Genomic DNA, 57,671 nt, shown 5'->3' with positions numbered 1-57,671 from the left:
AACGAGCCATGATGGTATTTTATTTTTAAATGCACACCAATCACGCTTAACCGATGGCGCCGCAAGACTTGGTTTTGAATGGCACATGGGAAGTGCGCTTTGTCAGCAGCTTGAGGCCTTGGCCAGACAATACCCCTGTCACTGTATTAAGCTTTTAGTTTCAAGGGGGATTGGCGGGAGAGGTTACGCACCACCACAGGCGGTGAATGTGACTGAAGTCGTCTCTGTGCATCCCATTCCTAGCCATTATGCGCATTGGCAAAAAAATGGCATCAGCCTTAAAACATCCCCTGTTCGCCTAGGTATACAGCCATTATTGGCAGGGATTAAACACCTTAATCGTCTTGAACAAGTACTGATTAAAACTCAGCTTTTACCGAGTAACGTCGATGATTGGTTAGTTTTAGATGCTGATGCGAGGGTGATTGAATCTTCGATGGCAAATATCTTTTTTATCAAAGACAATGAGGTTATTACGCCATCTTTAGCCCAATGTGGTGTGTCTGGCGTGATGCGTGAGCAGGTGATTAATGCCTTGCTCGAACAACAGTTCAATATTCAATGTTTGCCATTTGGCGCCGAGCGTTTAGGGGAGTTTGACTCGGCATTTATCACTAACAGTGTTTTAGGTGTTGTGGATGTACTGGCGATAGATTCGCTTAAGTTCACTCGATCCCCTATAGCCGCCAACCTTAGACAGACACTTTCACTCACACTATGAAAAAACTGATCCTGATTGCCAGTTCAACTCTACTTACCTTACTGACATTAGTTTGTTTAGTGGGTTACTGGGGTTATCAAACTATTGTTGATTATAGTAATACACCACTGAACCTTGTTGAGCCTAAAGAGCTCACCATTGCACGAGGCACCAGTGTTAACCAACTTGCACAGCAGTTAGCCGATGATGGCGTTATTCAAGACACATGGAAACTTAAATGGTTACTTAAGTTTCGCCCAGAGCTTGCCAAGATTCGTACCGGCCTTTATGAAATGTCGTCCTCACAAACCGTGACGGACTTGCTCAACGACTTAGTGGCAGGTAAAGTCAAAATCTTCAGCATTACTTTAGTTGAAGGTAAAACCATTGCTGAGTGGGAACAACAGCTAGCAAGCGCACCACATTTACAAGTGACTCCCAAAGTATTTACTGCAGTATTAACAGAGCAGGGGGACGATTCGGCTTTGCCAGAAGGTAAATTCTTCCCCGATACCTACCATTATACTGCCGAGGCGGATGCTAAAGTCATGCTGACTCAAAGCTATAAAATGATGGAGCAGGAGCTTGCTAAAGCGTGGGCGGAACGGGCGCCGAATTTGCCGTTAAAATCGCCCTATGAAATGCTGATTTTGGCATCGATAGTCGAAAAGGAAACAGGCCAAGCCCATGAGCGTGAGCAAATCGCCGGTGTATTTGTTAATCGTCTTAATCTAGGTATGCGTCTGCAAACCGATCCGACGGTGATTTACGGTATGGGCGATCGCTATAAGGGCAATATTACCCGCAAGGATTTAGTCGAAGAGACACCTTTTAATACCTATCGTATCTTTGGCTTACCGCCAACACCGATAGCTGCACCGAGTAAAGCATCCCTGATGGCAGTGTCAAAGCCTGCGAGTGTGAGTTACCTTTATTTTGTATCGCGCAACGATGGCACCCATGTGTTCTCAACCACACTAGAAGAACACAACCATGCTGTAGACATATATCAGCGTAAGATAAAACCGGCGCCCCCAGAAAAATCACCAAAGTAAAAATGCAGAGAAAGAAAATCTAATGTCAGTTCTTGCAAAATTTATCGTTATTGAAGGTTTAGAAGGCGCGGGTAAGTCGAGTGCAATTACCCTTATTCGGGATTTTATTGAGAAGCACACTGGGCAAGCACCTATTTGTACCCGAGAGCCCGGAGGTACACCGCTCGCTGAACGGATCCGTGATTTAGTCAAAATTGCCGATCCGAGCGATCCCCTCTGCGACGAGTCTGAATGTTTGCTTATATATGCCGCTAGAGCGCAGTTGGTTGCTAATGTAATTAAACCTGCACTTGCGCAAGGGCAATGGGTACTTGGAGACAGACACAATCTATCATCACTGGCATATCAAGGTGGTGGACGAGGGTTAATGCCCTTAGTGGAGGCGGTGAGTGCTGCAACACTAAAGGGATTTAAACCCGATCTCACCTTATATTTAGATTTAGATCCTAAGCTTGGACTCACCCGCGCGGCTAAACGTGGTGAACTCGATAGAATCGAGCAGCAGACCATTGATTTCTTTGAGCGCGCCCGCGCAACTTATCTAAAGCTTGCCAGCGAAGATGACAGTATTGTGGTTATCGATGCAAGTCAAACCATGGCTGAAGTTCATAAAGATATTTTGGCCGTGCTACAGGCGATGGCATGGTAGCCGAGTCCGGATTTACGGCTGAGCAATTGCCTTGGCTCGAAGGGCCAAGGCAAGCATTTTTAGCACAATTACAATGCCAGAAGATCCCCCATGCCCAACTCGTTGGTATCGATGCTGCGTTCGGTGGTGAGCTGTTTAGTGTGTTTATGGCGCGTGCAGCCCTGTGTTTAGCGCCTAATTCGGCAGGCGCATGTGGTTTTTGTAAGTCGTGCCAGTTATTCGCTGCGGGCAATCATCCCGATTTTTACCAAATAGAAGCCGATGGACATCAAATTAAGGTCGATCAAATTCGTGAACTTTGCGTACGCCTTACGGCAACCGCGCAGCAAAGTGGTCGCCGTGTAGCGATTATTCATCACAGTGAGCGCCTTAATTCTGCATCGGCTAATGCACTGCTTAAAACCCTTGAAGAGCCGGGCAAGGACACGCTGTTAATATTACAGTCGGATACTCCGGCACGTTTAATGGCTACCATCAGTAGTCGCTGTCAGCGCATTCCTTTTGTGGCGCCGAATAAGGCGATGATCAAAACCTGGTTAGCTCAGCATTGTCATATTCAAGAGGATGTGGCTTGGTGCCTAAGTGTGGTGGGTGGACCATTAAAATTGGCCGAGAGTTTGCTAACAGATGGTACACAATCGAGCCGCTATCAATCCCTGCTTCAGTTTCGCAAAGATTGGGCGCAAAGTTTGTCGTCTGGTCATCTGTGTGCTAGTTTATTAACAGTGAATGAACAGCAAATAATTGATGCACTTAAGGTTTTATATCTACTACTGCGACAAATTTTATTAAAAAATAGTCATCAAGATGCGTTTATTCAGGCGCAAGTAGGGAACTTGGCGGCAAAGATCATGGGAATGTGTCATAGCTTAAGCACAATGCCGACTGTCAATTATTTGGGCTTATGTCAAAGTTATGTCTTAGAATATAGAGAAATAACAAAAAAGTAACATGCCATGGTCGATCTTATTGTTAATTTTGACACCTTACATCAGCTCTATCGGGCTTATATGCCTTTTATCAAGCCTGCGGGATTGTTTGTTACCACCAGTGAAAGCCATTATCTAGGCCAGCCTTTAACTATTGCCTATCGTTTGCCCGGTGCAACGACAACCAACGAGTTTCGTGGGGTGGTTGTATGGATCAATCCTTTAGGCGCCTCCGGTGGTCGCCCAGCGGGTATTGGTATAAAGATCCTCTCAGAACCTGACAGTCATAAACACCATATTGAAAAATTACTTTCCCGTGAACTTGCTTCCGGCGATTTAACCTGCACCATGTAATCACTCGATTGCTTGCGGGCGAGATAGGTATTTGACCTCGATCCCTTGGATGGGTATCCTTGTCGTCCTTTATTTATCTGCTTGGAAATCCCTGTGCTTATCGATTCACATTGTCATCTTGATCGCCTAAAAGCGGCACCAGATCAATTATCCCTAGAACATATACTTGCTGGTGCTAAAGCCCGTGGTGTTGACTATATGTTGTGCGTGAATGTACGTCAGCAAGGATTTGAATCGATGCGTGACAAGATGGCAGCCTTTAATCAGGTATTTTTATCCTCGGGGGTGCATCCCTTGGATGTAAAAGAAGGATTAGATGTTGAGCAAATACGCCGTTTTGCAACCGATCCTAAAGTGGTTGCCATTGGTGAAACGGGTTTAGATTATTTTTATGCCGATGAAACAAAACGGCTTCAACAGCAATGTTTTGAGCAACAGATAGCCCTTGCGGTGGACGTGGATAAACCTTTGATTGTGCATACCCGTGATGCACGTGAAGACACGATTAATATGCTTAAGCAGGGCGGTGCCGATAAAGTTGGCGGCGTTTTACATTGCTTTACCGAAAACTGGGAGATGGCGAAGGCGGCCATTGATCTTGGGTTTTATATTTCGGTCTCAGGCATAGTGACTTTTAAAAATGCGGGAGATCTGCGAACGGTAATCCGTAAGGTGCCCAAGGATCGTCTGCTAGTTGAAACAGATTCGCCTTATTTAGCGCCGATCCCACATCGTGGGCAAGAGAATCAGCCCGCCTATGTGCGCGATGTGGCTGAATTTGTAGCAGAGCTTAGAGGCGAGCGTTACGAAGATCTAGCTGAGTACACTAGCAATAACTTCTTTAATTTATTCAAAGATGCGGCACGTTTAGTTGGCCGTGAAATCTAGCCTCAATCGTATTGGGTGATCAGTATAGACCGTCAGTGAACTTAGTTAGCTACTGTGATGATGGGTATAAGCGTTGCTATTCGGTTCAATAGTATCGCGGAATTTTCGGTGTGAAAGTATAAAAAAAGGCCCAAAACGATTATAGCTGTTTGGGCCTAGGGGAATGGCTCGTTAAAGAGCCGTGCGCTACAGGTGAAAGAGCGATACAAAGCACTTTACATTAGACTCAGTGTAGTAGAGCTTTGGTCCTAGAGTAGTGTGCTTATTCCCCTTTTTTAGGTTATTTTTTGCTAAAAAATAGTAAAACTATAACGATTTTATCTGTTCTGATAGCAGTAATACTTTATCTTTCACTAAATCCCGAGGGAGATTGTTTTTTAATCTATTACCTAAGTGCTTTGCCATACCTAAGGGGGCTCCGCCATAACAGACGATGACTTCACCTTGAGCTTTTACTGCGGTGTTTAGGCTGATATCTCTTCCCATTAGGTACTCTTTTGCTTCGACATCGCTCAGATCAACCGTTTTTGCGGTTGGGCTGAGCTGTTTTCCCGCTAATGCAATAATTGCCTCATGGCGGACTTTAAAACCATGCTTAGTGCTATCGGCGAGTTTAATACCAATACGCTGAAACCGCATACGGCCGATAAAATCCCTAAATTCATGCGGAAATAACCAGAATTCATCATCACGCACCATAATAAGGTCATCTGGCAAACTTATCCCTAAGTCTTGTTGAAAATAGTCTTTTATTCCTTGGGCTTGCTTAGTTGTTGCTGGAGTAAAAGGGAAGTTTTTTTGCAGTGTAGGCTCAGGTTGTAAACGCGGCACAGAGGCAGTTTTTGTCAATTTAGCGACAAAAAAACCTTCACTATCGTAAATCTGTGGCCAGACATGTAAGAAGCCTTCGGGAGTGGCAGCGCGTTCAGCGCCCTCAAATAAATCGCTTAAGGATTCAAATTGCACCGCATCACCGTAGGTTTGCTTCAAATATTCGCACACGCCTTGGTTTTCAAGGCGATTTAAGGTGCAAGTGGAATAGACTAAGCTACCACCGGGTTTTAGGGCTAAAAATGCCGATTCGATTAGGGCTTTTTGGGTTTCACTTATCGCCAGTACATCGTTTAGGCTCCAGTGTTTTAGGGCATCGGCATCTTTACGCACTGTGCCTTCACCGCCACAGGGGGCGTCAATAAGCACGGCATCAAAACTTTCATACAAGTATTCACCAAACACACGGCCATCGAAGTGGGTGAGCGCACAGTGACTCGCACCCATGCGCAGTACATTCGCGTGTAGCACTTTCACGCGGCTCGCTGAATACTCATTGGCGATCAATAACCCTGAATTGTGCATGAGTGCGGCTATTTGGGTGGTTTTTGAACCGGGTGCGGAGGCGAGATCCAATACGCATTGCCACTTTGCACTAGGCGTAAATGCACTAGGTGTAAAAAGTGCGGTCGGCGGCAACATAGAACTGGCTTCTTGGATGTAGAATAAACCCTGAATGTGTTCTAAGGCGTTGCCGAGTTGTTCTTCTTCGTCGTAACTGATCCAAAATCCATCTTTACACCAAGGTATAGGATCAAATGTCCAGCCCTTAGGTTGCATCAAGGTCTTAAAGTCGTCGGTGCTGATTTTTAAGGTATTGACCCGAATTGAACGTCTAAGCGGCCTGTCGCAGGCGGCAATAAAATCATCCATAGACAAATGGGCGGGCAGTTCTTGGGTGATTGTATCGATAAAATTTTGATTTAATTGAGCCATTGATTTCATTGAACCATAGGGAAATAGACTGTGTATCAACTGACGCGAGTATATCATAATCGCTTATTGGGTCTGAGATTTTCTCCCAAGTGCCTAAGCCGCTATTATGGTTTGATGTTTATACTCTGAGTATTTCATTGATATTGCATTGAGTTGCGTAGGGTTAGCACTCAATGGCTGTAAACTAATAGAATAAAAACAATAAAAATGAGGGGATTAGTGTGCTTAATAGGGTGTGGTTAGCTTTCTTTATCACGGCACTGTTAGCGATTGCTGTGCAGATATTCAATGGTCATATCGATGTGCTTTCTACATCGGTCGAAGCATTATTTGCGAGTGCGAAACTTGCCGCAGAAATATCCCTCGGTTTGATTGGAGTGCTTTCTTTATGGATGGGATTGATGCGAGTTGGCGAAAAAGCGGGAGTGGTAGGCGCGATCGCCTTTGTATTTGAGCCATTGTTGCGCCGTTTGATGCCAGAAGTGCCTAAGGGGCATCCTGCCTTTGGCAGTATCACGATGAATTTAACAGCGAATGTTTTTGGATTAGATAATGCCGCCACACCACTTGGGTTAAAAGCGATGCATGATTTGCAAAGTTTAAATCCGCAAAAAAGCGTGGCGACCAATGCGCAAATTTTATTTTTAGTGCTCAATACTTCCTCTGTGACCTTAGTGCCTGTGACGGTATTTCTCTATCGTGCCCAACAGGGGGCGACGGCACCTGCGGATATTTTTTTGCCGATTTTATTGGCAACATCGGCATCGACACTCGCAGGATTACTTATCGTGGCATTAGTGCAGCGGATTTCCTTGTTTAACGCTGTGGTACTTGGTTATGGGGCATTACTACTTTCGGGTTTAGTGGCGAGTGGTTTTTATCTGATGACCTTAAGTGCTGAAGCGATAGGTTCAGTATCGACCGCAATGGGTAATGGTGTACTGCTGTTACTCGTTTTTACCTTTGTGATTGTCGCAGGGATCCGTAAAGTGGCTGTTTATGATGAGTTTATCGAAGGTGCCAAGGCTGGATTTACCCAATCTATCCAGCTTATTCCCTATCTACTAGCCATGTTGTTAGCGATAGGTCTATTACGCGCATCAGGGGCTTTGGACTATTTACTACACTTGATTGCAAGTGGTGTACGGATATTAGGTTTTGATACTCGCTTTGTGGATGCGATGCCGACGGCATTGATGAAACCTTTTAGTGGTTCAGGCGCCAGAGCGATGATGCTTGAGACAATGGATCACCACGGGGTTGATTCCTTTGCAGGCCGATTATCGGCAATTTTTCAGGGCAGTACCGAAACGACATTTTATGTTCTAGCCGTGTATTTTGGCTCAGTGGGTATTCGTCATGGCCGCCATGCCTTAGCCTGTGGTTTAAGTGCTGATTTTGCAGGTATTAGCGCAGCTATTGCTGTGTGCTATTGGTTTTACGGTTAGTGTTATCGGGGATATAAAGGGATAAATAATCAGGCGCATCTGCGCCTGATTTTGTGTTAGTAAGCTTCAAACAGTGAAAATAAACGGGCAAGCATGCTATTGAATTGGAGCCCATTCCTGCCATTCATTTTGAACTTTATGTTGCAATTTGATGATTGAGCCATTGGCGAGTCGATTATTGTCTTGGGTTGTTGCTTTTGTGGCCACATTAATCCCACCGGCAAGCAAGGTCTCCAGTGAACCCGCTTCAATCTTAGCGCCTGAGAATATTCCCACATCCACTTTGATGCCTGAAGCATCCCAGAACTGGCTAGTTTGATTAACAAGATGGCTATACTGAGGTTCAATATGAGCTTGCATCAGCACACTGTTGCCCTGTTTTGATAAGCCATAACCGTCGATCTGGCCGATTTTAATCCCACGGAAGAAGATCGGCGTACCTACTTTCATTGACCCTAAGCTCGCATCTTCTAAGGTGAACTTTAGCGCATCTTCGGGTACATTGGCGTAACTGCTAGCGACCACATTTGCAATAAACTGAGTCGCTGTTTGACTACTTTTACCCGGTAGTACACCAATATATGGACCTGTTATGAGGGTTTCTGGCGCTTTGATCCCCGCGAGTGAAATTTGTGCATCCACTAAATGATATTCACAATCACTGCGGCTGAAATGATCGGCATATTCCCCATAAAGGTAAGCTGTAGCCGTTAATGTATTTAGGTCAGCATTGAGTTTCACTTGTGACACTTCGCCTACTTGATGGCCTTGGTAACGAATGGCGGCTTTTGCATCAAGTTTGGCTGAAGCGGGTAACGTGAGCCTGATAGGTTGTGCCTGTGTTAACGCAAGTTGCTTATTCTCATAGAGTTTTAAACTTGTAGATGTTTTAGTGGGCTTAACATTATCACTATCGAGTAAGCCTAAACTGATACTGCCTTTTAATGCGCCTTGCAGCGGTGCAGCCGCGACATCGATACCTGCAAGACTGGCGTTTACTTCTATTGCACTATTACGCCAAAAGACCTTAGGTTTTTGCAACAGCGGTTGAAACTCTTTGTCGATGGCGAGTTTAATGACAAAATCTTCTGTTTTGCTTTGCCAATTAATGGATTGGACTATACCAATCTGCATTTTTTTATAATAAACCGGTGAACCTTGGCTAACATCTGCACCATCTTGACTGATTAAGGTCAAATGAACTTTATGTTGACGATCAAAAAAGGCGATAGCCGCATCGATTGAGCTGAATAAGGGGAGACTGGTATTGGCCGCAAGAGGCGTTTCACTCTTACCTAGGATAAGACTGACAGCTCCTTTAGTGAGCGTGGTAAAATCCCTCGATTTGACGGATACACCGTCAAGTGAAGCTTCAATTGCGAGAGCCGATTCTGGCACAAAGTAGCTATCACTCCGCACTAGGCTGGCAAACTCGGGCTGTAATTCGAGTTGATATTCGACAGCAGATAAATCTTGGGTCAATTTAACACTCAATACAGTGCCGATAGGGAGCTGCTTGTAACGAACCTCTGCACCTGCGGCAATACCCATATTTTCGGTAGAAGTTATCGTTAAAAAACGTTTTTTCGACTTCAACATATCGGGCGCTTTAGATTGCAGGACGAAATTACTCGGTAGGACGTTTTGGTACCCAGTACCGGGTAAGAAGTTGATCACGCTACCAGTGAGTAAGCGTCCAGGGTTTTTTATGCCAGAAAGTGAGATTTCAGCCCCTTCTAACCAAAATACGCCATCATTAGTTAATAAATGGGTGTATTGATTTTCAAACTTTGCAATTGCAGTCACGCCGTTTGTGGTTAATTGCTTGCTTACAATAGTACCAACATGAATTCCCCGATAAACAATGTGTGTGCCTTTCTCTACACCATTACCATCATCCATGGTGAGATTGATATCGACACCACCAATAGCGTTAGCCTCTGAATCATAGAGTGAAAAACTGTCGCCGTTTTGTGCGACTGGCGCAGTATCATCAGAACTAAAAGTGACCCCACCGGCAAGGATTGACGCTAAGCTTTCTGAGCTGACCTTAATGCCCGAGAGTGAGGCATCAACTTTAACGCCTGATACATTCCAAAATAAGGAGTTTTTCTTCACTAATCTCGCATATTGCTCTTGAATAAAGGCGCTGATAACAACATTTGTGTTACCTGCTAATCGATAGCTAACTACACTACCGACGGGGATTTGACGAAAGAAAATAGGTGAGCCCACATCCAGAGAGCCGAGTTTATCCGAAGTTAATTCAATCATTACGCCTTCAGAGCCTATTTGCATCGGCGGCGCTTGTCGTTCTGCCTCAAAGAACGTAGACGCATTACCTTTTCCTGGCTGAATCGCAATATAATTGCCAGAAAACAGCGCATCTAAACCTTCAACACCAGTAATACTGGCTTTAGGTGTCACTAACCAAAATAAGGTTTCTTTATTTAAGAATGGCTTAGCGCGATAATCCATTACCACTTTGACATTCACACCTTTGAGATCGTCATCTATACCAATGTCTTTGACTTTACCGACGGTCAGGCCTTGATATTTCACTAAGGTTTTACCCACATCAATCCCTGTGGCGCTGGGAAAGTGAATTTGAATTTCAATACCCGATTCTTTAATGCTTTTTATGCCAAGCCAAGCACCGAGCGCGAGTGCGACAATCGGCAGCAGCCAAATGGGCGAAAAGAGTTTTTTCTTCACAACTTTTGGCGATTCAATTTGTGTCATCTTGAGTGTCCAATCGATCCCAGAGTAAACGAGTGTCTAAAACTTTTGCAGCGAGCTGAGTTAACAAAATAACCAATGCAAATGCAGTGGCTGCAGGTGCGGGCTTAGCGTCTAGCAGTTGCCCCATATTAACGAGCGCAACAGTGAGCGAAATTACGAATAAATCAAGCATAGACCAACGGCCAATCCACTCGATAACATGAAATCCCACCATTAACTTCTTTTTTGAAATCGGAAGCTCAAAACTGATCGCGCATAGGTAAATGGACAGTCCTATGATTTTAATCCAAGGCACTAAGATACTCGCGATAAACACAATAATGGCGATAGGGATCATATCTGAGTGCACTAAATGGATGATCCCTGAAAAAATCGTATCGTGGCGCACTTGTCCCTGATTAGTCAGTATAGTGATTGGGTATAGATTGGCGGGTACCAATAAAATTGCGGCCGTGATGAGTAGCGCCCAACTTTTTTGCAAGCTACTGTAATCACGAACCTTTAACTCTGCCTCACAGCGCAGGCAGTGAGTGCTACCTGTGGTGTTGAGTTGTTGGCACACACGGCATAGACAAAGGCCAATATCCTTACCTTGCTGTTTCATACTAGCGATGCCCATCCAATAGGGTCCACATATGCTCTAGATCGTATTCCCGTTGTAAAAATAAGGTCACGAGAAACAACATTGTGAAGCAAAATGTACCCATTCCAAAATAAATATCTGAAAAATCAGATAATTGAAATGATGAAACTAAAAAGCTAATCACGTAAATTTCTAACATGGTCAGTTGAGAAAGCACGCCTTGAAGTTTCAATAACTGTTTTAAACTGTTACGCCAAAAGGGGATAGAAAGCCCCCATTTGACAATTAATATCTGTGTAAGAATGGATAAAATCAATAATCCTGGACCTATTACCGCAGCCGCTAATACCGCTAAACCTACCACCCAGTAGCCTTGCTCAAATACGGCAAATGCACCTTGAAACACGGTAGTAGTACGAATGCTGCCGAGGAAATGGATCTCAAGTACAGGCAAAAAATTAGCTGGAAAATAAAATACTAGCGCAGTAATACACAAGGCTAACATGCCATTTACTGAGCAATATGGCGTATCATAGAGTGCAGTGCTGCAACGCGGACATAGGGCTCTAACACCTGAGGGTAAGGCGCGTTTGCGGATAGCCAAGTCGCAGGAACGACAGAGGATTACAGAGTTTTCTACTGTGTTTTCATGCATATAAAAATATTTAATTAGCCCCAAAATGACTAAGAAATTAAGTGTCCACCCATCAGTGATATGCTGTTGGACATTGAAACGTCAGAAAAACTCGCTTATCTCACTAATGAAAGCCGCCTGATAATACCAGATTAATCAGAACACTTGCATCACAAGTTCGATCTATGTCATTCTGGTTACTGTATATAAAAACAGTGCGAGGCAGTCATGGCAGTTATTACACAGTTTGTCGTGGTAAGAGAAGGGGTTGAAAAGATGACATTCACATCGAAAAAGGAGGCCGATGCCTACGATAAGATGCTCGATATCGCTGATAACCTGATCCCCTTCATTCAAAAATCTGAATTAGGCATTGATGAAAGTCTGAGCGAACGGCTCGCATTTTATTTTGCTAATAATAAAGATGAGCTGACGAACTTGCTTAAAGGCGTCGTTCAGGTTAATAGTACGCCAACGAATCAAGCGGTAACCAAGAAAACAGCGAAAAAAGCTGAAGCGGCAGAGTAGACAAGGTTAGGAAATATAATGAAATCGCAATTTTATGAGTCACTGAATCGTCAAGCGTTAGCTTTGCTTGAAGGTGAAGATGATGTTGTGGCGGCAATGGCAAACTTTTCCGCCTTGCTGAATGATAATTTAACCGATCTTAACTGGGTTGGGTTTTATGTTATGCGTGGTGAGCAATTAGTGTTAGGCCCGTTCCAAGGTAAAGTGGCTTGTACCCGCATCCCTTTAGGAAAAGGCGTCTGTGGGACTGCCGCATACACTAATCAGACGCAACGGATTGCAGATGTACACCAATTTGATGGACACATCGCCTGTGACTCTGCCAGTAATTCTGAAATTGTTGTGCCAGTTCGTGCTAACGGAAAAGTTATTGCAGTGCTCGATATTGACAGTCCGAGCTTCGATCGTTTTGATGAAGACGACCAAAAAGGGCTGGAATTGTTAGTTAAAAGCTTTGAAAATTGCCTATTTGATTAATTTGCGTGCAATAACACATAATTCATAGTCGCAATCGCTAGCGTGCGCCTTATAATATGCGCCAGCATCGATTAAGCCGGTTTGACACCAATGTCATCAATAAGCTTGATGTGTTAAGCCGTAAAAAATGGTTAAGTTATACTTTTTTAACTTTAGAAAATGCGGCGAGAATGCTAATTTGTACCTTGGCTCAATATTGGGCTTAACGAAGACAAACGACACGTAAGAAGCTGATTTTTATCACCTCGAATTCGATGTCCCTTTTTGACTGTGGAAGTAATGATGGAATCAACAGATAAGTTGACCGACACCAATGCAATTTTGGCGTATTTGTATGAAACATTTCCTTTGTGCTTTATTGCTGAAGGTGAAACTAAGCCATTAAAAATCGGATTGTTTCAAGATTTGGCTGAAAGGTTGGCTGATGATTCTAAGGTCAGTAAAACTCAACTACGAGTTGCCTTAAGACGTTATACCAGCAGCTGGCGTTACCTGAAATGTGTAAAAGCAGGCGCACAACGGGTTAACCTCGATGGCGAACCTTGTGGTGAGTTAGAGCAAGAACATATTGATCATGCTCAAGCCATGTTGAAAGAAAGTCAGGAAAAAGCGAAGGCAAAACGTGCGGCAAAAGCACCTAGTACGCCTAAAGCTGCAGCCAAAAAAGCGCATAAGAAAGTGGCCGTTCCTCAACGTCCTAAAACTGAGCGTCCTGCTAAACCAGCACCTAAAGTTGCTGCGCCAGTGGTCAATTTAGTGCAAGCACAGTTGACTGATTTAGCGAAAAAACAACGTGTTAATGTTAAGTTAGGTGTGACACCCGTTGCCGGCGTGATCACTGACATTAATAAAGAGGACATTCATGTTCAGCTTGATAGCGGTCTAACGATTAAAGTTAGAGCGGAACATATCCTGCTGTAATCATTTATTAAGACGGAGTAACTTGTTGATGCGAAAACTCACTTTGGCTATCTCGATTGCCACTGTTTTTGTCGGATTTTCGGCTTGGGCCGTACCACCCACGATTCAAATCAGCGAGTTACCCACTCTCAAGCAAGAGGCACAACATAAGGTTGCCAGTAAGAGAGTGACGGACTTATATACTCGTTCGCATTACCACAGATTCAACTTAGATGATGCGTTTTCAGCGCAAATCTTCGATCGCTATCTACAACAATTGGATTATCGCCGCAATGTATTGACCCAAGCGGATGTAGATAGCTTTAAACCTTATATTAATCAATTCGATAACATGTTGATTTCCGGTGAGCTTGAACCTGCATACAAGATGTTTGATGTAGTGCAAAAGCGCCGTTATGAAGGCTTTGTTTATGCCTTGTCATTATTGGATCAAGAAATTGATTTTACAGTTCCGGCTGATGTGTACGAATACGATAGGGAAGATGCTGCTTGGCCTAAGGATCAAGCTGAGATCAATGAACTGTGGCGTCAACGTGTTAAATATGATGCGTTAAATCTTAAGTTAACAGGCAAAAAGTGGCCTGAGATCGTCGATATTTTACAAAAGCGCTATAACAACGCGATCAAACGTCTCACTCAAACAAACAGTGAAGATGTATTTCAAGGTGTGATGAATGCTTTTTCCCGTAGCATAGAGCCACATACTAGCTACCTATCGCCACGCAATGCTGAGCGTTTCCAAATGGAAATGAACCTTAGTCTTGAAGGTATTGGTGCTCAATTGCAGCTTGAAGATGATTACACAGTGATCAAGAGTTTGATTGCGGGCGGGCCTGCTGCTGGTAGCGAGAAGCTTTCACCCGAAGATAAAATTGTTGGTGTTGGTCAGGAGGGCGGCGAGATTGTCGATGTCATTGGTTGGCGTTTAGACGATGTTGTTGACCTTATAAAAGGGCCAAAAGGCAGTAAAGTGGTTCTGCAAATTCTACCTAAGAAGGGTGGCTCAAATGCAAAACCATTCAATTTGACCTTAGTTCGTGACAAGATTCGCCTCGAAGATCGCGCGGCAACATCAAAAGTGATTGAACCTAAAGAAGGTGAATACGCCAATCGTAAAGTGGGTGTTATTCAAATCCCTGGTTTCTACATGAATTTGTCGCAAGACGTTGAAAAAGAACTCGTTAAACTTAACGAAGCCAAAGTAGAAGGGATTGTTATCGACTTAAGAGGAAACGGTGGCGGAGCGTTAACTGAGGCCGTATTGCTGACAGGACTCTTTATTGATATGGGGCCTGTCGTACAAATTCGGGATGCCGATGGCCGAGTGTCAGCACACCGTGATAATGATGGTAAAACCAGCTATTCAGGCCCATTAACTGTGATGGTTGATCGTTATAGCGCCTCTGCATCTGAGATTTTCGCCGCTGCATTACAGGACTATGACCGAGCATTAATTGTGGGTGAATCAAGTTTTGGTAAGGGCACGGTACAGCAACATAAGAGTTTAGGCCGTATTTACGATATGTATGATAAGCCTATTGGTCATGTGCAGTACACTATTCAAAAATTTTATCGTATTAATGGTGGCAGCACCCAAATTAAAGGGGTCACTCCTAATATTGCTTATCCAAGTGCATTAGAGCCAGGTGAGTATGGTGAAGCTGAAGAGAAAAACGCATTGCCATGGGATAAAGTTCCGGAAGCCCAATACAATAGATTAAGTGATGTAACGCCTGAGTTGGTTGTTAACTTAGAGAAGAAACACCTCAACCGAATTAAAGACAGCGTAGAGTTTAATTATATCAATCAAGATATTGCTGAATTTAAAAAGCATCACAAAGAGAAGACCATTTCTTTAGTTGAGAGTGAACGAATTGCTTCTCGTGAAGCTGATGAGAAAAAATTGTTAGATAGAACCAATGAACGCCGTGTTGCTCAAGGTTTGGCTGTGGTTAAATCCATGGAAGACATTAAAGATACTACTGAAGCACCGGATCCATTTTTAGACGAAACCGCTTATATCACCTTAGATATGATTGATGCTAAAAAGCTCGCTAAAACTAATGTGCAATAGGTGTGACTAAAGAGATATACCCCGTATTAAAACGCGCTTATGGCGCGTTTTTCTTATTAAGCTCAGAGTTAAAGGGATCGAAATGACGCAAGCACAAGCCAAGTACCTTAAAGATTATCAAGCCCCGCTATTCACTATTGATACCATTGATTTAGTCTTTGACTTAGCGGGTAAAAACACGCGTGTTAAAGCGACAAGTACTGTTAAACGTACTTCATCACATACACATCCCTTAACGCTTGATGGTGATGATCTTGTTCTTGAATCGGTAACTATCAATGGCGAAGCTGTGCCTTACCAAGTCGGTGCTGGATACTTAACTCTTGAAACCACCCTCGATGAGTTTGAGTTGGCGATAGTGACTAAGCTGGATCCTGAGGCAAACTTAAGCCTTGAAGGTTTGTATATGTCCGATGGTGCTTACTGTACTCAATGTGAAGCAGAAGGTTTTAGGCGTATTACCTATTTTCTCGACCGTCCCGATGTACTTGCCAAATATACTGTGCGAATAGAAGCGGATAGTGCGGCATTTCCATTTTTACTGAGTAACGGCAACTTAATTGACCAAGGGCCATTAGAGGGTGGGCGCCATTATGTGTGCTGGCAAGATCCGTTTCCGAAACCTGCTTATCTGTTTGCCTTGGTCGCAGGGGATTTTGATATGCTAGAGGATGAATTTATCACCCGTAGTCATCGCAAAGTGATACTTCAAGTATTTGTTGATAAAGGTAATCTACATAAAGCAAACCATGCGATGGCGTCTCTTAAAAAGTCGATGGCTTGGGATGAATCACGGTTTGATCTCGAGTATGACTTAAATATTTATATGATAGTGGCCGTCGACTTTTTCAATATGGGAGCCATGGAAAACAAAGGCTTAAATATCTTTAATACCAAATATGTGCTTGCTGATACCTTGACTGCTACGGATGAAGATTACCACGGTATTGAGTCAGTTGTCGGGCATGAGTATTTCCATAACTGGACGGGAAATCGGGTGACTTGCCGTGACTGGTTTCAGTTAAGCTTAAAAGAAGGGTTAACCGTATTTCGTGATCAGGAATTTAGTTCCGATTTAGGTTCACGGGCGGTGAATAGAATTCACGCAATTAAAGTGATCAAGAATCAGCAATTTGCTGAGGATTCAGGCCCAATGTCCCATCCGATCCGTCCTGAATCAGTGATTGAAATGAATAATTTTTACACTGTTACTGTGTATAACAAAGGTGCCGAAGTGATTCGAATGATGCACACTTTGCTCGGCGAAACTCAATTTCAGGCAGGAATGAAATTGTATTTTAAACGTCACGATGGTCAAGCTGTGACTTGTGATGATTTTGTGGCTGCGATGGAAGATGCCAGCGGAGTTGATTTAACCCAATTCCGTTTGTGGTATAGCCAAGCAGGTACCCCGATAGTGACGGTAACAGACTGTTTTGATGCAAGTTCAGGTACTTATCAGCTTAGTCTTAAACAGACATTAGCGGGCTGTAAATCTCCATTACATATTCCCTTCAGCATTGAACTCTTAGATACCAAAGGAGTGTCATTAGTTAATGAAGTACTTGATTTTAAAGAGGCAGAGCAGGTTTTCAGTTTCGAGGGATTAAGCCATAAACCGGTAGTTTCATTACTGCAGGATTTTTCAGCACCCGTAAAATTGCATTATAACTTTAGTGTCGAACATTTAGTCCATTTGATGCGTTTTGCCAGCAGTGACGTTGCGCGTTGGGAAGCCTCTGTCACCTTGGTAAGCCAAGCTATTTGGCAGAATGTTACTCATCTACAACAGCAGCAAGCGATGGCTCTGGATGAGAGGGTGCGTGATAGCTTCAAGGGTGTGTTGCTTGATACTGTGCTAGATCAGGCTTTAATTGCTGAAATTTTAGCTATTCCATCCGCATCAGCCTTGATTGAGCAGGTTGAAACCGTTGATTTAGATGCATTAGTCTGTGCCCGGGAGTTTGTATTAACTGAACTTGCCTCATATTGTGAAGATGAGTTAGTTGCGCTTTATCGTTCACTGTTGACCGTGGAAAGTACTCAGGCTCGCGCTCTTAAGAATCAATGTCTAAATTGGATGAGCCGAGTTTCCGTTGGCGCTGAAGATTTTGTCATATCCCAGTTTGAAAACGCGACTAATATGACGGATTCCCTCGGTGCTTTAATGGCCGCTAATGTTGGTGATTTGCCTTGTCGAAGTGAATTAATGGCAACATTTGAACAGCGTTGGCGAGATACTCCGCTAGTGATGGATAAATGGTTTATGTTGCAAGCAACGCGTAATGCAGATGATGTCATTGATAGTTTACGTCAATTGCAACAACACAGCAGCTTTAGTATGAGCAATCCTAATCGGGTACGCTCACTCATTGGCAGTTTTGCCGCTGGCAATATTGACCAATTTCACCGTGCCGATGGAAAGGGGTATGCTTTCTTAACGGAATGCTTAATCACATTAAATCAACTCAATCCTCAGGTGGCTGCACGAATGGTGACACCATTAATCCAATTCAGTAAATTTGATTTAGCACGTCAAATGCATATTAAGGCTTGCTTAGCGCAGCTCTTAGCGTTGCCCGATTTGTCTAAAGATATGTATGAGAAAGTATCGAAAGCGTTGGCAAATTAGGATTCTGTAGGAGGAGGGCGGCAGTGTATGTCGCCCCATTTATTGATGGAATTTTACTTCAAATTAACGATCAGCTATCGAGACTTTTTGCCTTACTATCAGGGTATTGCTGATAAAGTGGAAGTACGCGAAAGCCAAGGTCGAATATTATGGATCAATGGGCGCCATTTTCGACGTTTTTTAACAGAAGAGGGGATCCACGGCTATTTCAAATTAGTTGTCGATGATAAGGGACAATTTGTTTCATTAAATCGTGTTTAATTCATATTTATTTATTGTTACTTAGAGCAATTACTTTAAACGGGTGGATGAATATACATTTTATGAAGTAACAATTTGTCGCTCTTTATGTTAATGAATATTATGATTTTTTAGTGTTTTTTGCCCTCAGCCTTTTGTCTTACCCTTTTCTAATTTAAATCCTCTCTGACAAATCTATGACATAAACATGTCTACGTGCTTAATTCTTTAGAAAATTTTCTCTAATAGTGCCTTGCTCAAGGGGATTAATTGCTGTAACAATGATGTTACCTGTGAGCTAACAAGATGTTGGTTGTAATTCCTAAAACAAAGAATCCAGCAGGGTACGGAGAGCTAAAATGAAAATGGTTAAAAATAGCTTTAACAAGTCGGCGCTTGCTTTGGGGGTGGCGTCGGCATTGAGTTTATTAACAGTGGCAAGTGTTAATGCAGTCTCATTTGATTGGGGTGAGGTTAAGGGAACATTTGACTCAACTTGGACTGCTGGCGCGAGTTGGCGTGTTGGAGACCGTGATTGGTCTGGTCAAATTGGTAAAGTGAATCAGCCTCAATTTGATTGGTCTAACTACAGCGCATTTGGGAATACTAAGTATACCTCTACAGAGATCTGGGCTCAGCCAGGCTCTTATTCAAGTAACAACGATTTAAGTAATTTACTTTATTCTCAGGGTGATACTACTTCTGAGATCTTCAAAGGCTTACATGAGTTATCACTTAAGTATAAAAACTATGGCCTATTTGCCCGCGGTATGTATTTTTACGATCGTAAATTAAACGACGGTAATTATGACTACAACGACCCGATAACAGGTAAAGCATTTGATCCTTGTGATGATAACCGAGCATCTGAAGTTCAATGTAAGGATATTCGTCTACTTGATGCTTTTGTTTACGGTAATTTCGATTTAAACGATGGTGCAAACCCTTTATCCATTCGTTTAGGTAACCAAGTGGTTTCATGGGGGGAAAGTACGTTAATCGCCCATGGGATCAGTGAAATTAACGCTGTTGATTTAAATATCCTTAACGCACCAGGCGCAGAGTTGAAAGAAGCTTTTAGACCTCAAGGCATGGTGTGGGCATCCCTTGGGATCACTGATTCGTTAACAGTTGAAGCTTTCTATCAATACGATTGGCAACCCATTTGGGTTCCAACGCCAGGCTCCATTTTTGCGACCAATGATTTTGCGGGTTTTGGTGGTTATGCCCAAAATGCACAGCTTGGCTTTAACGCGAACCCAGATATTAATCTAGACTTCGTGATGCAAGAGTATGAACTCTTAGCAGGAATGATTGCCAGTGGTCAGACTATCCCAACAGCACAATTGGTGTCTATGGGATTAGCTTACCCAACCAAAGTGACCTTAGTGCAGGATGAACAAGAGCCTAGCAACGGTGGGCAATACGGTATTAAGTTGGGTTATTATGCACCTTCACTCGGCGAGACCGAATTTGGGTTCTATTTTATGAACTACCATAGCCGTAGACCATTGATCAGTGGTACAGCGGCCGATTTCAGTACAGGGGCTATCATAGCTGATCTGGCAACGATAGGCCAAAACTCAGGCAATATTAATCGCGAACTGTTACTGAGTTTGAAGAGCTTTTCCAAGGCTCAAATTGTCTATCCAGAAGATATTAAGCTGTATGGCTTTAGCTTTAACACCTTGATTGGTGATACTTCTGTCGCTGCGGAAATCGCCCACCGTCAAGATGAGCCGTTGCAGATTGATGATGTGGAATTGTTGTTTGCGGGTATGCCACAGCAGTTAGCCAATGCTGGAATACGGCCTGATCTTGATGGTATTTCCCAGATAAAGGATGTTAAACCAGGAGAAACCGTTGATGGGTTTATTCGCTTGGATACGACCCAAGCGCAAATGACCTTAACACACTTATTTGGCCCAACATTAGGTTTAGATAACTTAACTATGTTGGCCGAAGTCGGTGGTGTGTGGATCCATGATATGCCTGGTTTTGATGAACTGCGTCTCAATGGACCTGGCACTTCGCGCTCTGGTGGTAATCCAGATATGCCTGGAATTATTCAAGCACTGCACAATGGTCCAGAAACCAACCCATTCCCAACCGATTTTGCTTGGGGATATCGCATTGTTGCTAAAGCTGAATTTAATAACCTATTTGCGGGTGTGAATATGTCTCCAAGGGTGATTTTCTCCCATGACGTCGACGGTATCACACCAGATCCTATGTTCCTTTTTACGGAAGGACGTAAATCAATTGCACTAGGTCTTAATTTTGACTACCAAAACCGCTGGGGTGCAGATCTGTCCTATAACAACTTCTTTGGCGGTGTGGGTACGACGAATGCGATGGCAGATCGTGATTATGTTTCATTCAATATCAAGTATTCGATCTAAAAGGATTAAAACAATGAAGAAACTGACGATATTGGCGAGTGCAGTCATAATGGCACTTGCAGCGCCTGTTGTAATGGCGAAAGTCTCAGAGGCTGATGCAGCAAAACTAGGTAATGAATTAACGCCATTGGGTGCTGAAAAAGCGGGTAATGCCGATGGCTCTATTCCGGCGTGGGATGGTGGTATCACGCAACCTGTTGCAGGCTATACCAAAGGAATGCATCATCCCGATCCTTTTCCTGAGGATAAAATAGAATTCACCATTACGAATGCTAACAAAGCAGAATATAAAGATTTTTTAACGCCAGGTCAGCTACGGTTATTTGAACTTTATCCTGATACATACAAAATGAATGTCTACAAGACTCGCCGAAGCGCATCCGTGCCTCAGTTTGTCTATGATGCCACTAAAGCAAACGCGACTCGCGCTGAGTTAGTCGCACAAGGAAATGGCTTGTCAGGTGCATCGATTGGTATTCCATTTCCTATTCCAACTAATGGGTTAGAGGCTATTTGGAACCATATTTTACGTTTCCGAGGAGTGGATGTTGAGACGACTCGTAGCCAAGCAGCTCCGACTGCTGATGGGAACTTTACCTTGGTTGAAATGGCTGAAGAGCTTCGTTTTGAATACTCGCGTCCTGAGATCACCTTAGAACAGTTAAAAGCCAACAATACCTTATTCTATTTCAAACAAGTGGTGACTCAACCCGCTCGTTTGGCAGGAACAGCCCTCTTGGTTAAAGAAACCATGGATCAAGAAGCATTGCCACGCCAAGCTTGGACCTATAACACGGGGCAGCGTCGTGTACGTAAGGCACCAAACGTGGCCTTTGATACTCCAGGTACGGTTTCGGACGGTTTACGCACTACGGATGACTTCGATATGTTTAACGGCTCTCCAGTGCGTTATAACTGGGAGTTGATTGGCAAGAAAGAAATTTATATTCCGTATAATGACTATAAATTGCACTCAGACAAGCTGAAATATAACCAAATTTTAAAAGCGGGTCATATTAATCCTGAGTATGTTCGTTGGGAAAAACACCGTGTTTGGGAAGTGAAGGCGACATTAAAACCAGGAATGCGCCACATTTATAAAACCCGTGTGATGTACCTAGATGAAGATTCATGGCAAGTATCAGTTGCCGATTTATATGATAACCGTGATGAGTTATACCGTGTCGCCGTTGCCCATGGTTTGAACTATTACGAAGTACCGACGCAATGGAATACTTTAGAGGTTTTCCATGATTTACAGTCTCGTCGTTATTTGGTGATGGGCTTAGACAACCAAAGTGGTATGTATAACTTTGATGCCAAATTGAGCGAAGCAAACTTTACCCCAGACGCCTTACGTCGTGAAGGTATTCGTTAATCGCCAAATATTAAGGGGCGCTAAGCGCCCCTCATTAGTTTAAGGAAGTTTGTATGTCGTTTCGCATCCTTCACTGTGTTACTGCGCTCAGTCTCAGTTGTTTATTTAGTTCTTCTTTGTTTTCTGCGACATCAGTTACGCCGCCATCTCAAATTCAACCTTTGGCTAGCTCATCACTAATATTAGACATTGCCGATACGGGTCAACGCTTAGTCGCGGTGGGTGAGCGTGGGCATGTACTGGTTTATGATAACCATTGGCAACAAGTGATTACGCCTACATCGGTTCAGTTAACTAAAGTGTTTTTTATTAATAGCACATTAGGTTGGGCTGTTGGCCATGACGCAACGATTTTGCATACACAGGATGGCGGTCAAACATGGCAACTCCAAATGCAATCTAGCGAGGTTGAAAAGCCTTTTCTCGATATTCTGTTTTTAAATGAACGAGAAGGTATGGCGATAGGTGCCTATGGATTGTTTTATCGTACTTGGGATGGTGGCGTTAATTGGCGTGCCGAGTTCCATGAAGAATTACTCGCCGAAGAGGATGTCGCTTATTTGGCTGAGTTAAAAGGTAGCGATGAAGCCGCCTATCTGGATGAGCGAGCTTCTTTATTACCTCATTTTAACCGCATTATCGCTTTAAAAGATGGTCGCCTAATTCTAGTCGGAGAACTGGGTTTAGTGGCTTCATCGGACGATAAGGGAATAACCTTCACCCGAACTAGTTTTGATTATGATGGTTCTATGTTTAATGCCATTGAAATGCGAGATGCAATCTATGTGATGGGGCTGAGGGGAAATATATTTAAGACCGATTTGAGTTTGGAACAATGGCATGAAATTGAGATGCCAGTACAATCTTCAATCAATGGGGTTATGGCTATCTCAGATGAAACACTCTATTTAGTCGGCAATGCGGGGGTTGTGATACAGCTAAATAGTGATGACACCAGTAGCATAGTCACCCGTCGTCAAGGGGAAAATTTAGTTTCTATCGCAAAAGATAATCAAGGGAATATGTGGTTATCAGGCAGCCAAGGGCTGTTTATTCTTAAGCCATAAAATTCTAGAACAACAATAATAGGGCCGAGAAGATGTTAGAAAAACTGGTCAACGGATTTGAATCATTTTTATTTCGCAATCGCGCATGGGTAGTTGGTATTTTTGCGTTATTGACACTGTTTTTGGGATATCAAGCTAGTCAGTTGAAAATGGATGCAGCGTTTATCAAAAATATTCCGCTAAACCACAGTTATATGCAGACTTACCTCAAACATCAAAAGGATTTTGGGGGAGCGAATAGCATTATGGTGGCCGTTGAAGATACAAGCGGCAATATTTTTAATGCAAATTACTTTGATACGTTAAAAAACGTCCATGACCAACTCTTCTTTATCCCCGGGGTCGAACGTTCACAGGTGAAATCTATTTTTTCTCCTTCAACGCGTTTTACGGAAGTGGTAGAAGATGGCTTTGCAGGGGGGCCTGTGATCCCCGCTGATTTTTCAACGACTCAAACAGGGTTGGATACGGTTCGCGATAATATTGAAAAAGCAGGGATTGTTGGGCGCTTAATCGCAAATGATTACAGTGCTGCTATGGTGTCCGCCCAATTAATGGATTTTGATCCACAAACGGGTAAACCACTGGATACTATCGCTTTTGCAGCTCAACTTGAAAATGAACTCAGAGGAAAATTCGAAACCGATAAGGTTAAAATTCACATTATTGGTTTTGCCAAAATGGCGGGTGATGTTGCCGACGGTGCCAAGGGCGTGTTGCTGTTTTTTGTGATCGCGATTTTGATCACGGCCGTGATGGTTTATCTTTTTTCTAAGTCCCTGATCCTCACTATTTTGCCTTTGGCTTGCAGCTTGACTGCGGTGGTATGGCAACTTGGACTATTAACGGTGATCGGTTTTGGTCTCGATCCCATGTCGATTTTAGTGCCATTCCTCGTGTTTGCGATTGGGGTGAGCCACGGTGTGCAAATGATCAATGCGGTTAGGCGCCGAGTGATGGATGGGCAAACGACAAAAGCGGCGGCGGCATCGGCGTTTCGTAGTTTATTAGTCCCAGGCGGTGTGGCGTTACTCTCTGATACCGTTGGTTTTATTACACTGTTATCTATTGATATCGGCATTATCCGTGAGTTAGCTATTTCTGCGTCTTTAGGCGTAGGTGTGATTATTTTCACTAACCTTATTTTGCTGCCATTAGTGATTTCTTTCACTGAATTGAAAGCCGTCAAACACGCAGAGCCGACGGCTGAAGAAGTGCGTGCTGAAGCCATTTGGCGTTTTTTAGCAAAGTTTGCGACCCCTAAATATGCTGTTGTGGTGATTATCGCAACTACAGCATTGTATTTTGTTGGTTTGCAGCAGGCTAATCAGATGAAAATTGGCGATTTGCAGGGTGGGGCTCCCGCCTTACATCAAGACTCACGGTATAACTTAGATACTTTCTTTATTACTGACCATTTTTCTATTACCACAGATGTGATGACTGTGATTGTTGAAGCGACTCCAGAGGCATGTACTTATCATGATATATTGACGCAAATAGATGAATTTGAATGGTTAGTTCGCAATACTCCTGGGATTGAATCGACAGTGAGTTTAGCTTCAGTTGCAAAAAAAGTGAATGCGGGCTTTAACGAAGGTAATCCAAGATGGGAAGTGCTACCGCGCACGACAGCAAGCTTGGTACAAGCGATAGGCCAGATCCCAACAACATCAGGGTTGTTAAATGGTGATTGTTCCGTGATGCCCGTGTATTTGTTTATGAAAGATCATAAGGCCGAAACCATCGAAACTGTTGTGGCAAAGGTGAAGGCCGTCGCGGCGAAAATGGATAATGAACAATTGCAGTTTAAGCTGGCGTCGGGTCCTGTGGGTGTGATGGCTGCGACCAACGAAGCCGTTGCTGCCGCGCAATTGCCTATGATGCTATACGTCTATGGTGCTGTTTTTGTACTTTGTTTAATTAGCTTTAAATCCTTTAAAGCGACGGTGGCGGTGATTATTCCTTTATATGTTGTTTCAACATTAGCGCAAGCCTTGATGACGCAGCTTAATATTGGGCTCGCGGTCAGTACGTTACCTGTGATTGCTCTTGGTGTGGGAATTGGTGTGGATTATGGGATTTATATCTTATCTACTATGTCGTCTAAGCTGTCTAACGGTATGCCTGTTCAGCAGGCTTACTATGAAGCCTTGGTCGAACGGGGTAGTGCGGTGATTTTCACTGGTTTGACGTTGGCGATTGGTGTGAGCACTTGGTTTTTCTCGGCGCTTAAGTTCCAAATGGATATGGGAATATTGCTTACCTTCATGTTTGTGGTAAATATGCTGGGTGCAATAATTATCCTACCCGCGTTAGCCGCGGTATTTTGGCGACAAGCCAAGTAGAGTCTAGCAATGGGGAGTTTAACTCCCCATTTATATTTGAATAGTTAGTCTGTTTTTACGATTGTTTGGTCATTATTCATCCTGTATCCCTGCCTTTACTCGATTTTAAGAGGATGTACCACTAAAATTTTCCTCGAAATACAGAGGATTTAGTAATAAACTTCGCGCGATGATCCGGATCACACTAATTTTCTGAGATCGTTAAGCCGAAGCATCCAAATAATGAAAAAAAGCGCTGCCATAGACGCTTAAGGAAACAGCAACATGGCCTTGAAAGATGCAATGCCTTCAGTACTACTTGAAAATGTAGTCAGTTTAATTCACGCTAAAGTCCCTAATTCACAAGCCAAGCAAGTTGAACAGTTCGCGACCTGTCTTTACGGCCGTATGTCGAAAGATGATCTCAATGCGCGTAATGATAGCGATCTGTACGGTGCCGTTCTCAGTTTATGGAACGCTCTCAACAAAACCCCAAAAGGTGAAACTCACCTCAGAGTTTTCAATCCAAGCCAGTCAAAACACGGCTGGCAATCTACCCACTCGATTATTGAGGTTATCCAACCTGACATGCCGTTCTTGGTAGATTCAGTTGGTATGGCATTGAATCGTATGGGTATTACTGCACACCTGATGTTACATACACCGTTAGCAATTGAGCGCACGGCATCTGATGTTTCTAAAGTGACCTATCTTAATCAAAATCCAAATAGCACTGAGCATGTTGCCGTTTTCTTAATTGAAATTGACCGTCAAAGTAGTACCGATGACATCAAGGTGCTCGAGCGCGAAATTAAGTCAGTGCTCGCCGATGTTGCCGCCTCAGTCAATGATTGGGCTGCGATGTCAGCTAAATTATCGGAAACCATTAAAGATTTACCTAAGCGTCCATTCCCTGGAGATAAGCAAGAGTTAGAAGAAGCAATTAACTTCCTGACTTACTTGAATAATCATCACTTTACGCTATTAGGTTACCGTCAATACGATTTGAAACGTGTTGAAGGTGACGTTGAGCTTGTGCCTAATATTGCCTCGAGTTTGGGGTTGATGAATAAGCACTCTAAAGCTCAGCCAGAACAAGGTTTGCTGCTTTCTAGCTTCTCCGATAGCGCCCGTAAAGAAGCCTTAGATGATAGCTTGCTTATCTTGACCAAGAGCAGTGCCAAAAGTCGTGTCCACCGCCCAGCTTATGTTGATTATATCGGTATTAAGCGTTTCGATAAGAAAGGCAATGTGGTGGGTGAGGACAGATTTATCGGTTTATATGCCTCTAACGTGTATAACCGTAGTCCGCGTGAAATTCCGCTGCTAAATGAAAAAGTGCAACGAGTGTTAGATCGTTCAGGCTTAACACCACGTTCTCACGACTATAAAGCCCTGCTCAATATTCTTGAAAACCTTCCCCGTGATGAGCTAATTCAAGCCAATGTTGAGGATTTAGCACACACTGCTCACGGTGTGCTTGAAATGCAAGACAGAGACAAACTAAAACTCTTTGTACGTAAAGACGGTTTTGGTCGTTTCTTATCCTGTTTAGTGTATGTCTCTAAGGATCGTTACAACACTAAACTTCGTCAGGATACTCAGCGTATTTTGGCTCAGCACTTTAACAGCAAAGAAGATGTAGAGTTTACGACTTATTTCTCCGAGTCGTCCCTTGCTCGTACACACTACATTGTCAAAGTTGATAACAATAATATGGATGTCGATGTGGCTGCGATAGAGAATAATTTGATTGAAGCGGCACGTTCTTGGGAAGATAAGTTAAGCACTGCGCTTAACAATGCCTTAGGTGAAGAAGCCGGTACTCACCTTACTAAGCGTTATCTCAATGCGTTTGAACAAAGCTATAAAGAAGACGTACTGCCAAGCTCTGCTGTAGTGGATATGCAGCATTTAGAGGCTTTGGACGATGAACACAAGCTTGGCATGTTGTTCTATCAACCACAGGAAGCGGCGCTGAACGACAATAAAGTGCGTTTAAAGCTGTTCCATAAAGATGAGCCTATTCATCTTTCTGATGTGCTACCAATGTTAGAAAACTTTGGTCTTCGTGTGATCAACGAGCGCCCCTATGAAGTCACGACCTCAGATGGTTCTACCTTCTGGATCTTAGATTTCTTGATGACGGTTAAAGTGGTCAACACTGACAATATCGCCGATAGCCAAGACAGATTCCAAACTGCACTGTCACAAGTATGGCAAAAGAAACTCGAAGATGACGGTTTTAACCGCATTATTCTGGCGTCTGGCTTAACGGGCCGTGAAGTGTCGGTATTACGTGCCTATGCAAAATATATGCGTCAAATTGATGCAACATTTAGCCAAGCCTATATCGAAGAAACCTTTGGCCGTTACCCACAAATCGCTGATTTGTTGGTTAAAATGTTTATCCGTAAGTTCAATCCTAAACTGAAGACCCGTACATTGGGCAAGTTTTTGGAGCAGATCAACTTACGTTTAGATGAAGTGTCTAGCCTTGATGATGACCGTATTATTCGTCGTTATTTAGACCTCATTAACGCCACTCTACGTACCAACTTCTATCAGTTGGACGCTAAAGGCGAACCTAAGAGTTATATCTCGTTTAAATTCATGCCTTCCATGATCCCTGAGATGCCGCGCCCACTGCCGAAATTCGAAATTTTCGTCTATTCGCCACGGGTTGAAGGTGTGCATTTACGTTACGGTAAAGTGGCTCGAGGTGGTTTGCGCTGGTCAGATCGTCGTGAAGACTTCCGCACCGAAGTATTAGGTTTGGTAAAAGCACAACAAGTGAAAAACACTGTGATTGTGCCTGTCGGTGCTAAAGGTGGTTTTGTTTGTAAACAATTGCCGACCGAAGGTGGCCGTGAAGCCTTCTTTACCGAAGGCCAAGAGTGTTACCGTCTGTTCATCCGTGCATTGCTCGATATTACCGATAACATCGTTAATGGTGAGATAGTCCATCCTGCAGAGGTGGTACGTCACGATGAAGATGATCCTTATTTAGTGGTGGCAGCCGATAAGGGCACGGCGACTTTCTCCGATATCGCGAACTCGATCTCCCTTGAATACAATTTCTGGCTCGGCGATGCGTTTGCATCGGGTGGCAGTAACGGTTATGACCATAAGAAAATGGGGATCACCGCTAGAGGTGGTTGGGAGTCGGTTAAACGCCACTTCCGCGAAGTCGGCATCGATTGTCAAACCACTGATTTTACCTGTTTGGGTATAGGTGATATGGCGGGCGACGTATTTGGTAATGGTATGTTGTTGTCTAAGCACACTAAATTAGTTGCCGCTTTCAACCACATGCATATCTTTATCGATCCCAATCCAGATACGGCGTTGAGTTATGATGAACGGGCGCGTTTATTCGCTCTGCCACGTTCAAGCTGGGAAGATTACAACAGCAAGTTGATTTCTAAGGGCGGTGGGGTTTTCCTCCGCTCATCTAAATCAATCCCATTATCGGCAGAAATGAAGCAAATGTTGGCCACAGAGAAAACCTCTATGACCCCAACTGAACTGATGAAAGAACTGCTGAAAATGCCAGTGGATCTGATCTGGAACGGCGGGATCGGGACTTATGTTAAGTCATCCCGTGAAACCCATGCTGAAGTTGGCGATCGCGCTAACGATGCTCTGCGGGTCAACGGTGGCGAACTGCGTGCTAAGATTGTCGGCGAGGGAGGTAACTTAGGTTGTACTCAGTTAGGTCGTATCGAATATGCGGCTAATGGTGGTCGAATCAACACTGACTTCGTGGATAACGTTGGTGGTGTGGACTGTTCAGATAACGAAGTGAACATCAAGATCCTGCTGAACGCTATGGTGACTGAAGGTGAACTAACGCTTAAGCAGCGTAACCGTTTACTGGAAGAAATGACCGAAGAAGTCGGTCAAATTGTTCTGCAAGACTGTAAAGATCAAACTCGAACTATCTCTGTGACTCAAGTGCGTGGTGCTGAGCAGCTTAAAGAGCAGATCCGCTTTATCCAATATCTGGAAAAAGAAGGCAAGTTAGACAGAGCATTAGAGTTCTTACCCTCAGAGGATGAACTTGCTGAGCGTTTAGCCAGTGGTCGCGCGTTAACACGCCCAGAGCTTTCTGTACTGGTTGCCTACGCGAAAATGGTGCTGAAAGAACAGTTAGTGACACCAGAAATCACTGAAGATACCTTATTAAGCCAATTGCTTATCGCGTATTTCCCTAAAAAACTGCAGGAAAAATACAGCGACAGAATGGCGACACACCCACTGCGTGGTGAAATCATTGCGACCTCACTCGCCAATGAACTTGTCAACGATATGGGCTTGAACTTCGTTCAACGTATGCAAGATGAGACTGGTGCCTCAGTTGCCGATGCGGCGATTTGCTACACTATGGCTCGCGAAGTGTTTGGTTTAGCTGAATTAACTAAATCGATCACTGACTTAAACGGTATCGTACCTGCTGTGGTTCAAGGTGAAATGTTGCACCAATTGCGCCGTAATATGCGCCGTGCATGTCGTTGGTTCCTACGTCATCGCAATCGCGCGTGGAGCATTGAACAAACCGTTGCATTCTTCAAACCTGTATTTGAACAAATTAAGGCCAATGTTCATTTATATCTAGTAGAAGAAGAAGCCGCGGGCATTCAAACTGAGATCAACGCCTTGATCAAGGAAAATGTGCCACAGGATGTTGCGACCTTAGTAGCTAACATGAGTACCTTATTCTCAGCGTTAGATATTGCACAAATTGCCCAAGCTGAAGATAAGACAGTGGCGTTGGTTGCTGAAACTTACTTTAAACTCGGTGCTCGTGTTGAGTTACACTGGTTCCTAGAACAGATCAGTGCTCAACCTGTGGCGAACCATTGGCAAGCACTGGCCCGTGCAGCCTTTAGGGAAGAGTTGGATTGGCAACAACGTGCGTTGAGTTCAGTGGTCTTAAGAACCTGCAGTGCAACCTGTGACGCCCAGAGCGTGATTTCCCAATGGATTGATTCTAATCAAGCTCTATTGGAAAGATGGTTCCATATGCTAGCTGACTTCAAGACATCGCAAATCCATGAGTTTGCTAAGTTCTCCGTCGCCCTACGTGAACTTAATCTTCTGATCCTTCATTGCGAAGGCCAAAAGTAAACTTTTATAATAATCAGAAGCCCTGGCGATCGCCGGGGCTTTTTTTAGGTCGAGGAAAGTACATGTTCTATAAAATCGCACAGAAAGTCATGTTTCAGATGGATCCTGAGCGAGCGCATAATCTGGCTATTGGCAGCTTAAAAATGACAGGCAACAGTCCGTTAAACTGCTTTTATCGCCAAACGATTGCGCCAGCTCCAGTCACATTTATGGGGCTGACTTTTCCAAATCCGGTAGGTCTCGCTGCGGGAATGGATAAAGACGGCGAATCAATTGATGCCTTTCATGCGATGGGATTTGGGCACATTGAGGTGGGCACCGTTACCCCAAGACCACAACCAGGTAATGATTTACCCCGTTTATTTAGATTAAAACCTGCCAAAGGCATCATTAATCGAATGGGGTTTAATAACAAAGGGGTTGATAATTTAGTTAGAAATTTGATCGCGAAAAAGTCCGATATCATGGTGGGTGTTAATATTGGTAAAAATAAAGACACACCAGTGGAGCAGGGCAAAGATGATTATTTGATCTGCATGGATAAAGTTTATCCCTATGCCGCTTATATTGCGGTGAATATTTCATCTCCCAATACCCCCGGATTACGATCGCTACAATATGGCGATCTATTAGATGAATTATTAAGCGCCATTAAAACAAAGCAACTTGAACTGGCTGAGAAGCATAAAAAATACGTGCCTATCGCACTTAAAATTGCACCAGATTTAACCATTGAAGAAATTGAAAATATCGCCGACGCGCTGATTAAAAATAAATTTGATGGTGCTATTGCAACGAATACCACGTTAACGCGCGATGGTGTTAGTGGCCTTGCTAATGCTAATGAAAGCGGTGGTTTAAGCGGCAAACCTTTAACAGAGCTGTCAACAGAAGTGATAAGGCAATTGGCAACATGTTTGAAAGGACAGATCCCAATCATAGGCGTAGGTGGGATTAATAGTGCTGAAGATGCCCTAGCAAAATTTGATGCGGGCGCCACTATGGTACAGATTTATTCTGGTTTTATTTACCAAGGTCCGAAGTTAATTAAAGAGATAGTAGAAGCTTATCGCTTAAAATAATGATCTTAAGATCAATAAAGAGATCGAAAAGAAGATCTTTTTGAATAACTGCGATCTAAAAAGATCATTGGATCGCAGTTAAGATCCGATAATAGATCGACTAAGTAACTGTTAAATAATTTGTATTTTATTATTTTTATTTTGATATTGAATAAAATATCTACTATGATGTGCGAGTGTTCAAATAGTAGGTAAACGTTATGTTATTAATGCCGCAAAAGGATTGGCAATGGAAATATAACGATTCGTATGGTGTATTAGGCGTATCGTTAGGTTCCGAAATAGAATTTCTGACGGCTTATAAAGCAAAATCATTAATTCCTGATGCCTTATCGAGGATGGAGTTTAATATCGCGCACGCCAAATTCTATATGAACTTACTTGATAGATTACCTAAAAGTTTATCTTTGACCGATGCTGCGATTGTCCAAATTGCCCTCAATGCCACCGCCGCTCATTTTATGCTAACACCGCAAATGCCTAAATCATGGTTTTTTGATACCAGTGATGTCTGTGTCTATAGCGATGTGGGTAAAGTTTTTGAGCTTAAATGCCAAAAGCAAAGGGCACTGGTACTTGTGGTTGAAAATACCCTACAGTCCGCGCTAGTGATGTTATTATCGCCGGAATGTGTTTTATCTGGGGCTAAAACCATGGTGCAGTTTGAAACCATCAAAGTGATGCATAACCGCTTACACCCACTGCGTGCGCAGCGTCATGTGGTTGCGGCATAACGTAGTTGCAGATCAATAGTCACTATTGGTTTTTAATATCAACCATTAGCCGATAATTCGCTTAAATTTCCATGAGTTCACGACAAGCATCGCTAAGAGTTCGGTCTTGGCTTTCTGCCATTTGTTGAGCTAAGCGTTTTATTTCTTCGTCCACAAGAAATTGAATTCTGTATCCATGGTGAGCTCCTTTATTGTGAGTACAAATGTTAGCGCTGACATTATACTAGGACAACTAACAGATTGTTAAATTAGTTACGGCCACAAACGACATGGCCTCCACGGGACTGCCTATGCTGCGCAGCGGCAACCCATTAGCAACAGGTTAAGTGGTAGAACCATGAATCCAGAATTTGAGCAAGAGTTAAACCGTAAATTAGCCGCATTTGACGCATGGGCAAATGTGAGTACTTTCCGCGAATGCAAGTTAGTTCAGTATTGTGGCGTTGATTTGGTTGGGGTCATTGATGTTGAAACGGATCAAATAGTTGACCAAATAACTGGCTTGTTGTGCGAAGGTTTTTACGTGGATTGGAAGCAGAGCGGAAGTATCTTGTACTTGAGGGTATATGAGTTCGGGGGGCCGGAGCCGACGTGGGAGCAAGTGGTGAACGAAGAGCCATTAGCGGATATCGACGCAATCCTTAAAGATGCTGGCTTCCGTGAGTAATCGCTTAACAAAGCCAGTCAGTAGGACGATCGCAAGCCTGCACCTCTGCTGGCGGCGGTATCAAAGGGAAATATGGATACATTAATTAATTTTTTAAGACGAGCGAACGGTCAACTTGAAAGTGGTTGGTTATATCTTCCGGCAGAAGGAGCATGGAATCTTAATACACTCGGGTTGATAATCGATGATGACGAGCTAGATATCCATGAAGTCGATGAACAAGATGAGCCACTTATTGCGAAAGAAAAAGGATTAATTTCCACTCTTAATACAGGAACGATTGAAAGTATATTTTCTTTTGCTAAGAGTCTTGATTTTGAGCTAACTGATGATTTTTTATTTGAGTCATTCCAATATTATTATGACTACGATGCGTTTTTACCTTATCCAGGTTTCAAGCCCTTAGAACAAGAAGAATACCAAAGGAAAGTAGACAGAGATTTTTATGATTGTCTTGGTGAAGAAAGAAGTCAGGTACAGTGCAAAAATGAAGAGTGCCAAAGAGGAGCAATAACGAGCAGTGCTTATTGCAGAGCCCACCATTTTGAAATGGTTCAAAACAAACCGTGTCCTTTTATAGATTGAAATATAATCTTCAAGTGAGGCTGTCCATCATTCTGCGCCAAGTTAATTAGGCTGTTTATCAGTCTGTATTCGCCCCATGATCCCTCGGGGTGCTTTTGTGTGAGAAGTTCTACGGTAGAAGTGAGTCGATATCAGGCACTGGCTTTGCCAGCTTTTTCATGTATTTGAGCTGGTAGTTGAAAGTAAATTGAGGCATTCATTGTAAGGCAATAACATCGTTGCCAGTTAATCATATATCCCTCTAACGACAAATCCATCCATAAAAACGCCTGCTATTACAGGCGTTGTTTTATACACTAGAGCGCTTAAATAGGGCTACTTTTTAATCCACTTCCCGCTGGCATCTTGCACATAATTGCCTTTATCTGTGGCGGCGATGGCTTTTTCACCGGCCAGTTTAGCGACATCGGCGGCGGAGATATTGTTCTTTTTCGCGATGGTTTCGTAGTGGGCGCGGCGTTTGTTATTGACATCGTCCATGACGGCTTTGGCTTCGGGATTGGCTTGCACTAATCCTAAGTAGCCGTTGGCTTGTTCGCCGAGAAAGCCTTGAGATTTGGCTTCTTGAAGTGACATGGCAAAGGCACTTTGGCTTAAGAGGCTAAGGCTTAAGAAGCAGAGAGTGAATAGCTGTAGTAACTTTGTTTTTAGTCGCTTTGTTTTTAATGGCATTGATTTCATGGTAGTTCCTCAATTCTTGTGTAATTTAGAACAGTTTCTCATCAGATAGGAGTTGATCTAACTCTTTATCTACTTTGATTTTTATCTCGTGTTCAATTTTTACATTGAGATTGATAACGATAGGTTTATCCGGTGGCTCTATTTTGACTGTGGGCGCGCAGCCCTGCAATGTGGTGAGTGCGATTAAAGCGATGAGAGCGCTTCGAGCACTAATGCTAACTTGCTTTAATTGAAATGTTTTCACTGAGATTTCCTTGTTACTTCACTGATTTTTCGATTCTGTCCTGTAAATCATTACCAATTTGCAGACTTCTAAATAATTGCAGCATGTTCTCTTCATGGGAGTAATTCAAGTGAATTGGCCGTTCAACCCCTTGGCTACGTCCTTTGACTTCGACAATTAGGGTTGCATCACCTTCTTGATCCATATCAAAGCTACTCGATAATTGACTGTATTGTAAGTGCTCTAGGGTAGAAAAGACAAAGTTGAGATAGGGTTGGGATTGACGCATGCCGTCCACCGCAGGATTGCCTGAAATCGCGATAAGTCCTCCGGGCGCCCTTGCGGCAAGTTGCCCACCCGAGATGGAGACTTTGCCATCAACTAAATCAACAGGTAATACACCGTCGAATATACCGTCGGCATAGACGCCAATTTGTGGTTGAATTCGTAATACTTCCTCTAGATTCATGCCTTGCAATAGCAGATAGGCATGTGATTTCTCTTGTAATTTAAGGGTAAATTCTGGCAGTAAAAACTGACCATTGAGCACTTTGCCTTTGGCTGTCATAGATACATCGGTATCGCTTAAGCCCGTCAGTTGTTGTATCCAATTCTCGGGCAGTTTTTCAGCATCTTTACTAAGGGCAATATCGGCTTCTACTTCGATATCGGTGAGCGGAAAGCCTGGGTCGAACAGGGTAAATGTCATCAGCGTTTGTGGACAATTGAGTTTACTTAGACTGCTAAAATAGCCTTTATCCTGCGGCTTTTTATGAGAGAGGCCCCAAGTGAACTCACATTGTGCCTGCAGTTTTCCGCCTTCAAAGGTGGTGTCTTTGTAAAAACCTTCAAGATTTGTCATCAATTGAGTAATTTGCATGGCAAATTGAGTCTGATCACGCTGCTGTGTCAGATTAAACTGCGCCTGTAATTGATTATTGCCCGTAACATTAAGCTCAGCAGGTAAAGGCTGGGTTTGATTGAGCAAGGACAGTGCCTCGGTCATGCTCGTATCGACAACCCATTGACCAGTCAATGCGAGTGGTTTGTTTGCTGTGGCGAGGTTTAATTGATGATGGCTTTGTAGTTTAACGGTGCCAACCTGCCAGTTTTCTTCACCTAGCAGTGTACCTTGTTGCCAATCTACATCTTGTTTAAGGGTTAATGTATCGAGCTTTAATACTGTTTCTTTGCGGCTTCGACCTCTGCTACTGAGCTGTTTTTCAATATGAAGCTGACTGGCCTGCCACTCGAGTCGATTCTGCCAAGGGGAGGCGAGTAGTGAGTCGAGTGGGGTTTCAATCTCGGGCCTTAGCGTAAATAACATGGAGTTTTGTAAGGCAATTGAGAAATGGCCCGTGTTCACGTCAGTTTTACTGACGATACCCGAGTTTATGGCTTCATTGGACTCGGTTTCTGCTGGTGCGGCCTCTATAGTTTGTATGGTTTGCGAAAGATGCAGTTGCTCAAGTGCTAAGGTTAAAGGTGGTAGGGTGACTGTTAACCCGTCTGTGGTATTTGTATTTACCTTAAGTGGCGCAAGGGCATTAATGGCGATATTGCCAAGACTTATATCAGCATGCTTAGTCCGATTTTTATCTTGCGTGTTGATCTGCTTAAGTCCACCCATGACAAACTGCAATGTGCTGTTTTTCGTTTGTGTTGTTGACCTAGCAGTCCCGATAGGTTCAGTAATGAATTGCCAGTCAGTTGAGTTGGGTGTTGTTGCAAAGTGAAATTTCCCTGCGGTTGTTAACTGGCTGTGGCTCCAACTGAGATCCAGCGGTACATTTGCCCACAATTGGGATAATTGTAATGGGCTGGTTTGATTTATCTCTAGGTGCCAATCCGAGTTAAAAGACAGAGCATCGGCGGACTGAACCACTTCAACATTGGCTAAATCGATTTGCGCATCGAGCTTACTGCCTAATGTTGTTAGTTGAACTCGGGGAAGATTAAATATAAACGGTTTATCCGCACTAGGCTTTGCCTGTGTATCTTGCTGAATGTGAGTCAGTGGATAATGCAGGGTTTCAGGCAATGTCAGCGATAATCCCACTGGTGTATCTGTGCTTTTAAGCCCAGATAGCAGCTTAGTTATTTGACCAGTTACTTGGTTTGCAACTTGATCTGGCGCTTGCTCAGAGTCGGGCTTGGTTGTCGATGGAGACGAAGGCTGAGTTAAAGGATTAGCCAGGGACGCATCGAGTAGCTGCATTAATCGCTGTTGCTGCATTGCATTGGGATTTACCGCTAAGGTAAAGGGCTCAAGGCTGAGGTCAAGCTCTGCTAAATGTCCGGTAATGTTAAATGCTAACTTAGGTTTTGGCACAAGCTCTAGTGCAGCCAGTTGACTAAAGGTCAGCTTTGGATCGATTAATTGATGCTCACTGATAAGTTCGCCTGAGGTTAAAGTGATACTGCTGTTGGACACCAATTGACCTTGTAGATCAATCGCTAACGCTTGCCATTCATTATCAAGTTCAGTTAACGGACTAAGTACACTGTCTTGCGCTTGCCTCAGGCTGATTTGATGCAAGCTCGCAAGCAGCGGCGCGAGTGCAATTTCGCTCGCAAGTTGCCACTTGTTAGCTTCGAGTGTTGCTTTAAGTTTGGCGATGCTTTCACCTGCATGGCTAAATTCGCTGTTGATTTCCCCCGCGCCGTTGAGGCTCAACTTGTCCATCACCAAACGATAGGCGGGTAAATCATTTTGGGTGTTGAGATGGTGGGCTTTGAGAATTAGGCTGGTTTTACCTATATCAATAAGTGGCAATGATTTGATATCTAGGGCTAAGGCGGGGCCTTGTTCATCGATAGCATTTCGATTAGGTAAAAATAGCGATTGCCCTAACTCGACCTCAATATCACCTGTGGAGATTTGGGTGATTTTTTGAGTGAGGTAAGAGACTTGGCTAAACTGTTTCAGCTCGGCAAAGCTCTGCGGCCAGTCCAGTTTTAGCTGGATATTCAGGTTATTAAGCCTGATATGGCTGTCATGTATCCTAAGGTTAGCAGAGGTAATACGCCAATGTGCTAACTGACTTTTCCCTAACTCAATGTCAATCAGTTCGCTGTCCATGCCTGCGAGGGCAAAATTTGCCGCTTGAATGATGAGTTGTTCAGTCTGGGTATTCACAATCCAAACGGTTAACGCCACACTCGCCAAGATACCCGTTAAGCTGGTCGCCAATAGGGTCTTTTTTAGTGGGAATTTCCGGCGATTTGGCTTGTTGTGGATTGGCATTGGGTTCGACTTCTATCCTTATTCACTGAGCCCTGACTAAACTCGTGCCTTAGCTGCGCAAAAATACACTAACCTGTATTTACCTAGGTACTTTTATTTTGAAGCTATCGTATCACACACGAGCATCAGAGCGAGTTTAACACTCAAGAACCTAGCTGACTAATGTGAAAGGATCATTGAATAGACAAAAGCCTGCTGTCAATAGTTGAGGTTTTACAGGCTCTTGTACCTAATCTTTTATTCGAGCTAGCTAACTTTTGGTTAACTCACTCTTGGTGAGTGAATTGCGGCTAGCTAAATATCTGGGCGGCGATCACCACAATTCCGCAAAGTGTGGCGAGCATTAAGGCAAACTTGCCGCCCGCGACCCGATAACCCGTCGGCATATTAGCAGCGTCTCGCATCTGGCGTTGTGTCCACACCATGGCCACAGGTAAAAAGATGGCGAGGATCACCAGTGCAATCGCCGCGTAACCCAGCGCTGTGATAAAACCTTGGGGGTAGAAGAGGGCAAAACCTAAGGGCGGTAAAAAGGTGATGGCCGCAGTTAAGCTGCGACCTGTTGCATTATCTTCTTGCCTTAAGCTTGAGGCCATAAAATCGAACAGGCCTAAACTTACCCCTAAAAACGAGGTCGCAAGGGCGAGGTCGGCAAACAGACTAATCGCGCTACTTAAGTATTCACTGTGCAGTACGCTCGCCAGTCGATTGATAAAGCTCGATAAGCTCTGGTTTTCGAGCAATTGACTTTGGCTCAATACGCCTTGACTGCCCAGTTGCCACAAAAGGTAAATCACTAATGGCAAAGCCGAGCCAAACAACATGATCCTGCGCAGGGCTTTGACCTCAACGCCTAAGTAGCGCACCACAGAGGGAATAGAACCGTGAAATCCAAAGGAGGTAAAAATCACCGGAATAGCTGAGATAATCAGGCCTTGGTTGAGCGGGAGTTCGAGCAAATGTGCGCTTTCAACCTGCGGCAGTAATAAGGCCAACATAAGCAGTAATGCCAATAGCTTAAGGGCAAACAAACCGCGATTGATAAGGTCCACACAGTGGGTTCCCATGCCCACAATGGCGCCAATCAGCAGGGTAAACAGGATGGCGCCAGCCTGTGGTGGCAAACTTAGCCCTAGCCAAGTGCTCAGCTTTTGGTTCACTTGCTCGCCGCCGCCAGCAATGTAGGCGGCGCAGAGGGCGTACAGTAAAAACATCAAGGCGCTATTGGCGATCAACTGGCCCTTACGACCCAATAAGCGCTGCGCTAAGTGATTAAGGCTGGCATCGCTGGGGGCGAATTGATGGATTTCCACCATAAGCAGTGCCGTGTAGGCCATTAGCGCCCATAGGATGAGCATAATGGCGGAGGAGGTGCCAAAGCCAAGTCCTGCCGATGCGATAGGCAAAGCCAACATGCCCGCGCCGATTGTGGTGCCTGCGATAAGCAGTAAACTGCCGAAAATTTTATTCTGTGTCATAACATGATCTCAAAAGCGTGTTGCAAGAAAAAGAGACAAAGACTTGATCCTAAAGCAACTGTCTTAAAGGATTTTGATGTGATTCAATGATGAAATGATTCAAGCACAAAATAATTTAAGCAAATGAGACAGTGGCGCTCAGCGGATCCGAAAGGATATGGCCACAATGGAAGGTCAGGCGAGGTGCCTATTTTATACCTAAACAATATCCATTGCGGCTACAGATAGGGATAATAAAAGGGTGTGAAACACATAAAACTTGCCTTAGCGTGTGTTGAGTAAAAACGGATAAGTGTTTTGATGCCTTGCCTTAATAACCTAACAGCAACGGAGGCTACCATAGGGAACTGAACTGTACTTGTCAACCATTACAACAGTATTTTGATTATTTTTTGTTATAGGATTAAGGCGCAAGATATTCATTGCTCACATTGCGGCAATGGCACTTGAGGGAATCGCGCGATAAAAAATGCCGCCGACTTGATTTAAGTGGGCGGCATTTTTAGCGGTAAAATCGATAGTAAGACATCAGGAACAGTAAGCAGATTATGCTTTGCTCTGCAGCGCCTTTTGATGTCTTGCCAGCAAGTTTGCTGTGATATCACTAAGGCTTAAATGTTGATCTTCAAGCAATACCAGCAAGTGATAGATAAGATCTGAGGCTTCGTTAACCAGCTCTTCCTTATCGAGGGTCGCGGCGGCAAGGGCGGTTTCAAGACCTTCTTCCCCGACCTTTTGGGCGATACGTTTTGTGCCGCGCGCAAATAATGACGCCGTGTAACTGGAATCGGCACTTTGTCCTTTACGCGAGGTGATAAGGCTGGCGAGGTTGTTCAAAAAGGGGTGCGCATTGTCATCTAACCAACAACTTTCGGTGCCTTTGTGGCAGGTTGGGCCGTTGGGGATCACTTGCACTAACAGGCTATCGTTATCGCAGTCTTTATCGATAGCGACCAATCTTAGCGTATTCCCCGAGGTTTCACCCTTAGTCCACAAGCGCTGTTTTGAGCGGCTGAAAAAGGTGACATCACCTGTGCTCAAGGTTTTTTCCAGCGCGGCCTTATCCATATAACCGAGCATTAATACCTTGCCCGATAAATGGTTTTGGATAACGGCAGGAATGAGCCCATCCTGTTTATTCCAATCCAGCTCGCTAAAATCCGACTTAGTGTTTGTTTGCGTTGACATAGTATTCACTCTTAATCTGTTTGTAGAACCTAGAACCTAGAACCTAGAACCTAGAACCGCTCTAGCGTCTAATCGCGATCCCTTCGGCCGCTAAATAGGCTTTTAATTCACCGATGTTGATAATCGCCTTGTGGAATACGCTCGCTGCCAGCGCCGCATCGACCTTAGCTTCAATAAATACATCGCGAAAATGCGCCATAGTTCCTGCACCGCCCGAGGCAATTAACGGCACGTCGCAGATGGCGCGAACAAGACTTAACTGCTTGATATCATAGCCACCACGCACACCGTCTTGGTTCATAACATTGAGCACGATTTCACCACAACCACGTTTTTGCACTTCTTCAACCCAGTCTTGGGTAAACCATTGGGTATCTTTAGTCGCAGCCTTATCGCCAGTAAATTGCTTTACTTTATAGCTGTTGCTGGTGGCATCGAAAAAGGAGTCGATACCAATCACGATACATTGGCGGCCGAACTCGTCCTGCAGGCGTGAGATCAAACTCGGATCGGTTAACGCGGGCGAGTTAATCGAAATCTTATCCGCACCAAAGGCTAATAACTCACGGGCTTGGCTAATGGTTTTAATACCCCCTGCCACACAGAAGGGAATATCAATCTGCTCCGCCACGCGGCTCACCCAAGATTTATCGACCACACGTTCGTGGGCGCTGGCGGTAATGTCATAAAACACCAGCTCATCGGCGCCTTCTTCGGCATAACGCGCGGCTAAGGGAACGATATCACCGACAATTTCGTGGTTACGAAACTGCACGCCTTTCACTACTTTACCGTCTTTTACATCTAAACAGGGGACTAGTCGTTTGGCCAGCATTGGATTGCCTCCGACACGTTAAACTGATTGATAAGCAAGGCTTTACCGATAATGATGCCTGCAGCGCCGCTGTCTCGCACGGCGCTCACATCATCAAGGGTCGCAATACCGCCGGAGGCTTGCCAAGCGATGTCGGGGAAGCTTGCAGCAATTTCTTGATAAAGCGCGGTATTCGCGCCCGTTAAGGTGCCGTCCCGGCTAATATCAGTCACCAGCGCGTGCTTTAAGCCGACCGCGCTAAAGGTTTCTACAAGGGATTCTAAACTCTTACCGCCACCACTTTGCCAACCGGATACGGCGACCATTTTCTCGCCGCTCTGGTTGATATTGACATCGAGCGCGAGGCAAATTGCTTCGCTGCCGTATTTGATAAACCATTGTTTGACTAACTCAGGCTCTTTCACCGCCAGTGAGCCAATTACCACTCGTTTTACACCGATAGCTAATAATTCAGTGACTTGTTCTTCAGTACGAATACCGCCACCCACTTGAATATTGGCGTATAGTCCCGCCACTAATTCACTGATAAGACGAGTTTGGCGTTTCGCGGGATCTTTCGCACCCGTTAAATCAACGATATGCAACCACTTAGCGCCTTGTGCCTCGTAGGATTGCAACTGCGCCAAAGGACTTAAATCAAAGGTGGTCTGCTGACCGTAATCGCCTTGATAAAGGCGGACGACATTGCCATCAATTAAATCAATCGCAGGAATAATCATAAGCTTAAATCCTCGATTGACTTATTTATAAGTGATTCATTAATAACTTCTTTTGTATTGAGTAATTTATTCATTGGTCAGCCTTCTTTACACCAGCTTGGCCATCAGCAGAGTTGCTTTGCAGCGCTTTGTTCATCAGAGCTTCGTTCATCTGTAACTCATCCATCTGTAAAAAGTTACGCAGAATTTGCGCGCCCACGGCGGCACTTTTTTCGGGGTGGAACTGCACGCCCATAAAGTTGCCTTTGCCGATGGCGGCGCTAAAGCCTTCACCATAGGTACATTGGGCTAATGTAAATTCACTCAACGGCGCGCGGTAACTGTGGACGAAATACACATAACTGCCATCTTCAATGCCCGCAAACAGCGGGTGAACGCTAGGGATTTTGGCTCCTTGTGAGTTTGTCGTTAGCTTAAGTTGATTCCAGCCCATGTGCGGCAAAGGTAGGCTTTCAGCTTTGAGTAACTGGGTATCCAGCTCGCAAATGTCGGTGGGGATGATGCCTAAGCACTCGCAATCTTGACCTTTGCCGCCGCGTTCCTTAGAAATCGCCGCCAACATTTGCATGCCAAGGCACACGCCCAGCACAGGTTGAGTCAGGCCTTGAATGAGTTCGACCAAGCCTTTTTCATGTAAGGACGCCATGGCCGCACCTGCCGTACCCACACCCGGCAGCACCACGCGTTTTGCCACTTTGATTTTGGCTTTATCGTCTGTGACCAACACCTTAGCGCCTAAACGCTCGAAGGCGAAACGTACTGAGTTTAAATTGGCACAGCCCGTGTCTATGATGACGGTTTCAGCATCTGGTGATGCATTTGCTGCTAATTGCTGGCCAGCTGATAATAGAGTGTCTTGTTGCATCCTAACCTCTTAAACGATTTATGCTGATGCCTTAAAGCACGCCTTTGCTCGATGGCAGAATATCGCCTTCGACTTTAACCGCTTGGCGTAGCGCGCGACCGAGCACTTTAAACAGGGCTTCAACCTTGTGGTGATCGTTATCGCCTTCGGTTGACACATGCAGCGTACAGCGCAGGCCATCGGCAAAGGATCGGAAGAAGTGCGGCACCATTTCAGTGGCCATTTCGCCCACGTGCTCACGCTCAAAATCGGCCGAGAATTTGATAAAAGGGCGGCCAGAGATATCCAGCAGACACTCACCCTTAGCTTCGTCCATCGGCAGGCTAAAGCCGAAACGGGCAATGCCGCGTTTGTCACCGAGCGCTTGGCGCAGGGCATCACCTATGGCCAGCGCAGTGTCTTCGATGCTGTGGTGATCGTCGATTTCCAGATCGCCATCGACTTTCACATCCATTCTAAAATTACCGTGGGTGGCAATTTGATCGAGCATGTGGTCGAAAAAGCCAATGCCTGTATCAATTTTACCTTTGATTGAACTGTCGAGATCCACAGTCACGCGAATATCGGTTTCTTTGGTGGTACGTACGACCGTGGCGGTGCGGCCTTTATTGAGCAGTGCATCGGCGATGGCGTTCCAGCCTAAAGTGTCGCGTTGATATTTCAGGCTTTTAATGCCCATGGCATTGCCCAGCTCCACATCGGTTTCGCGATCGCCAATCACCGCCGATTGGGTGAAATCGATGCAGCCTTGGGTGAGGTAGTCTTTTACTAGCCCCAGCTTAGGTTTACGGCAGCTGCAATTTTCATCATTAAAGTGCGGGCAAATCACCACATCTTCGAAGTTCACCCCTTGGCTTTTGAGGATTTGCATCATCATATTGTGGGGGGCATCGAAATCTTCCTGCGGGAAAGACGGTGTGCCAAGGCCGTCTTGATTGCTGACCATGACTAAGCGAAACCCTGCCTTTTGCAGACGTAGCAAAGCGGGGATTACCTGTGGCTCGAACACTAATTTCGTTAAACTATCGACCTGTTTGTCGGTGATGGGCTCTTCAATCAAGGTACCATCGCGGTCGATAAACAGAATTTTTTGTGCAACGTTTGGGATAAATTGTGGGTTCATGGCGCTACCTTAAAATATAGTTCGTTTTATTATTCAACTCGTTGTGACTCAAAAAGGGCGACTAAGCGATCGGTATCCGCCTTTGAACTAAAGCTAAAGCGTATCGCTTTGGCAAGCCTTGGGTCCTTGTAGGCGCGGGCGACAACACCACTGCCTTGCAGTAACGCCGCGACCTTGGCGACATCATCAAATTCAGCCAATACGTAGTTGCCATGGGGAGTTAGTACTCTGCCGCCCCATTGTTCACAGTAAAGATTGAGTGCCGCGGCAAGTCTTTTACCCTGTTGATTGAGTTCTTCTACCTGAATTTTCATCCGCGCAACACCTGCGCTCGATAGCGCCTGTGTGGCGACTTCACTCACGGGCAGCGGCACCGGATAGGGCGCAATCACGCGCATAATGATTTCGACCACAGCCTCGTTTGCCAGCATAAAACCACAGCGTGCGCCGGCAAGTGCAAAGGCTTTTGACAGGGTGCGCAGTACCACTAGATTCGGATAGCTTTCCAGCAAATCCGCCACGCTGTATTCGGGGCAAAACTCAATATAAGCTTCATCAATGACTACAAGCGCGTCGGGCAGGGCTTTAATTGCTTGCTCGATAATGGCTTTGTCGATCACTGTCCCCGTCGGATTATTGGGATTACAGATAAACACCAGTTTTGCGCCGCGAACGTCCTCGGCATAGGTTGTTGGCAAGCCATATTCCGCGCTGAGATTTAACGCTTTAACGCCCACATTAAAGGTGTTCGCGCTGATGGCATACATGCCGTAAGTTGGGCCAAAGCAAGCAATGCTGTCGACGCCAGGTATACAAAAGGCACGAATTAATAGTTCAATCGCTTCATCGGCGCCGCGGCTGGCAACTATCTTACTGGCACTCACACCGCTGTACTCGCTGTAGGCCTTGATAAGCTGCGGCGGTTGGCATTCTGGGTAACGATTCAATTTTGATAAATCGAGCGCTGCCGTATCGACATTATTGAAGGGTGATTCGTTGGCATTGATCCAAATATCACCACGACCGCCCAGTCTGCGGGCACTCTGGTAGGGCGTTAAATCCAGTAACTCAGGGCGCGCTAAGCGCTTGGCTAAATTTAGCGCTAATACTGTGGGTTCTGCTGTTTTTTCCATGCTGCTCATTTGGCTCATTTTCTTCACTCAGCTCTATTTTTATTCACTTAAGATTAAGCAGATCATTTCTCTAGGCTAGCTAAACGTACTGCGACAGCATTTTTGTGCGCATCGAGCAATTCGTTACTGGCTAACGTCATGACCGCTTGCCCCAATCCGATTAAGCCTTTAGCGCTGAGTTCCTGCACGGTAAAGCGGCGGCTAAAGTCGGCTAATGACAGGCTCGACACGGCGCGGCTGTAACCGTAAGTTGGTAGCACGTGGTTGGTGCCACTGGCATAATCACCAATAGATTCAGGCGTATAAGCGCCTAAAAATACCGAGCCCGCGGCGCGAATATTTTTCAGTACCTCACGGGGAAAGCGCGTTTGAATGATCAAGTGCTCAGGCCCATATTGATTGGAAACCTGCGCGGCTTGTAGCATGTCGTCCACAACAAAAGTGCGACTGCTCAGTAGTGCCGTTGCCGCGATATCACAACGCGGCAGGGCAGCGAGTTGTCTTGTTAGCGCGTCATTCACGCCATCGGCGATAGCTTGCGAATCTGTCACTAAAATCACTTGTGAATCTGGGCCGTGCTCCGCTTGCGAAAGCAAATCGGCGGCGATAAATTCGCAATTGGCGTCGCTATCGGCAATCACTAACACTTCAGAAGGACCTGCTGGCATATCGATACACACAGTGCAGCGGCCATCCTGTGACACTAAGCGTTTAGCTTCAGTCACGTAGCGATTACCTGGGCCAAAAATTTTATCGACCGCGGGGATCGTTTCTGTGCCAAAGGCCAGTGCCGCAATGGCCTGCGCGCCGCCTACTTGATAGATTTCAGTGATCCCACAGGCATTGGCTGCATAGATAATGGCATCGTTGATGGGCGGTGGGCTGACTAATACTCTTTGTTCGCAGCCGGCGATCTTGGCGGGCAGGGCGAGCATCATCACGGTAGAAATTAATGGCGCACTGCCACCTGGAATATATAAACCTACTTTTTCAATTGGTTCGCTACGCAGTTCGCAGCGCACTCCCGCCTCGGTCTCCATATCAATCGGGCGAAATTGCTGGGCGCTGTGAAACACGTCTATGTTCGCCATGGCTTTGGCGATCGCCGCTTTTAGCTCAGGCGATACTCGTGCACTTGCCGCAGTTATTTCGGCTTCGCCCATGCGCAGCTCACCACTACCTTGTCCATTTAAATCTTTGGTCGCGCTATCAAAGCCATCAAACTTTTGATTAAATTCGGCAATGGCGGCATCACCCCGCGTCGCTACCGCATCGAGAATGGCGCGAACGCTTTGCTCTAAGCCACTATCACCAATTAAGGGCGAGCGTTTCAGCGCCGTTTTCTGCTCGGCGGCGGATAAGGTTGACCAAGTTAGGATTTCCATACATTACCCCATCATTTTTTCGATTGGCATCACCAGAATCGAGCTGGCACCGAGTGCGGTTAGCTGCTCCATGGTATCCCAGAATAAATCTTCGGTACTGACGGCGTGGATAGCAACGCGGTTAGTATCATCATTTAATGGCAATACGGTTGGGTTTTCAGCGCCGGGCAGTAGGGCGACGATTTGATCTAAGGTTTCGGTTGGCGCGTGTAGCAGTATGTACTTGCTCTCACGGGCGCGGATAACGCCATTGACGCGGGATAGAATTTTATCGATGAGTGCTTGTTTAGTCGGCGATTGGGTTTGGGTCGATTGAATGATGCAGGCCATAGAGCGGTAAATTACTTCAGTTTCGTATAAACCGTTGGCCTCTAAGGTGGCGCCCGTTGACACGAGATCACAAATCCCATCGGCAAGGCCGGCACGCGGGGCGACTTCAACCGAGCCTTTTAACATACAGTCGCGATAAGTTATGCCTTTTTGTTGCATAAAACGGCGCAGCAGGTTCGGATAAGAAGTGGCGATGCGTAATCCTTCTAACGAGGAGGCATCGGCGTAACTGAATTCTGTTGGTACGGCTAACGAGAGGCGACACGAACCGAAATCTAACTGACGCAGTTTGAGGCAATCTGCGGGTTTGTTCAGAGTTTGACGCTCGATTTGTTCCTCTTCGAGCACGTTTTCACCGATGATCCCCATATCAACCACGCCGTCCATCACCAATCCTGGGATATCGTCATCACGAACGCGCAGTAAATCGATAGGCATATTGTCAGCGTGAGCAATAAGGCGTTGTTCATTAATGGAAAATTTAACACCACAGCTTTTTAGCAATTGTTGTGATTCGGTCGATAGACGGCCAGATTTTTGGATGGCGATGCGTAAACGGTTCGATTCAGTCATAGTGTTATCTCGCTCAAAAGTATCAAAATTAAAAGATTCAAAATTAGCGCCTAAATGCAAAAACCCCCGGAATTCCTTCCAGGGGTTTTTGATCATCTTGAATCAGTCCGCCAGAAGGATATAGTCCTCCGGCAGTGAGCGTCCGAAGGCTACCGCATATGGTGGTGATGGTGGTGGATAGCGTTCAGTAGTGGGCTCATTTTACTCTCTCGGTCTTTGTTCGTTATTTGTTTATATTTATCGCTTAACCGTTCTAATTACAGTGAAGCGTTTAATTCGTTGCTACGGGTGTCTATCCGTATAAGTGGATTTAAACTAACCGCTTTTATGAGCCTTTGCAACAGCCAATTTGAATTAAATGAGAATATTTATGCGTTTTTGTGGTGAATACGGAAAACGTGATGATAGTTAACTTATGCTCTTGAGGTGTTGGTGCTACGTTAATTTAGTGTTATCTGCATCGTCGTTAATTCTATTAGGCTTTTGGGTGAAGAGAGATAACCCGTTACACTTTGACAAAATGCAGTAGTCGATTATTGGCTGGCATAGCCACATCTTGCTTCAGCGTTAGGCCTTGCTCGCTGGCTAAACTGCAAATCCATTCAATATCACGAATGCCGCTGGCGGGATCGCGCTGTTTTAAAAAGGCATCAAACTGGCGATTGCTGTCACTGCTAAATTCGCCTTGGTAGTTAAAGGGGCCGTAAATGCACAGGGTCTTGAGTTGGGGGAGATACAGACCAAGGCCAGTAAAAAACGCTTCAACCATATTTTTGCTCATAATATGCAAAGTGTTTGCAGTAAATACGCCATCAATATCAGGTGTTAATCCCTCCACTGGCCATGGCACAGTGACATCAAGGGTAAGTGGTAAGCGTAGGTTTGCCGCTGCATTGGGTAGCTTGCCTTCATGCATACACCTTGCGGTAATGACCTCAATATACTCAGCCTGATCGCTGGTTTGCCAGATTAAATGGGGAAGATTTGCTGCAAAATACACAGCATGCTGCGCTGTGCCACTGCCGATTTCGAGTACATGTTGGTTGAGTGAGAATGCTTGTGTTAATACCGCTAAAATCGGCGCTTTGTTGTTTTCACATGCTTGGGAAAACGGCAATTGGACAAGTGGTAATAGTGGCATAATGGACTCTAGGTTGCTGAGATAAAAAGAGGATGACGCCGCACAAGCCTATCTTAAACCAGCAAAAAGTATAAGGCTTAAAAGATAAAATCAGCCGCGCCTTAACATTCGGAGTCACTATCTTAGGTAACTTAATCTTAGGTGCCTTAATTTTAGTGCCTTAATTTTAGTGCCTTAATTTTAGTGCCTTAATTTTAGGTACCGCCATTTCAGAAGCTTCCATCTCAAGCCCCCCCATTTCAGGTTCTTCAAGCAGGAGCCAGCAGCCAGCTCAACTCCCTTTGTCATGTCCTGCAAATAGTTATCGCAATTCAGTGTTGACCTCGATCTCAACTTAGATATACTCACAAATTCTGAACGCTTGTAAAAAATATAAAACAATGTCGGCATGATGCCGTGTTAAAACGAGTGTCCAAAACTGAGTGTCCAGAAGAACTGAGTGCCCAGAACTAAGACTCAACACTCACTTTCAGCCATCAACTTTCAACAGTTAACTTTCAACATCAAGGAATGACCATGCCAGCAGAGCGTTGCGCCTCCTACTACAATGCCACCATTGACCAAGAGTCAGATTATCCTGCGCTTGAAGGCGACATTCGAGTCGATGTGGCGATTGTCGGTGGCGGTTTTACTGGCGTGGCAACGGCGTTGGAATTATCTGAGAAGGGCTACAAAGTGGCGCTTATTGAGGCCAATAAAATTGCGTGGGGCGCGACCGGACGCAACGGCGGGCAGGTGACGGGCAGTTTGTCCGGCGATGTTGCGATGACAAAGCAGCTGCGCTGTCAAATCGGCAATGAAGCTGAAGATTATGTGTGGAATATGCGTTGGCGCGGCCACGATATAATTAAAAATCGGGTGGCCAAGTACGGCATAAACTGTGATTTAAAGTTTGGTCATATCCAAACCGCTTACCAGCCAAAGCACATGCAGGAGCTTAGGGCGATGCATGATGAGGCGCAGCGCCGCGGCATGGGTGAATTTATGACGCTGGTATCCGCCGATGAAATACCCGCCTATTTAGGCTCGCCCTTGTATCACGGCGGCTTAGTCAATCGGCGCAATATGCATTTGCACTCAGTTAATTTATGCCTGGGTGAAGCCCGCGCCGCAGCAGGTCTTGGGGCGTTAATCTTTGAACACTCACCCGTACTTGATATTGAAGAAGGCGATGTGGCGACTGTTGTCACTGCCAAGGGAAAAGTGCGCGCCAACAGTGTGCTGATCGCCGGTAATGCTTACCATAAACTCGCCCGTCCAAAACTGCGCGGTATGTTATTTCCGGCGTCCTTAGGCAATTGCGCCACTGCGATTCTGCCCGATGAGATCGCTTTGCAAATCAATCCGCAGGATTTGGCCGTGTACGATTGCCGCTTTGTGTTGGATTACTATCGCCTGACCGCGGATAAACGGTTGATGTTCGGCGGCGGGACTAACTACAGCGGCCGCGATCCTAAAAATGTGGCGGCGGAATTACGGCCCGCGATTGAGCGTACGTTTCCACAATTAAAGGGCGTTGATATCGAATTTGCTTGGGCCGGAATGGCAGGAATTGTGATTAACCGTATCCCACAGCTCGGCAAAGTGTCGCCTAATGTGTTCTATTGCCAAGGATATTCTGGGCACGGAGTGGCGACATCGCACATTATGGCTGAGATCATGGCCAATGCGATGGACGGGCAATTGCGTGAATTTGATTTGTTTGCCGCCATGCGCCATATCCGCATTCCGTTAAATGAATGGTTCGGCAATCAAGCGCTGGCGTTAGGCATGCTGTATTACACTTTGCGGGAAAACTGGCGCTAGTTTGCGCCGTTTTGTCTGCTACCACCTACTAATCAATCTGCTCAAACAGTATTTAACCCTGTTCGATGAGTTTTTCGGCAAGATAATCGACCAATACGCGGATCTTAGCCGACAGGTGGCGGTTTTGCGGATAGAGTGCCCAGATGCCTTCTTTGGCTTCGCGGTGACCGTCAAGGAAGGAGAGTAACCGTCCGGCTTGAATATCTTCTTCAATATAATAATCAGGCAGTTGAACTATCCCTATGCCCTTTAGTGCCGCATCCCTTAATGCGTAGCCGCTGTTACAATTAAGATTGCCGCGGACTTTAATATTGCGTTCGCGGCCATTTTCTACAAAGCGCCAGTAATTATGATTACCGATCAAACAATTGTGCCGGCTAAGTTCTGATAAGGTATGGGGCTGACCGTATTTTTCCACATAGCTTGGTGAGGCGGCGACATAGTGAGTGCGACTGCTGAGCGGTTTGGCCATCAGACTCGAATCGGCGAGTTTTCCGAGGCGAATGGCCAGATCATAACCGCCTTCAATCAAGTCCAAGGTGCGATTAGTTAGGTCGACGCTAAATTCAACGCTGGGATATTGCACCATAAAATCATTGAGCAACGGCATGATAAATTTTTCGCCATAGGCGACGGGCGCCGTGAGCTTGACTAAGCCTTGGGGTGAGTCCTTTAGGTTTGAGGTGGCGCGCTCGGCTTCTTCTAACCCCGTTTGTAATTGGCGGCAATGACGATAATAAATCGTGCCTTCTTCGGTTAACGACACTTTGCGGGTTGTGCGGTAAAAGAGTTTTGTGCCAAGGCGGTTTTCTAAGGTGCTCACTTGGCGGCTAACGTGGGCGGTGGAGATATTCAGCCGCTGCGCCGCTAGGGTAAAACTTTCGGCCTCAGCCACCGCGACAAATTCAGAAATGCCGTCCCAGAGATACATTGTTGTTACTCAGTAAAAATGAATTGCTTGAATACTAGATTGTCTCTCGCTGAGAAACAAATACAATCCTCCTATTCAGTAGCATCAGTGCAATGGGCGCAAGAATTTGCTTGGCCTGAATTGAATTTATGATACACCAATGACTTACTCCTATTACCTATTCAAGGGACGTAACAATGTCGAACGAAAAACCGCAGTTTATTAAATCAAAGGCCGCTGTTGCTTGGGGGCCAGGACAACCACTTAAGATTGAAGAAGTGGATGTGATGTTACCTAAAGCGGGCGAAGTCTTAGTGCGCATTGTGGCTACGGGCGTGTGTCACACGGATGCCTTTACCCTGAGCGGTGATGATCCAGAAGGCGTATTCCCAGCGATTCTAGGCCACGAAGGCGGCGGTATCGTTGAGCAAGTGGGCGAGGGGGTGACCAGCGTACAAGTGGGCGATCATGTGATCCCACTTTATACCCCAGAGTGCGGAGAATGTAAGTTTTGTCTATCGGGCAAAACTAACCTGTGCCAAAAAATTCGCGCGACCCAAGGTAAAGGCTTAATGCCCGATGGCACCACGCGTTTTTATCTTGATGGCAAGCCTATTTTCCATTACATGGGTTGCTCGACCTTCTCTGAATATACTGTGTTGCCTGAAATCTCATTGGCTAAAGTCAATAAGAGCGCGCCATTAGAAGAAATTTGTCTGTTAGGTTGTGGCGTAACCACAGGTATGGGCGCGGTGATGAACACGGCCAAAGTGGAAGAAGGCGCGACCGTGGCGATTTTCGGCCTCGGCGGTATCGGTTTATCGGCGATTATCGGTGCCACTATGGCCAAAGCCAGTCGTATTATCGCGATTGATATCAACGAGTCTAAGTTCGAGTTAGCCAAAAAACTTGGCGCGACCGACTGTATCAACCCAAAATTATTGGATAAGCCCATCCAAGAGGTGATCGTTGAGATGACCGACGGTGGCGTGGATTACTCATTCGAGTGTATCGGCAACGTCAACGTGATGCGCAGCGCCTTAGAGTGTTGCCATAAGGGCTGGGGTGAATCAGTCATCATCGGTGTTGCCGGTGCTGGTCAAGAGATTTCAACCCGTCCATTCCAATTGGTGACTGGCCGCGTTTGGCGCGGTTCTGCCTTTGGCGGTGTGAAAGGGCGTTCTGAACTGCCACACATCGTTGAGCGTTACTTAGCGGGCGAATTTAAGCTCGATGATTTTATCACTCATACTATGGGACTTGAGCAAATCAATGAAGCATTCGAGCTGATGCACCAAGGTAAGAGCATCCGCAGCGTGATCCATTTTGATAAATAAGCGGTTTCGCATTGTAAACTGATGCTTCAGCTTGATGTGACAAACCGGCAGACAGGTGCAAATCTGTTTGCTGTGTTGCCAACAGAGTAGACGATCAGCGCCATGACGAATGCTAAGATAAATGCTATGACAAAACGCTAAAAGATTGAGCTTAAAAGGACTTGTATGACCATAGAAAATATCAGTTGTAACAAGAGTTTTGGCGGTTGGCATAAGCAGTATCGCCATCAATCTCAGGCACTAAATTGCGAGATGCGCTTTGCGATTTATCTGCCGCCAGAGGCAGTCATTAAGCCAGTGCCTGTGCTGTATTGGCTCTCGGGCCTAACCTGCACCGATGAAAACTTTATGCAGAAGGCGGGCGCACAGCGTATGGCGGCCGAGCTTGGGATGGCGATAGTTGCCCCCGATACCAGTCCTCGCGGTGATGATGTGCCCGATGCGGTGGATAAAGCTTACGATTTAGGCTTAGGCGCGGGTTTTTATCTCAATGCGACAAAAGCACCTTGGAATCGTCATTACAAAATGTACGATTACATAGTCCATGAGCTACCTACTTTGATTGAAGCACATTTTCCTGTCACTACTCAGCGCGCTATCTCCGGCCATTCCATGGGCGGTCATGGTGCTTTGGTGATTGGTCTGAGTAATCCACACAGATACAGCTCAATTTCGGCTTTTAGCCCGATTTCGAATCCGAGTAATGCACCTTGGGGTATTAAAGCCTTTAGCGAGTACTTAGGTGAAAATCGTGAACATTGGCGCCAGTATGATGCATGCGAGTTGCTTAAGCTCGCGATTAGCGAAGTGCCAGTACTGATTGACCAAGGCGAAGCTGACAGCTTTTTAGACACCCAATTGATGCCACAATCGCTGGTGGATATCGCCCATACCAAGGGTTATCCCTTGGATGTGCGGATGCAAGCGGGGTACGATCACAGCTACTACTTCATCGCGAGCTTTATTGAAGAGCACCTTAAGTTCCATAGCTTGTACTTTAAGCCTTAAACCCATTTAAGATATTGATACAAAAGGCGCAGTGATATTGTTTTATCACTGCGCCTTTTGTTTACCCAATACTGTCTCTTGGTCGTTGGATAGCTTAGAAATATGTCACGCTTGAACATTAATTTGGTTGAATAAAACATTTATCAACAGTAAGTTAGTATTCAATATTTAGGGATTTGAAACGTATTTAAAGGAGATTTGATGAGGATCGTTAAACTTGCCATGTTAGGCGGATTGTTGATATTAGGGGGATGTGCATCGTACACCACCCCAGGTGGTAGTGTGCAGCTGAGTTCGTTAGCTGAATCGGATATCAACTTACTTATGTCCAAAGAGCCTGCTGCGGTGTTTCCTGCAAATATTTCGGTAGCGCGTATTCAAGCTCCCGGTTATTTATCCTATCGAGTAAGCAGTTTTGGTACAGGTCGTTATAGTGTGGTGACGACCCGCGAAGTTGAGACGGAAGCCGACTTTGCTAGGCTAGCTAAAATGCCACAAGTGTCAGGTATTGCGCCATTAAATCGCATTTTACTCCCAGAGAATTTGGACTCGATAAAATCCTTACGAGAAACCGCTGCGAGATTAAAAGCGGATATCTTACTTATCTATACCTTCGATACTTCATTCCATGCGGGTGAACAACAGTTTGCTCCACTCAATGTGGTGTCTTTGGGTTTCTTAAAGAATAAAGAGATCAGTGTAACGACGACTGTTTCTGCTGCATTTTTTGATGTTCGGACTGAATATCTTTATGGACTTGCCGAATCTACCGCGAAAGAGACGGGAAATGCTAGCGTATGGGGAACGTCTGAAGCGGTAGATGATTTGCGGGTGATTACCGAAAAAACGGCATTTACGCAGTTAATCCCTGAAATAGAAAAAGCTTGGGCGGGTATTATTTCGCAGTATTCCCTGAAAAAATCTTAGTTACGCCAGTTGCCTAACATCTACCATCGATAGCGATTTAGGAGGCAAGTGCTAGCTAAAACAAAAATGCCGCAACTCACTGAGTTGCGGCATTTTTTATGGTGCGATTTAAGCGATTAACGAGAGTGAACTAACACTCAGCACTTAGCACTCAACAATGTTGACCGCTAAACCACCTTTGGCGGTTTCTTTGTATTTACTACGCATATCTTTGCCCGTGTCCATCATGGTTTTGATCACTTTATCCAGTGAAACCTTATGGTTACCGTCGCCGCGTAGGGCCATACGAGAAGCGTTAATCGCTTTGATCGCGCCCATGGCATTACGTTCGATACAAGGCACTTGCACTAGGCCGCCGACAGGATCGCAGGTTAGACCTAAGTTATGTTCCATGCCGATTTCAGCCGCGTTTTCAACGTGCTCAACCGTACCGCCCATGATCTCTGTCAGAGCGCCAGCGGCCATAGAACAGGCCACGCCCACTTCACCTTGGCAACCGACTTCTGCGCCCGAAATTGAGGCATTTTTCTTGTACAAAATACCAATCGCAGCGGCAGTTAATAGATAACGAGCGCAGACATCGATATCCACTTCTTGTACGAAGGTATCGTAATAGCATAAAACGGCAGGAATAATTCCCGCAGCACCGTTTGTTGGCGCAGTAACAACGCGATCACCTGCGGCATTTTGCTCGTTGACCGACAGGGCGAATAAATCGACCCAATCCATAGCGGTTAATGGATCGACATTGTTACGGCCTTCGGCTTTCAAACGACGGTACAGTGCAGGAGCACGACGACGCAGTTTTAGGCCACCAGGTAAAATGCCTTCCTTCTGATAACCGCGCTCGATACAGGTTTTCATCGTCTGCCAAATATTCCACAGCTTGGCTTTGACTTCCTCTTCAGAGGCTAAACTCAGTTCGTTCGCCATCATCAAAGAAGAAATGCTGAGACCTTGCTCTCCACATAATTTGAGTAAGTGAGCCGCGCTCACAAAATCAAAAGGTGCCGATTCAATTTGTGAGGCTGGTGAGGCATTACGTTGGCTAATTTCATCTTCATCTAGGATAAAGCCGCCACCCACTGAGTAGTAAGTGCGCTCATATATGCATTTATCTTCGCTATAGGCGTATAGGGTCATGGCGTTAGCGTGCGCAGGTAGTGTTTTGCGTCTATGGTAAATGATGCCATTTTCACGGGTAAACTTAACCACTTTGCCACAGTGCAGCGTTAAGGTTTCATCCTTGGAGACGTGTTCTAAAATGCCATCGATACTGTCGGTATCGACGGTTTCAGGATCTTCGCCCATTAAGCCTAAAATCACTGCTTTGCCCGTGCCGTGGCCTTTGCCTGTTTGGCCGAGGGAGCCAAATAGTTCAGCTCTTAGTTCATCCACTTGGGCCATGAGTCCAGAGTCTGCAAGGTTTTGCATAAAAATTTTGCCCGCTTTCATCGGTCCGACAGTATGTGAACTCGACGGGCCAATGCCGATCTTGAACATATCAAATACGCTAATCATGATAGAAGTCCTGTTGTGTCTCGTTTTTTATTCTAGTCTGAATGCACTGGATTGCCCGCGGTATGACACCTTAAGTACGCTTATCTTTCTTGCGTAGGTTCAGGCAATCTGCTCGCATCTTCCATGCTAAATCTGCTTGTGTAATACTCTTGCCATCAGTATCCCATAGATTAGCGTGACAATTCACATTAGTTTTTTTGATTTAAAATACTTCGGATAAGCTGAGCTTAACTGTCAAACAGAGCTAGGCTAATTTATGGGCAGAATTAAGGGTTTTTATGGTGCTCGTACGGTGAATGGTTCGCTTTTTTCTGATTTTATGTGAACCATGTAGCCACTCTACACTGTGGTTATTTTTTGAGTATTAATGAATATTTTTAGGGATAAGTATGAGTTATTTGATGTTGGATTTGCTGTCTATAGATGTCAGTGAGGCAGAAGCTGAAATGTTACGCCATCCACAGGTGGGTGGTTTAATTTTATTTTCCCGTAATTTTTCGAGTCGTGATCAGTTAATCCGTCTGGTACAACAGATACGCCAAATTCGTCCAGAAATACTGATCGCGGTCGATCATGAAGGTGGTCGGGTGCAGCGTTTTCGAGATGGGTTTACCCTTATTCCTGCAATGGGGGATATTTTACCCGCGGCGAAAGGTGATATGACGTTAGCGAAGCGTTGGGCCTGTGAGTTAGGATTTTTAATGGCAATAGAATTGCTGGCCTGTGATATCGATTTAAGCTTTGCACCTGTACTTGATCTTAATGGCATTAGTGAAGTGATCGGTAAACGAAGCTTTAGTGCGGATCCTAGCGAGGTTATCGCACTGGCAGATAGTTTTATTGACGGGATGGCTCAGGCGGGAATGGGCGCAGTAGGTAAACATTTTCCCGGCCATGGCAGTGTGGCGGCGGATTCTCATATTGCCCAGCCTATTGATGAGCGTGATGCGAAGGCTATATTTGCTAAGGATATTTTGCCCTTTAAGGAATTGATTGCTAAGGGGCAATTATCGGGCATTATGCCTGCCCATGTGATTTATTCTAAAGTCGATCCTCATCCAGCGGGATTTTCACATTATTGGCTTAAGCAAGTGTTGCGTCAGGAACTTGGTTTTACTGGGGTGATTTTCTCCGATGATTTAGGGATGAAGGGCGCTGCATTTGCAGGGGATTATCGCGCTCGAGCTCAAGCGGCCCTTGATGCAGGGTGCGATATGATCTTAGTCTGTAATGATAATCCGGGTGTTA

The 57,671-nt window shown here is 45.0% G+C and carries 46 protein-coding genes (2 of these 46 only partly in view); 27 read left to right on the top strand and 19 right to left on the bottom strand.

Going from position 1 to position 57,671, the window contains the following annotated elements; genetic code table 11:
- The 6 genes from pabC to JEZ96_RS10765 all read left to right on the top strand — a co-directional run.
- On the top strand, nt 1–721 hold the 3' portion of the coding sequence (pabC, locus tag JEZ96_RS10790) for an aminodeoxychorismate lyase (RefSeq protein WP_025007807.1). It extends 89 nt beyond the left edge of the window; only the last 721 of its 810 coding nucleotides appear in the window; its start codon lies off the left edge, out of view; the stop codon is at nt 719–721.
- Nucleotides 718–1,755 carry an endolytic transglycosylase MltG gene (gene mltG / locus JEZ96_RS10785; RefSeq protein WP_025007808.1) on the top strand — a complete coding sequence of 346 codons (1,038 nt, stop codon included), beginning with the start codon at nt 718–720 and terminating at the stop codon, nt 1,753–1,755. Before pabC ends, mltG begins: the two co-directional genes overlap by 4 nt.
- A gap of 22 nt (nt 1,756–1,777) precedes the next feature.
- The gene (gene tmk, locus JEZ96_RS10780; protein WP_025007809.1) at nt 1,778–2,404 is read left to right on the top strand and encodes a dTMP kinase; all 627 of its coding nucleotides are present in this window, start codon (nt 1,778–1,780) and stop codon (nt 2,402–2,404) included.
- Complete coding sequence (gene holB / locus JEZ96_RS10775; protein WP_025007810.1) at nt 2,398–3,354, top strand: DNA polymerase III subunit delta'; 957 nt, start codon at nt 2,398–2,400, stop codon at nt 3,352–3,354. Before tmk ends, holB begins: the two co-directional genes overlap by 7 nt.
- A gap of 6 nt (nt 3,355–3,360) precedes the next feature.
- The gene (locus JEZ96_RS10770) at nt 3,361–3,687 is read left to right on the top strand and encodes a PilZ domain-containing protein (protein ID WP_011789129.1); all 327 of its coding nucleotides are present in this window, start codon (nt 3,361–3,363) and stop codon (nt 3,685–3,687) included.
- A gap of 93 nt (nt 3,688–3,780) precedes the next feature.
- Nucleotides 3,781–4,575 carry a TatD family hydrolase gene (locus JEZ96_RS10765; RefSeq protein WP_061783416.1) on the top strand — a complete coding sequence of 265 codons (795 nt, stop codon included), beginning with the start codon at nt 3,781–3,783 and terminating at the stop codon, nt 4,573–4,575.
- 306 nt (nt 4,576–4,881) lie between these two features.
- On the opposite strand, the gene rsmF is transcribed toward JEZ96_RS10765, so the two are convergent.
- Nucleotides 4,882–6,342 carry a 16S rRNA (cytosine(1407)-C(5))-methyltransferase RsmF gene (gene rsmF / locus JEZ96_RS10760; protein WP_195826183.1) on the bottom strand — a complete coding sequence of 487 codons (1,461 nt, stop codon included), beginning with the start codon at nt 6,340–6,342 and terminating at the stop codon, nt 4,882–4,884.
- A 221-nt stretch (nt 6,343–6,563) separates the two neighbouring features.
- Here rsmF and JEZ96_RS10755 point away from each other — a divergent pair, with 221 nt between their 5' ends.
- On the top strand, nt 6,564–7,790 hold the full coding sequence (locus tag JEZ96_RS10755) for a nucleoside recognition domain-containing protein (RefSeq protein ID WP_014610702.1): 1,227 nt from the start codon (nt 6,564–6,566) through the stop codon (nt 7,788–7,790).
- 96 nt (nt 7,791–7,886) lie between these two features.
- On the opposite strand, the gene JEZ96_RS10750 is transcribed toward JEZ96_RS10755, so the two are convergent.
- From JEZ96_RS10750 to JEZ96_RS10740, 3 genes are read right to left on the bottom strand one after another with little or no spacing between them, the layout of a single operon-like run.
- Nucleotides 7,887–10,532 carry an MlaD family protein gene (locus tag JEZ96_RS10750; protein ID WP_025007812.1) on the bottom strand — a complete coding sequence of 882 codons (2,646 nt, stop codon included), beginning with the start codon at nt 10,530–10,532 and terminating at the stop codon, nt 7,887–7,889.
- A complete protein-coding gene (locus JEZ96_RS10745; protein WP_041408168.1) occupies nt 10,519–11,136 on the bottom strand; it encodes a paraquat-inducible protein A in 618 nt (205 codons plus the stop codon). The genes JEZ96_RS10750 and JEZ96_RS10745 overlap by 14 nt, the downstream gene beginning before the upstream one ends.
- A 1-nt stretch (nt 11,137) precedes the next feature.
- Complete coding sequence (locus tag JEZ96_RS10740; RefSeq protein WP_014610700.1) at nt 11,138–11,770, bottom strand: paraquat-inducible protein A; 633 nt, start codon at nt 11,768–11,770, stop codon at nt 11,138–11,140.
- Nucleotides 11,771–11,977: 207 nt separating this feature from the next.
- On the opposite strand from JEZ96_RS10740, the gene JEZ96_RS10735 reads away from it, so the two are divergent.
- The 15 genes from JEZ96_RS10735 (at nt 11,978) to JEZ96_RS10660 (ending at nt 33,993) form a co-directional block, all read left to right on the top strand.
- Nucleotides 11,978–12,277, top strand: coding sequence for a YebG family protein (locus tag JEZ96_RS10735; RefSeq protein WP_014610699.1), 300 nt, complete (start codon nt 11,978–11,980; stop codon nt 12,275–12,277).
- 18 nt (nt 12,278–12,295) lie between these two features.
- Entirely contained in the window at nt 12,296–12,754 is a 459-nt protein-coding gene (locus tag JEZ96_RS10730) for a GAF domain-containing protein (protein WP_014610698.1), read from the top strand.
- Between the two features lie 282 nt (nt 12,755–13,036).
- Nucleotides 13,037–13,675, top strand: coding sequence for an RNA chaperone ProQ (proQ, locus tag JEZ96_RS10725; RefSeq protein ID WP_128090069.1), 639 nt, complete (start codon nt 13,037–13,039; stop codon nt 13,673–13,675).
- Between the two features lie 28 nt (nt 13,676–13,703).
- Entirely contained in the window at nt 13,704–15,749 is a 2,046-nt protein-coding gene (gene prc, locus JEZ96_RS10720; RefSeq protein ID WP_011919425.1) for a carboxy terminal-processing peptidase, read from the top strand.
- Nucleotides 15,750–15,831: 82 nt separating this feature from the next.
- Complete coding sequence (gene pepN / locus JEZ96_RS10715; RefSeq protein WP_025007814.1) at nt 15,832–18,381, top strand: aminopeptidase N; 2,550 nt, start codon at nt 15,832–15,834, stop codon at nt 18,379–18,381.
- Nucleotides 18,382–18,426: 45 nt separating this feature from the next.
- Nucleotides 18,427–18,642 (top strand): DUF2835 domain-containing protein, encoded by a 216-nt coding sequence (locus JEZ96_RS10710; RefSeq protein WP_025007815.1) that lies wholly within the window; start codon nt 18,427–18,429, stop codon nt 18,640–18,642.
- Between the two features lie 338 nt (nt 18,643–18,980).
- On the top strand, nt 18,981–21,023 hold the full coding sequence (locus tag JEZ96_RS10705; RefSeq protein WP_011789142.1) for a DUF1302 domain-containing protein: 2,043 nt from the start codon (nt 18,981–18,983) through the stop codon (nt 21,021–21,023).
- A gap of 13 nt (nt 21,024–21,036) precedes the next feature.
- Complete coding sequence (locus JEZ96_RS10700; RefSeq protein WP_011789143.1) at nt 21,037–22,401, top strand: DUF1329 domain-containing protein; 1,365 nt, start codon at nt 21,037–21,039, stop codon at nt 22,399–22,401.
- 53 nt (nt 22,402–22,454) lie between these two features.
- Complete coding sequence (locus tag JEZ96_RS10695) at nt 22,455–23,468, top strand: WD40/YVTN/BNR-like repeat-containing protein (protein WP_011919421.1); 1,014 nt, start codon at nt 22,455–22,457, stop codon at nt 23,466–23,468.
- Nucleotides 23,469–23,500: 32 nt separating this feature from the next.
- Nucleotides 23,501–25,816 carry an efflux RND transporter permease subunit gene (locus JEZ96_RS10690; protein WP_011789145.1) on the top strand — a complete coding sequence of 772 codons (2,316 nt, stop codon included), beginning with the start codon at nt 23,501–23,503 and terminating at the stop codon, nt 25,814–25,816.
- A gap of 264 nt (nt 25,817–26,080) precedes the next feature.
- Entirely contained in the window at nt 26,081–30,925 is a 4,845-nt protein-coding gene (locus tag JEZ96_RS10685) for an NAD-glutamate dehydrogenase (RefSeq protein WP_011789146.1), read from the top strand.
- A 62-nt stretch (nt 30,926–30,987) separates the two neighbouring features.
- Entirely contained in the window at nt 30,988–32,007 is a 1,020-nt protein-coding gene (gene pyrD / locus JEZ96_RS10680; protein ID WP_014610693.1) for a quinone-dependent dihydroorotate dehydrogenase, read from the top strand.
- 200 nt (nt 32,008–32,207) lie between these two features.
- Nucleotides 32,208–32,741 (top strand): cell division protein ZapC, encoded by a 534-nt coding sequence (locus JEZ96_RS10675; protein ID WP_011789148.1) that lies wholly within the window; start codon nt 32,208–32,210, stop codon nt 32,739–32,741.
- Nucleotides 32,742–33,078: 337 nt separating this feature from the next.
- Nucleotides 33,079–33,408, top strand: a complete 330-nt coding sequence (locus JEZ96_RS10665; protein ID WP_128090070.1) for a hypothetical protein — start codon at nt 33,079–33,081, stop codon at nt 33,406–33,408.
- Nucleotides 33,409–33,480: 72 nt separating this feature from the next.
- Nucleotides 33,481–33,993, top strand: coding sequence for a DUF7716 domain-containing protein (locus tag JEZ96_RS10660; RefSeq protein ID WP_025007816.1), 513 nt, complete (start codon nt 33,481–33,483; stop codon nt 33,991–33,993).
- Between the two features lie 315 nt (nt 33,994–34,308).
- On the opposite strand, the gene JEZ96_RS10655 is transcribed toward JEZ96_RS10660, so the two are convergent.
- From JEZ96_RS10655 to JEZ96_RS10595, 13 genes are all read right to left on the bottom strand, one after another.
- Nucleotides 34,309–34,674 (bottom strand): YdbL family protein, encoded by a 366-nt coding sequence (locus tag JEZ96_RS10655; protein ID WP_011789152.1) that lies wholly within the window; start codon nt 34,672–34,674, stop codon nt 34,309–34,311.
- A 25-nt stretch (nt 34,675–34,699) separates the two neighbouring features.
- Entirely contained in the window at nt 34,700–34,918 is a 219-nt protein-coding gene (locus tag JEZ96_RS10650) for a YnbE family lipoprotein (RefSeq protein ID WP_025007817.1), read from the bottom strand.
- A gap of 13 nt (nt 34,919–34,931) precedes the next feature.
- Nucleotides 34,932–38,144, bottom strand: coding sequence for a YdbH domain-containing protein (locus tag JEZ96_RS10645; RefSeq protein WP_198779801.1), 3,213 nt, complete (start codon nt 38,142–38,144; stop codon nt 34,932–34,934).
- Nucleotides 38,145–38,434: 290 nt separating this feature from the next.
- Complete coding sequence (locus JEZ96_RS10640; protein ID WP_061783441.1) at nt 38,435–39,622, bottom strand: aromatic amino acid transport family protein; 1,188 nt, start codon at nt 39,620–39,622, stop codon at nt 38,435–38,437.
- A 546-nt stretch (nt 39,623–40,168) separates the two neighbouring features.
- Nucleotides 40,169–40,810, bottom strand: coding sequence for a bifunctional phosphoribosyl-AMP cyclohydrolase/phosphoribosyl-ATP diphosphatase HisIE (gene hisIE, locus JEZ96_RS10635; RefSeq protein ID WP_025007820.1), 642 nt, complete (start codon nt 40,808–40,810; stop codon nt 40,169–40,171).
- Nucleotides 40,811–40,871: 61 nt separating this feature from the next.
- On the bottom strand, nt 40,872–41,645 hold the full coding sequence (gene hisF, locus JEZ96_RS10630) for an imidazole glycerol phosphate synthase subunit HisF (protein ID WP_128090071.1): 774 nt from the start codon (nt 41,643–41,645) through the stop codon (nt 40,872–40,874).
- Nucleotides 41,627–42,364: a 1-(5-phosphoribosyl)-5-[(5-phosphoribosylamino)methylideneamino]imidazole-4-carboxamide isomerase gene (hisA, locus tag JEZ96_RS10625; protein ID WP_061783440.1), complete on the bottom strand. Its 738-nt coding sequence runs from the start codon at nt 42,362–42,364 to the stop codon at nt 41,627–41,629. Before hisA ends, hisF begins: the two co-directional genes overlap by 19 nt.
- Before the next feature lie 70 nt (nt 42,365–42,434).
- Complete coding sequence (gene hisH / locus JEZ96_RS10620; RefSeq protein ID WP_025007822.1) at nt 42,435–43,229, bottom strand: imidazole glycerol phosphate synthase subunit HisH; 795 nt, start codon at nt 43,227–43,229, stop codon at nt 42,435–42,437.
- Nucleotides 43,230–43,260: 31 nt separating this feature from the next.
- Nucleotides 43,261–44,352 carry a bifunctional histidinol-phosphatase/imidazoleglycerol-phosphate dehydratase HisB gene (gene hisB / locus JEZ96_RS10615; protein ID WP_025007823.1) on the bottom strand — a complete coding sequence of 364 codons (1,092 nt, stop codon included), beginning with the start codon at nt 44,350–44,352 and terminating at the stop codon, nt 43,261–43,263.
- A 29-nt stretch (nt 44,353–44,381) separates the two neighbouring features.
- The gene (hisC, locus tag JEZ96_RS10610; protein ID WP_025007824.1) at nt 44,382–45,503 is read right to left on the bottom strand and encodes a histidinol-phosphate transaminase; all 1,122 of its coding nucleotides are present in this window, start codon (nt 45,501–45,503) and stop codon (nt 44,382–44,384) included.
- Between the two features lie 44 nt (nt 45,504–45,547).
- Nucleotides 45,548–46,870 (bottom strand): histidinol dehydrogenase, encoded by a 1,323-nt coding sequence (gene hisD / locus JEZ96_RS10605; protein ID WP_025007825.1) that lies wholly within the window; start codon nt 46,868–46,870, stop codon nt 45,548–45,550.
- A 3-nt stretch (nt 46,871–46,873) separates the two neighbouring features.
- Nucleotides 46,874–47,773: an ATP phosphoribosyltransferase gene (hisG, locus tag JEZ96_RS10600; protein ID WP_025007826.1), complete on the bottom strand. Its 900-nt coding sequence runs from the start codon at nt 47,771–47,773 to the stop codon at nt 46,874–46,876.
- Nucleotides 47,774–48,278: 505 nt separating this feature from the next.
- A complete protein-coding gene (locus JEZ96_RS10595; protein WP_025007827.1) occupies nt 48,279–48,914 on the bottom strand; it encodes a DUF938 domain-containing protein in 636 nt (211 codons plus the stop codon).
- Between the two features lie 516 nt (nt 48,915–49,430).
- Between JEZ96_RS10595 and JEZ96_RS10590 the strand changes: the two genes are divergently transcribed.
- Nucleotides 49,431–50,720 (top strand): NAD(P)/FAD-dependent oxidoreductase, encoded by a 1,290-nt coding sequence (locus JEZ96_RS10590; protein ID WP_025007828.1) that lies wholly within the window; start codon nt 49,431–49,433, stop codon nt 50,718–50,720.
- Nucleotides 50,721–50,772: 52 nt separating this feature from the next.
- On the opposite strand, the gene JEZ96_RS10585 is transcribed toward JEZ96_RS10590, so the two are convergent.
- Nucleotides 50,773–51,651 carry a LysR family transcriptional regulator gene (locus tag JEZ96_RS10585; protein WP_128090072.1) on the bottom strand — a complete coding sequence of 293 codons (879 nt, stop codon included), beginning with the start codon at nt 51,649–51,651 and terminating at the stop codon, nt 50,773–50,775.
- 176 nt (nt 51,652–51,827) lie between these two features.
- On the opposite strand from JEZ96_RS10585, the gene JEZ96_RS10580 reads away from it, so the two are divergent.
- The 3 genes from JEZ96_RS10580 (at nt 51,828) to JEZ96_RS10570 (ending at nt 54,902) form a co-directional block, all read left to right on the top strand.
- Nucleotides 51,828–52,967, top strand: coding sequence for an S-(hydroxymethyl)glutathione dehydrogenase/class III alcohol dehydrogenase (locus JEZ96_RS10580; RefSeq protein WP_025007830.1), 1,140 nt, complete (start codon nt 51,828–51,830; stop codon nt 52,965–52,967).
- Nucleotides 52,968–53,132: 165 nt separating this feature from the next.
- Nucleotides 53,133–53,975, top strand: a complete 843-nt coding sequence (gene fghA, locus JEZ96_RS10575; RefSeq protein WP_025007831.1) for an S-formylglutathione hydrolase — start codon at nt 53,133–53,135, stop codon at nt 53,973–53,975.
- Between the two features lie 201 nt (nt 53,976–54,176).
- Entirely contained in the window at nt 54,177–54,902 is a 726-nt protein-coding gene (locus JEZ96_RS10570) for a hypothetical protein (RefSeq protein ID WP_025007832.1), read from the top strand.
- A gap of 144 nt (nt 54,903–55,046) precedes the next feature.
- On the opposite strand, the gene JEZ96_RS10565 is transcribed toward JEZ96_RS10570, so the two are convergent.
- Nucleotides 55,047–56,423: an L-serine ammonia-lyase gene (locus tag JEZ96_RS10565; protein WP_011789169.1), complete on the bottom strand. Its 1,377-nt coding sequence runs from the start codon at nt 56,421–56,423 to the stop codon at nt 55,047–55,049.
- Between the two features lie 389 nt (nt 56,424–56,812).
- Here JEZ96_RS10565 and nagZ point away from each other — a divergent pair, with 389 nt between their 5' ends.
- Nucleotides 56,813–57,671, top strand: partial view of a beta-N-acetylhexosaminidase gene (nagZ, locus tag JEZ96_RS10560; RefSeq protein ID WP_025007833.1) — the 5' portion only. Its footprint extends 170 nt past the window's final position; 859 of the gene's 1,029 nt are visible here — the first part of the coding sequence; the start codon lies at nt 56,813–56,815; the stop codon falls past the right edge of the window.

This window comes from Shewanella putrefaciens (assembly GCF_016406325.1).
GTDB classification, from domain to species: domain Bacteria; phylum Pseudomonadota; class Gammaproteobacteria; order Enterobacterales; family Shewanellaceae; genus Shewanella; species Shewanella putrefaciens.
The sequence above is the reverse complement of the archived record's forward strand: the minus strand, read 5'-3'. Positions and strand labels throughout refer to the sequence as shown.

What these genes read in the sequence shown, in the direction of transcription:
- mltG (WP_025007808.1), top strand. Translation starts at nt 718, where the DNA reads ATGAAAAAACTGATCCTGATTGCCAGTTCAACTCTACTTACCTTACTG.
- tmk (WP_025007809.1), top strand. Translation starts at nt 1,778, where the DNA reads ATGTCAGTTCTTGCAAAATTTATCGTTATTGAAGGTTTAGAAGGCGCG.
- holB (WP_025007810.1), top strand. Translation starts at nt 2,398, where the DNA reads ATGGTAGCCGAGTCCGGATTTACGGCTGAGCAATTGCCTTGGCTCGAA.
- JEZ96_RS10770 (WP_011789129.1), top strand. Translation starts at nt 3,361, where the DNA reads ATGGTCGATCTTATTGTTAATTTTGACACCTTACATCAGCTCTATCGG.
- rsmF (WP_195826183.1), bottom strand. Translation starts at nt 6,342, where the DNA reads ATGGCTCAATTAAATCAAAATTTTATCGATACAATCACCCAAGAACTG.
- JEZ96_RS10750 (WP_025007812.1), bottom strand. Translation starts at nt 10,532, where the DNA reads ATGACACAAATTGAATCGCCAAAAGTTGTGAAGAAAAAACTCTTTTCG.
- JEZ96_RS10745 (WP_041408168.1), bottom strand. Translation starts at nt 11,136, where the DNA reads ATGAAACAGCAAGGTAAGGATATTGGCCTTTGTCTATGCCGTGTGTGC.
- JEZ96_RS10740 (WP_014610700.1), bottom strand. Translation starts at nt 11,770, where the DNA reads ATGCATGAAAACACAGTAGAAAACTCTGTAATCCTCTGTCGTTCCTGC.
- JEZ96_RS10735 (WP_014610699.1), top strand. Translation starts at nt 11,978, where the DNA reads ATGGCAGTTATTACACAGTTTGTCGTGGTAAGAGAAGGGGTTGAAAAG.
- JEZ96_RS10730 (WP_014610698.1), top strand. Translation starts at nt 12,296, where the DNA reads ATGAAATCGCAATTTTATGAGTCACTGAATCGTCAAGCGTTAGCTTTG.
- proQ (WP_128090069.1), top strand. Translation starts at nt 13,037, where the DNA reads ATGGAATCAACAGATAAGTTGACCGACACCAATGCAATTTTGGCGTAT.
- prc (WP_011919425.1), top strand. Translation starts at nt 13,704, where the DNA reads ATGCGAAAACTCACTTTGGCTATCTCGATTGCCACTGTTTTTGTCGGA.
- pepN (WP_025007814.1), top strand. Translation starts at nt 15,832, where the DNA reads ATGACGCAAGCACAAGCCAAGTACCTTAAAGATTATCAAGCCCCGCTA.
- JEZ96_RS10710 (WP_025007815.1), top strand. Translation starts at nt 18,427, where the DNA reads ATGGAATTTTACTTCAAATTAACGATCAGCTATCGAGACTTTTTGCCT.
- JEZ96_RS10705 (WP_011789142.1), top strand. Translation starts at nt 18,981, where the DNA reads ATGAAAATGGTTAAAAATAGCTTTAACAAGTCGGCGCTTGCTTTGGGG.
- JEZ96_RS10700 (WP_011789143.1), top strand. Translation starts at nt 21,037, where the DNA reads ATGAAGAAACTGACGATATTGGCGAGTGCAGTCATAATGGCACTTGCA.
- JEZ96_RS10695 (WP_011919421.1), top strand. Translation starts at nt 22,455, where the DNA reads ATGTCGTTTCGCATCCTTCACTGTGTTACTGCGCTCAGTCTCAGTTGT.
- JEZ96_RS10690 (WP_011789145.1), top strand. Translation starts at nt 23,501, where the DNA reads ATGTTAGAAAAACTGGTCAACGGATTTGAATCATTTTTATTTCGCAAT.
- JEZ96_RS10685 (WP_011789146.1), top strand. Translation starts at nt 26,081, where the DNA reads ATGGCCTTGAAAGATGCAATGCCTTCAGTACTACTTGAAAATGTAGTC.
- pyrD (WP_014610693.1), top strand. Translation starts at nt 30,988, where the DNA reads ATGTTCTATAAAATCGCACAGAAAGTCATGTTTCAGATGGATCCTGAG.
- JEZ96_RS10675 (WP_011789148.1), top strand. Translation starts at nt 32,208, where the DNA reads ATGTTATTAATGCCGCAAAAGGATTGGCAATGGAAATATAACGATTCG.
- JEZ96_RS10665 (WP_128090070.1), top strand. Translation starts at nt 33,079, where the DNA reads ATGAATCCAGAATTTGAGCAAGAGTTAAACCGTAAATTAGCCGCATTT.
- JEZ96_RS10660 (WP_025007816.1), top strand. Translation starts at nt 33,481, where the DNA reads ATGGATACATTAATTAATTTTTTAAGACGAGCGAACGGTCAACTTGAA.
- JEZ96_RS10655 (WP_011789152.1), bottom strand. Translation starts at nt 34,674, where the DNA reads ATGAAATCAATGCCATTAAAAACAAAGCGACTAAAAACAAAGTTACTA.
- JEZ96_RS10645 (WP_198779801.1), bottom strand. Translation starts at nt 38,144, where the DNA reads ATGCCAATCCACAACAAGCCAAATCGCCGGAAATTCCCACTAAAAAAG.
- JEZ96_RS10640 (WP_061783441.1), bottom strand. Translation starts at nt 39,622, where the DNA reads ATGACACAGAATAAAATTTTCGGCAGTTTACTGCTTATCGCAGGCACC.
- hisIE (WP_025007820.1), bottom strand. Translation starts at nt 40,810, where the DNA reads ATGTCAACGCAAACAAACACTAAGTCGGATTTTAGCGAGCTGGATTGG.
- hisF (WP_128090071.1), bottom strand. Translation starts at nt 41,645, where the DNA reads ATGCTGGCCAAACGACTAGTCCCCTGTTTAGATGTAAAAGACGGTAAA.
- hisA (WP_061783440.1), bottom strand. Translation starts at nt 42,364, where the DNA reads ATGATTATTCCTGCGATTGATTTAATTGATGGCAATGTCGTCCGCCTT.
- hisH (WP_025007822.1), bottom strand. Translation starts at nt 43,229, where the DNA reads ATGCAACAAGACACTCTATTATCAGCTGGCCAGCAATTAGCAGCAAAT.
- hisB (WP_025007823.1), bottom strand. Translation starts at nt 44,352, where the DNA reads ATGAACCCACAATTTATCCCAAACGTTGCACAAAAAATTCTGTTTATC.
- hisC (WP_025007824.1), bottom strand. Translation starts at nt 45,503, where the DNA reads ATGAGCCAAATGAGCAGCATGGAAAAAACAGCAGAACCCACAGTATTA.
- hisD (WP_025007825.1), bottom strand. Translation starts at nt 46,870, where the DNA reads ATGGAAATCCTAACTTGGTCAACCTTATCCGCCGCCGAGCAGAAAACG.
- hisG (WP_025007826.1), bottom strand. Translation starts at nt 47,773, where the DNA reads ATGACTGAATCGAACCGTTTACGCATCGCCATCCAAAAATCTGGCCGT.
- JEZ96_RS10595 (WP_025007827.1), bottom strand. Translation starts at nt 48,914, where the DNA reads ATGCCACTATTACCACTTGTCCAATTGCCGTTTTCCCAAGCATGTGAA.
- JEZ96_RS10590 (WP_025007828.1), top strand. Translation starts at nt 49,431, where the DNA reads ATGCCAGCAGAGCGTTGCGCCTCCTACTACAATGCCACCATTGACCAA.
- JEZ96_RS10585 (WP_128090072.1), bottom strand. Translation starts at nt 51,651, where the DNA reads ATGTATCTCTGGGACGGCATTTCTGAATTTGTCGCGGTGGCTGAGGCC.
- JEZ96_RS10580 (WP_025007830.1), top strand. Translation starts at nt 51,828, where the DNA reads ATGTCGAACGAAAAACCGCAGTTTATTAAATCAAAGGCCGCTGTTGCT.
- fghA (WP_025007831.1), top strand. Translation starts at nt 53,133, where the DNA reads ATGACCATAGAAAATATCAGTTGTAACAAGAGTTTTGGCGGTTGGCAT.
- JEZ96_RS10570 (WP_025007832.1), top strand. Translation starts at nt 54,177, where the DNA reads ATGAGGATCGTTAAACTTGCCATGTTAGGCGGATTGTTGATATTAGGG.
- JEZ96_RS10565 (WP_011789169.1), bottom strand. Translation starts at nt 56,423, where the DNA reads ATGATTAGCGTATTTGATATGTTCAAGATCGGCATTGGCCCGTCGAGT.